The organism is Marisediminitalea oceani, assembly GCF_003731635.1.
Classification (GTDB): domain Bacteria; phylum Pseudomonadota; class Gammaproteobacteria; order Enterobacterales; family Alteromonadaceae; genus Alteromonas; species Alteromonas oceani.
Genome location: NZ_RCUA01000020.1, coordinates 172,102 through 225,987 on the forward strand (window position 1 = coordinate 172,102; position 53,886 = coordinate 225,987).

Below are 53,886 nucleotides of genomic sequence, written 5' to 3' on the forward strand. Positions count from 1 at the left end.
GCTCTACTGTAGGCGAGCGGAATTTCGCCTTCCACGCTAACCAGTAAACTTCGTCCTCGCTAAGCGGTTTGCTCAGGTTATTAGCGAACTCAAACTGTTGTACTTGCTTATCGGGTATAGCACTGGCGATAAACTGATACCACCCTGCGGCAGCCATTAATAAGACAGCAACTGAAATCAAGCCACCTCTTGCTGCAGTTATAGGAGCTCCGGACTGAATAGTAAGCACTGTATCATTGCGTTGCGGTGCTACTTTTTCACGCAGTAACTCGCCAAGCCCAATTAAACATACAATAACAAAAGCAAAGAAAAACCAGCCATAGATAAGGTGATCTGCACCTACTGCATACTGCATGTCGGATAGGTGTGCGATCAGTATGATGCCGTAAACTCGGATAATGTTTGCAGCAATAGGAAATATAACCGACAGTAACACAAATAGCGCTCGTCGCTGAGGGCTGTACATATTGAGATAAGCGTAAAGACAACCGATCACCAAAGATGCAATAAAAAAGCTGATCCCGGAGCAGGCTTCTGCTACCAAAAAGCGCCCTTTGGGTATTTCAATGTAAAGTCCACTGCGAAATACAGGGATCCCGGATAGCTCAAGCAGGTCTACTGAAAATCTGGCAGCGATTTGTTGCAAGTAAGGAACCAGCTCTTCCCCTACAGGAATACAAAAGAGGATAAACACCAATGGAAATAGAATTTGCCACGCAGCTTTATTACCAAGCACCATCCATATGAGTACCGGTAGCAAACCAAACATAGCTGCATGCATGAATAGTTGCACGTCGCCGGCGAGGCCGATGCCATAAAGCACAATAGCCGGTAGAATAAGCACCGCTACCCAGTAGTTAGGCTTTATTGGCTGTGCAAGCAACGCTTTACGTTTAAGGTAAATAAGAAAAAAAGTGCCGGGGATGACAAATAAACAATGATTAAATATATCAGAGTTGTACCAGATGGTAATGGCAGTAACCAACCCCTGATGAAATACCGCAGCCCATCCCAATAAGACCAGAATCACGGGTACCATTACGGCAGTAAAGGCCTTATTTATATCCTTATCGCTGTTACCTGCGACTGCTTGCTCCTGCATGATTTACCACCGCGATATTATTTAAGTTCGTAAGCATCTTGCATTGTACCCCAGCGATAATCAGCCAGAAGTTGTTTCAGTTTGCCTTCCATTTTGCTCAGATTAATGTAATGGCGAACCTTCGACTTCAGCGGTGCCTCATTTATGCGAGGCTGATCGGGGTCGATTTCCCATGGATGGAAATAAAAACTATAAGGCGCAGATTCCGTCTGCATAAATCTTTCGATTCGTTTTCTCGATAACCAATAGGGGTACAAACGGAAATAACCACCACCGCCAATACCTACATTTTTACCTTTCTTGATAATTGTCGGCACCGGAATCTCAGTGATGCCTTCAGGTCGCTCATGTTTAAATCGTGGCCAGTCCGGAACGCCATACAGGTCGTGTACAACCGGATAGGTGCTTGAGGAATAGCTAAAGCCTAGCTCCACCAAAACTTCGTAAACCCATGGGTTGCTATCATTTACAGAAAAGCTGGGGGCCCGATACCCTTTTATAGCTACACCGCCAGCGTCTTCTAAAATCGCCTTACTGGTTCGCACGTCTTCTATAAAAGCCTTGCGATCCATGGTCGTCGCACGCCTGTGGTTTAAACCATGGCTGGCCAGTTCATGCCCCTCATCTACAATCCGTTTAATCAGATTCGGACAGCGTTTTCCCACCCAACCAAGGGTAAAAAAAGTCGATTTGACATTATTTTCAGCAAAAATATCCAGTAGTCTGTTAGTGTTATCCTCTACTCTCAGTGGGATCTCAGGCCAGTCCTCAGGCTTAAAAACCGACTCAAAGGCAGACACCTGGAAGTAGTCTTCCACATCTACTGTCATTGCATTTAAGCGAGGGTCTGCAATACTCACAACTAACGCCCTTTGCCAAATAAAACAATCTCAACAGTCCTTATTAGAATGAGAATGTCCAACAGCAGACTTTGGTGTTTTACGTAATATAAATCAAATTTTAGCTTTTCCATGGAATCTTCAACGCTTGCCCCATAGGGATAATTGAGTTGTGCCCAGCCTGCTAGACCTGGCTTAACATTGTGGCGTTGGTTGTAATAGGGCACTTCTTTAACAAGTTGTTCAACGAACTCCGGACGCTCTGGGCGTGGCCCGATGAAAGACATTTCGCCTTTGAATACGTTGATCAATTGAGGTAATTCATCGATTCGGTACTTACGGATAAAAGCCCCAATGCGGGTAACCCGATTGTCGTTCTTGGTTGCCCACTTTGCACCGTCTTTTTCGGCATCGGGCCGCATACTGCGGAATTTTATAATCTTAAATAACCGCCCGTTTTGCCCGACACGTTCTTGTTTATAGAACACCGAAGTTTTCGTTCTGCGTCCGTCATCCAGGTAAATGATCATTGCCGTAATGAGCATAAACGGCCATGCAAAAAACAACACAAATAAAGCCAGTATGGCATTCATCGAATAGTCAAGGGCATCACGCAGGTAGTTTTGCGAATGGAAGCCGTTGGAATAGATTACCCAACTGGGGTACATCAGGTTCACTGCAATCTGGCCAGTCTCTCGTTCCATAAAGTCGAGTAGATCCGTGACTTCGATACCGCGCAAACGACAGTCAAAGAGGATTTCTATAGGCAAAGTGCCGCGCCGTTGGTCGCAGGCAATTACAATTTCTTCAATGTCATTTTCAACCACAAAATTACGCAGACTTTCATCGACTTTAACGTGGATAATTTTTTCATTTTTTATCCCGTCTTCCCGGTTATCTCCCGGCACGGGTACAAAACCAAGTAGTTCGAAGCCCAGACGGTCAACATCGCGTCGCATTCGCTTTTCAATAATCGATGCTCGTTCCCCGGCTCCCAGAACAACCAAGCGGACGCGACCAAGCCCCAGCAGGCCCAAACGGTTAGTAAAATAGCGGAAAAAGACCAGCGCGATGATATTCAGACATATTGCGGTAGGTAGATAATAGGAATGCATATCCAGCGAGGCAAATAAAGTGCCGGTAAGAATTTCTACGATGAAATAACTCAGACCCAAACTTACGAATATACGCCGGATAATCCCCCTGAAAGTCTCTCGGAGCTTTGCTTCATAAAGCCCCACAGACAATGAGCAGAGCAGCACTGAAAGCGTAATCAGAAAGATATTAATTGTCAGATTTTCAATATCGGGTTCAGCAATCAGATTTAGCTGAACCAAGATAAAGCTGGTAATGTAACCCACGTACGAAACAAGCAAAGCTTCTGTGATAACCAACGCGTTAGAACGCTTATTTTGTCTGTTTTTTGCAACTGCCATATTGTCTTTTACCAGCCTGTTATTGACGTAATTTCCGCTGTCAGGATTTATGATATGACATTTTTTTTGAATGAGATAGACTAATTACACACTATCGCATTATATTAGTGGCTAAATTTTAACAACTGACTCAAAAAGTCTGATAAGTTGAGACGTCACCCGTCAATTAATTTGTTAAGTACAGGATAGAAAAGCATGGAAAAGGTAAATACCAGGTTATTACTCGTTGCAGCTGCACTGGGAACTTTACTGACCGGATGTAGTGGAACCAGCAGTCTGCCCCAGGCTACCACCCGTCCCTCACTCACCACGGATGTTAATGACTACAAATATCTGATTGGCCCTGGTGATAATGTGTCAATTTTTGTTTGGCGGAACCCTGAAATCTCGGGAAGCTTTGTGGTTCGTCCCGATGGTAAGGTCACTACTGCGCTGGTTGAAGATCTGGATGTTTCAGGTCGTACCCCTACAATGCTGGCAAGAGAAATCGAAGAAAAATTATCAACTTACATCAATAATCCTCGAGTTACTGTGAGCGTAAATGGCTTTTCAGGTCCTTTAAGTGAACAGGTCCGGGTAATTGGGGAAGCAACCAACCCAACGGCAATTAACTACACTGAGCATATGACTCTGCTTGATTTAATGATTGCAGTAGGTGGTTTAACTGAGTTTGCGAACGGCAATAATGCGAAGCTTATCCGTGTTGTTGATGGTCGCCAGAGAACCTACGAAATCGCAATAGACGATTTAATTCGAGATGGTGATATTTCTAAGAATGTCGATATGCTGCCTGGTGATATCGTTATTATTCCAGAAGCATGGTTCTAGAAAGCAGAACTAAAATCACTGTGTCTAATTTGCGGTAAACGGACGAAATCATGCAGGAATTGCAACAAACTATTGAGATGGTCCTCGATTATATTCGTGGGATCTGGTTAAAAAAGCGCTACATAATGCTTTGCTCGTGGCTGATCTGTCCTATTGGATTTGGTTATGTAGCAATGATGCCTGACGTTTATAAGTCCGAGGCTGTTGTATTTGTAGATACTCGCTCCATGCTACAACCTTTGCTAAGCGGTTTAGCAATTCAAACCAATCCGCAGCAAGAAATTGCGATGATGGCACAGACCTTACTAAGTCGGTCCAACATTGAAATTATCGCCAGGGAGTCAGATCTGGATATAACAGTTAATACAGCTGATGGTTATGCCAAGCTAATCAATGCTTTAAGTGATAACATCAAGCTGGACAGGACTGGTAGAAACAACATTTATAATATTTCATACTCTAATAAAAGCCCGGAACTTGCCAAGCGAGTGGTTCAGGAAACCCTCGATTTGTTTGTTGAAGGGAGCTTAGGCAACAATCGAAGGGATACCGATACTGCCAGCCGCTTTCTGGACGAGCAGATTTCAGAATATGAAACGCGCCTAATCGAAGCTGAACAACGCCTCGCAGATTTCCAGCGACGCTATAACGATATTTTACCGGTATCCGGTTCATTTTATTCTACTCTTCAGGGGGCAACCGGTAATCTGGAAAGTACCCAACTGCAAATTAGAGAATTACAGCAGCAGGTAACATCACTGAAAAGTCAGATGAGCTCAGGTCGCGCCACTGACGGATTTGATGTGCGCCAGGGCGACAACACGCCAGTAATTACCACTCGCTATGATGACAGAATCAAGTCTCTGGAAGAGAAAATCGACCAGTTAAAGTTGCGATTCACCGATAAACACCCCGACGTAATTGAAGCTAAAAACTTGTTAGCGTCACTTGAAAAGTCTCGCCAGGATGAACTGAAAGCCTATTTTAGTGAAACCAGCGAAGATGGTGATGACACTAACCTGAGCCCTCTTGCTACGGAATTAAAACTCGAAGTCAGCAGACTGGAAGGGCAAATCGCTTCGCTGAGAGTTAGAGAAAGTGATTATGAAGCCAAGATCCAGGAATTAAGAAACAAGATTGACCTGGTTCCACAGATTGAGGCTGAGTCTACTGCGCTTAACCGTGATTACGGTATTACCAAGCAGAAGTACGAAGAACTATTGCGTAGAAAAGAAGCTGCAGAGCTTTCTCGTAGAGCCGATGTATCGTCCGAAGAGTTGCAATTCAGAATCATCGAGCCACCGTTGGTGCCAGATACCCCTACCGGACCCAAACGGCTTGTATATTACACGGGTATTCTTGTGCTTGGCTTCGGTATGGGCATTGCACTAGCCTTCGCTATCAGTCAAATCAGACCAGTGTTGGTTCGTGGCAGACAATTAACATCCCTTACATCGTTCCCGGTGTTAGGTGCGGTAACGCATTTAAACCTGAAGCAGATCCAACGTAGAAACCGTATGCGAGTGTTCCTGTTTATCTTATCCTCCGGGGCAATTGTAACCATGTATGCTATTCTGCTGGCAGCAGAAGTAGCGCATGTTAACCTGGTAGAGAGGTTCCTATAATGGCTAATAACACAATAGAAAAAGCCTTGCAGCGACAAAAAGAAGCTGCAGCCAAACAGGCCGCTCAACAAGCAGAGGACATCCAGGAAGAGAAGAAATCGTCTACCATTGAGCGAACTCTGGAAAAGCAACAAGCTGCAAAAGCTGAACAGCCTGTCCAAACACCTGTAACAGAGAAACAGGTAACACCAACCTCAACAACCGCAAAATCAAAACCAGGTGCTGCGGTTAATGCAGATAATGAAGCGCTACGGTTGACCATAAACCTGGAAGAGCTTGATGAAAGAGGGTTTGTTTCTGTCAGCAACGCGCGTAAATTGATTAACGAAGAATACCGAGAAATCAAGCGTAAACTCTTGCGAAATGCTTTCGGCGCGCTCTCTAAGACGCTAAAAAACAGCAACATCATTATGGTGAGCAGTGCGCGTCCATCAGAAGGTAAAACCTTTACCGCTATTAACTTAGCGTTAAGTTTTGCCGCAGAGCAGGATAAAACCGTTCTGTTAGTTGATGCAGACGTTCTTAAGCCTAATGTTACCAGAACCTTAAGGGTAAACCCTGGCGAAGGACTAATGGAATACCTGCTGGATGAAAACAAGGATATTTCTGATGTCCTTTATCGCACTAACGTGGATAAATTGAGAATAATTCCGGCCGGTCAAACGCACCATTTGTCTACTGAATTACTAGCCAGTGAGCGAATGAATTACACGATTGATGAATTCTCCAATCGCTATCCTGATCGTATTGTTATTATCGATACGCCACCGTTAATCGGTATTAATGAATCAGCAGTACTGGCAAGTTTTGCCGGCCAGGCGGTTATTGTTACAGAGGAAGGCCGAACCAAGTTAAATGATATCAATAATATCGTCGACCGGCTCAACCCTGATATGGCGGTAGGTTTCGTGGTTAACAAAGCAGTTAACGAAAGCGCCGATAACGGCAATTACTATGGCTACTACTACGGTAGTGAGCCATCTAAATAAGCAGCGATAAAGGATAGCTTGTGGAAAGGATCAATATATTTCGCCCGGCAATTATCGCAACGCTGATAGGAGCGACCTTCAGCGCTAACTTGCATGCTGATGTGCAGTTCAGAGGTGCTGTAAATTCATCTTTGATCAATCAGTCATTTGATACTGATAGCGAGGACAGCAGGTATCAGGATCGAAACGTGATTCAGATCTCCCCAACGCTAACGGGTGTGTATGCCAGTAAAAAAGCAAACGCTACGGCCTCTGCGACGCAGCGTTATCAGCGCTTTGATGTTGATGAAGGCAGTCGCTCATCGAACTTTACCGAGTTTAACTACGCAGGTAATCTGAATATTATCGACAATGTATTTCAGATATTTGGGCAAGGTGCTCAAAGGTACCAGTCCTATCGTCCGGAGACCTATGTCTCATCCGATTACCTGTTGAACTCTGATGACCTTAGTAAAATTACCTCTCACAGTGCTGGTGCGAGATTAAATATTCCTCGCGGTGATGTGTGGGGATTAAGTTTGACCGGTCTTTATTTTGAGAGCGAGTCTGATGACTCATTAGAGGAAGCGGAAGACAATACCAACACATTCAATCGATTTATAGATTCAACAGGTGTGTCAGTAAATGCTGATTTAACCAACGGTGATTGGTTTCGCAATATTTATTGGAATGTCACGGGCTCATATCGTAGAACTGATCGTCAGGATCGTGGATTGTTTGAGTCTGTTTTGGTTAACGGCGTAATTGGCTTCCGAGTTTACGGTGACCTAGGGCTAATAACCACTGCTACACACGAAGAGAATGACATAGAGGGAGAACTGGCTAATTTTTCTGCCCGATTTGGAGCTCAGTTCTCTAAGTTTGATACCTATGGAATAGGATTTAATTACCGCCCAGCCGCAGAACGCTTTTTCAGACTGACTCTGAATAAGGTTTCTACCGATGGTGAAGATGACGGTAAAACATTCGTTGGCGTGGCAACCAGTTGGCAGTTTTCCCCCAGAACCAACCTGCAGGCGCAATATAGCCGGCGTTATTACGGGGAAGCTGGCCAGTTTAGTCTGAGTCATGGAACCAGACGTCTGCGCACAACCATTTCATATCAGGAGCGAACCACAACGTTTTCCAATATGATTTTTGATACTGTGGATGCCGGTACGTTCGTTTGCCCTGCCGGGTCTGTTGATATCATCGACTGCTTTCAGCCTGATACGCTTGATTATGAATTACAACCTGGAGAACAAGTTGTTCAGTTTAGTCAGGTTATACCTGAGTTAACTGACCAGGTCATCCTTCGCCGCCAACTTGGTGGTAGTATTGGGTATCAACAACGTAGGTTAAAATTAGTATTCGATACGCGCTATGTGGATTCTGATTACAGTGTTGACAACAGACAGCAAATTCAAAGAATAGTTGGATTAAACGCCAGTCTGCAAGTTGGCGCCAGAAGCTCGGTCTACAGCCGTATTCAATTTGCAAAAATGGATTTCACAGTGAATGGTGAAAGCCGGGATAATAACTCTCGAATTTACAGCATCGGGTTACGCAGCAACCTTTCCAGAAATTTATCAGTGAATGCAGATGTTCGTTATCTTGATGGTGGCGGAAATCAAGTTCTTCGAAGAGACGCCGTTGATTTAAACGAAACCCGAATATCACTGGGGTTAACCTACAACTTCCAAAGTAACAGACAATAAAAAAGCCCTTACGGGCTTTTTTATTAATTAATCATCCGACTTGAGTCGCACATACGTCCGGTACTTTTTCTTCAGCAGCTTGTCGATGTATTGAGTCAGCTTAATCTTGTGGCTGATGGCATCGTCCAGAGCATCTACCAACTCCCCTAACATCGCTTTGTAATACTCAGCGTCCTTCACTTCGTTTCCGTTAGGCGTAATGAGTCGCTGACGAGGAACACTTTCCGAAGCCTCCTGACTATTATCCGGAGCGTCTTGCGACACTTCCTCGCTGACCTCTTCATCCTCTTTTACTTCCGGAGCGTCTGGCACAAACATTTCTTCTCGTACCTCGTCGATAACCGAATCGACGGCTTGCTCATCGAGAACTTCCAGTTCTTCAAGGAAGCCGAATAACAGGATACGGTCCATCAGCGTATTGATCTTACGCGGTACGCCGCGGGTAAACTTGTAGATGTGTTCATAAGCATCACTGGAGAACAGCTGAGATCCATTCCAACCAGCATGCTGCAGACGATATTCAATGTATGACTGCACCTCTTCCAGCGTCAGTGGTGCCAGATGGCAGGAGGCCACAATCCGCTGGCGAAATTGTTCCATATTGGGCGCCCGCAGTATCGGCTGAAGCTCTTCCTGCCCTAATAGAAAGCTCTGTAGTAATGGCTTTCCGGCTTGCTGGAAATTCGACAACATCCGTAATTCTTCGATGGTCTCCAGCGGCAGGTTCTGAGCCTCATCCACCAGCAACAGAGCGCGACGGCCTTGGGCACTGAGAGCAAACAGGTAACCTTCCAAATCTTTAAGAATGTCGGCTTTGGTTTTGCCGGCCACATCAATTTCAAACTTGGCCGCCACCATTTTCACCAGTTCATCCGGGGACAGCTTGGGCGTAACAATTTGCGCCGCGACAATATCGTCTTCGATATCAGCCAGCAAACTGTTGGCAATCGTAGTTTTGCCGGTACCAATGTCGCCGGTGATCACAATAAAGCCTTCAGCCTGAGATAATCCATACTGTAAATAGGACATCGCACGCTTATGCCATTTACTGGCAAAGAAAAATGCGGGATCCGGGGTCAACTGAAAAGGCTTGGAGTTAAGTCCGTAATAACTTTCGTACATGTAATGCTTCTACCGCTGTTATTGCGCCCGCGCCTTATGCGCCCAACGCGTTTTCCCTAGCTTATCCTAAAGCGCCAAAGTGTGCATTAAATCAACACTGAAAATCGTCAGGATTTACCATAACTTTGTTGCTTTACAATTGTCTCAATAATGCCAGTGGTGGAGACCCCTTCTTCGAAGTGCAATACCTTCACCACACCGCCATTATCCAGCACTTCCCTGCCGCCAGCGATCTCATCAACCTTATAATCGCCGCCTTTAACCAGCACATCCGGTAAAATTCCGGCAATAAGACGTTGTGGAGTTTCCTCACTGAAAGGCACAACCCAGTCAACTGCGCTCAATCCGGCAAGCACCGCCATGCGACGTTGTACCGGATTAACGGGTCGCCCCGGACCTTTTAATGCCTGTACCGATGCATCGGTATTCACCGCAACAATCAACCGATCGCCCAACTTGGCTGCGGCATCCAGATAAGACACATGACCGGCATGTAAAATATCAAAGCAACCATTGGTCATGACTACTTTTTCGCCGCGCTGTTTGGCCGCCGATACGGCAAGGGCCAGCTGTTCCTCTGTCATCACACCGCCATCCGGATGATTGTGCTGACCGGCAGCCACTGCAAGCTCGGTGGTTGTAACCGTTGATGTGCCTAATTTACCCACCACTATACTGGCGGCAAGATTTGCCATTACGCAAGACTGTTGCAGGCTCTCTCCCGCCGCGATGCAAGCTGCCAGTGTCGAGATGACCGTATCACCGGCACCGGTGACATCAAACACTTCCTTGGCTTTGGCTGGTAGGTGAAACTCGGTTTCACCTGGAGTAAACAACGTCATCCCCTGTTCGGAACGAGTAACCAGTAACGCATCCAGTGCCAGTTCTGAACAAAGCTTACTAGCCAGTTCCACCAGTTGCTGCTCGCTTTTTACTTCGCCCATAACGGCGGTAAATTCAGCCATGTTAGGCGTGATAAGCGTAGCGCCATGATATTTTTTGAAATCGGTCCCTTTGGGATCTACCACTACCGGTTTATTTTCGGCGTTGGCGAGCTCAATGAGGCGCGCAGGGTTACTTAGCGCACCTTTGGCGTAATCAGACAGGATCACCAAATCATGTTCAGCCAGGGCTGCGGTGAACTGGCTTTCCAGCGATGTTTTATCCACATCGGCAAAAGAGCGTTCAAAGTCCATTCTCAGCAATTGCTGATTACGGCTCATGACTCTGAGTTTGGTGATAGTATCGAAACCGTCACAGCGGCTGAAATGACAATCAATACCATAGCCGAGCAGCCGTTTTTCCAGTGCATCCGCATTTGCATCGTTACCGGTCATCCCCAAAAGAGTGACTTTAGCCCCCAGTGAAGATAAGTTAATCGCCACGTTGGCTGCGCCACCGGGGCGGTCTTCCGCGTCGTTAATGTTAACCACCGGTACCGGTGCCTCAGGTGATACCCTTGCCGTTGCACCGCTCCAGTAGCGATCCAACATTACATCACCAACAACTAATACTTTGATTTGACTAAAATTCGGGAGTGCCATTTCTGTCTTTTTCGATACACTAATGGCGGGATTATAACAGTGATCAGACACGAAGAGCCAACTCATGACCCCGTGGTACGTATATTTACTTAAAACCGCCAGTAATACTTTGTATACCGGCATTACCACCGACCCTAAAAGGCGTATGCGGCAACACAGTGGCGCAATTAAAGGTGGGGCTAAGGCGCTGCGAGGCAAAACACCACTTTCCTTTTATTGCATTTTTGAGGTGAACGATAAATCTCAGGCGCTCAGACTGGAGGCCTGGATAAAGCAGCGCAACCGGCAAGCTAAAGAAGCGTTGGTCAGAACAGAAAGCGAATTACCTGTGCCGGCAACCCGCCTGACCAACGAGGCTATCCGGCAGATGAACTCAGCACACTGCTAATAATCATAGCCAGGCCGATACTGAGCGTGAGCTCCACGGCGGCAACGCCCACATTATGTTGTTCATCCACTTCTTTCTGGTAATTAATACCATTTAAGATGGCACGCTTGCTGAACGCAACCAGGATCCACAATAACAGAGACAACACTACGCTAGTCAATAACCAGCCGGTTACATTACTCACATAGCCTTCCGGGCTGTAGCTCAACAGGGCCCCGGCAGAAGACACCACAATCGCTGTGCCCAACAGGTTGCCGGCATGCTGCACAGCTAGTGCTAACTGACCGGTATCCAGCGCACTCTGGAAGGAGTGATTCTGGTTTTGCATGGCATAGCGCATTTCATAAATTCGGGTCATGATCAGCAGGATGGTCAGTACCACCAGAAACCCTGTAACAATCGCAATCATTGCATTTACATCGCTGCCGTCGACCCACACCATTATGCTACGTAAGATAATGGCACTGGATACCAGGCTGGAGGCATCCACCAGCGCAACACTTACATTTCGATCGCTAATTTTATGCTGGGTATCCACGGCATCGAGTACGATTTTATCATGGGCAAATCGGCCCATCTTAACCAATAAAATACCAATAATGCCAAAAATCACCATGCCTATAGCGGCTTGCTCATACCCCTGCCCTACATGACGGCCAACTACCGAGCTGAGAACCAGACAAAGCGACAACATACCGCCGGCAACGCTTATTCCAAAAGCAAAGTTATCCTTAACGCCTAACTCGTCACTCACCGAGACTTTGGCCCGGGAGCGGGACAGCCATTTCATAACGAGCAATAACAACAGCGCCAGCCCCACATCAATTGCTACATACACCCATAAATCCCGGGCCAGTGGCACCAGCTTGACCAATGTCTCCATTTACACCTCTAATTTGTGTTCATAATTGGTGTGATACCTCCGGGTTAATCAGCGCTGAGTTTCCACTCATAACACTGGAGGCAAGGCCACCTTTGTGCCAGACTCACACTCACAACACACTATCCTAAGTTAATATGTCTACGGAAAAAACAATAAACGGGATTATTCAACAACATGCTGACGAAAACTGGCAAAAACTGCAGGATAGCGATTATCCGGCAGAATGGTTAAACCAGCATCAGGAAGCCATCACGGAGATTTTGGGGCTAAGCCCTTTTGTTGCCGAGATCGCACTGACCAAACCCGACGTGTTTACCCGAATTGTTAGGCATCAGTGGCATAAACAGGTTGATATTGACCAGGTTTGCAGCGAGTTTGAAACCCGCCTCACGGAGGTCGACAGTGAAGAAAAGCTGTTGGTCGCCCTGCGTCTGTTCCGGGCCGAGCAAATGGCAGCCCTCGCCTGGCGGGATCTCACTAACCAGCAATCTATTCAGACCTCCCTGACCCAAACCAGCAAACTGGCTGACACACTAATTATGGCCGCGTACAACTGGCTTTATCAGGCACACTCGGCGCGCTACGGGGTGCCGCAGGGCCCTGATGGTCCTCAACCTATGTTGATCCTGGGGATGGGTAAGCTGGGCGGCAAGGAACTCAACTTTTCCAGCGATATCGACCTTATCTTTTCGTATCCGTATAAGGGCGAAACCGATCATCCCCGTAAACCCATCGAGAATCAGCAGTTTTTTACCAAGCTTGCGCAACGACTCATTGCCGCTTTGAATAAAACCACACCTTTAGGCCAGGTCTTCAGAGTAGACATGCGTTTACGTCCCTTTGGCGACAGCGGTCCGCTGGTGGCGCATTTCGGAGCACTGGAGGATTATTACCAGGATCAGGGCCGCCAATGGGAACGCTACGCCATGATTAAGGCACGTATCCTCAACCCTGAATCCCGCTATGCCAGCCAGCTGGAAGCCATACTGGCGCCCTTTATTTACCGACGTTACCTGGATTTCACTACCATCGACGCCATTCGCGACATGAAACGGTTGATCAGCAAGGAGCTGCGCCGGCGCCGCTTAACCGGCAATATCAAGCTGGGTGCCGGAGGTATTCGTGAGGTGGAATTTTTCGCCCAGAGCTTTCAGCTTATCCACGGTGGGCGCGAAACAACACTACAATCACGGGAATTACACCCGGTACTAACCCGCCTGGCGGAATTACAGATTATCGAATCCCAGGCAATCAACCAGCTGTTGGAAGATTATTATTTTCTGCGCAAGGCAGAGCATACCCTGCAGCAATTTAATGACGAGCAGACCCAGCTGTTACCCGAAAATAGCTGGACGCAGGCAGTCATAGCAAAGGTCATGGCGTTCCCTGATTACCAAACCTTCTTATCCGCCCTGATGGTGGTGATGGAGCGGGTTCATGAGCAGTTTAATCAGTTAGTATCCGAACCCGGTGACGAGCAACAGGAGCAGGACTCACTGTTCAGCCGATGCAAAGATGCCTGGTTGCTGGAAGTATCCGAAAACGAGTTTTGTGACTTGCTAAGCGATACCCTCGATGAGAGCTCCGCTATGGTGCTGTTTGAACAACTGAGAGATTTCAAAGGACAGCTGAGCCGGCATCGCATCGGTCAGCGCGGCGAAGACACGCTGGGCAAACTCATGCCGGAGATGATTTACTACATGCTCCGCCAATGCCCCACTAACATCACTCAGCTACTACCGCGTCTGATCAGCGTTATTGGCGCCATTACCGGACGTACCACTTATCTCGATTTGTTACATGAGAACCCGGATGTCCTCAAACAGCTTATTAAGCTGTGCGCCCGAAGCGCCTGGATCACCGAACAGATCCGCAGTTTTCCGCTCCTACTTGATGAATTGCTTACGCCACTTTATCTGCAGCAGCAACAAACAAGTTTGCCGGTAGTATACGAAGAGTACAACGATGAACTGCGCCAGAGTCTGTTGCGGGTAGAGCCCGATGACACTGAACTGCTAATGGAGCAGTGGCGCCAGTTTAAGCTTTGCCAGCAGTTGCGCATAGCGGCCAGCGACATCTCGGGCTCGTTGCCCATTGCTAAAGTCAGCGATAAGTTAACCGTCCTAGCCGAAGTGTTGCTGCAGGCGGTCTTTAAGTCAGCCTGGCAACAATTAACCGAGAAATTCGGCGCGCCATCGCACCTGCAGCAGGATGAAACCGGCTTTTTAATCGTGGGTTATGGCAAGTTAGGGGGCTATGAGCTGGGTTACGGCTCAGATTTGGATTTGGTATTTATTCATAACGCCCCGCAGGACAGCGAAACCAACGGCGCTAAAAAGGTTTCTGCCCAACAGTTTTATATCAAACTGGCCCAGCGCATCATGCACCTGCTAAATACCCGCACCCTGTCTGGTCAGCTTTACGAAGCCGACTTGCGCTTGCGGCCATCCGGCAACTCCGGTCTGTTGTGTTGTCATTTGAGCGGTTTTGAACACTATCAGGAGCAGGAAGCCTGGACATGGGAGCATCAGGCGCTGGTCAGGGCCCGCAGCATCCTGGGCGATGAGCTACTGCTCGAAGCATTTAAGCAGGTCAGAAACCGGGTATTGCAGCGCCAGCGCGAGTTACCCTCATTGGCAGAGGAAGTGGTTAAGATGCGCCTGAAAATGCGTGACCACCTGCTCGATAATCAGGCCAGCGGCTTGGATCTCAAGCAGTGTGAAGGTGGGATCACCGATATTGAGTTTATGGTGCAATTCTGGGTGCTCGGTTATTCCCATCAGTTCCCTGCACTCACACAATGGCCGGATAACCTGCGCATTATTGAGCATGTCCAGCAAGCCGGACTCATCTCAAAAACCGCGGCTAAGAACCTGCAAAACGCTTACTTAACGTTACGGGACCATTACCATCAGTTAACCCTGGCGGGTGAAAAATTTGCCCACAGTAATGAGGAATTGGAAGCGGTAAGAAAATTTGTTACCACACAGTGGCAACAAACATTTGCTCAGGCCTGAGGACAGCTTTAGCTGCCCACCCGGCTGCATTGCGTGCTCAGATATTCGGTGACTTTTTCAGTCACCACCAGTGAGCGTTGTTTGGGGCAAACGAAGGTTGCCACCTTGCCTTCAAAATTACTGTCGATGGCACTGGCAATTTTTGCCAGTGAACCGGCAACCGTGTTGTCCATCTGGAACTGGTGCTTGATCACAAAATCCTGATTCAAATCCCAGATGACCTGCATGCCTTCCTGCTCAGCATAGGATGAAATCGCTTCGCGCAGCGTGTTCCCAGCCCGGAAAGTCCGGTATTTGTATTCGCCTTCCCAGCGGCTATCCACCGGCTTCAGCGCACTCGACATAGATTGCAGACGATCATCAAGGCTTTGTTCTGAAGGTGTGAGATCAAGCACCATATCAGCCCCTTCAGAACGCTCCGGTTCATTGGCCGTCATTCTGAATTCCCGGTAAAAGTCTGACAAGCCTTTGGCTACAGAGCGCTCTTCCGGCGCGTCTACTGGTGTTGGGGCGGATGTCATATTCATTTGCAGGTGAATAACAATACCCGCCACAATAATCACCGCCAGCGCCAGGCCAAGGTGTTTAGCCCAAAAAAGGGTAGAGGTAGGCTTTTTGTTCATTCAGGCTCTCTGCTTCTCGTCGATAAAACCAGCTACCGCTGATTTACAGCTATCTCGTTAAGTGTACCACTTCTTTTCATGACCACTTTGCTTGGTTATGAACCAACCCTACTTGTATAAAGACGGTGCGTTCGGATCCGGACGGGTTTTAAACCGCTTGTGCATCCACAGGTAACTTTCAGGTTGCTCATTTATAATATCGGCAATGTTTTGATTAAGTAAAGTCAGGGCCGGCACATCCTCAAGTTCTTTTAACTGTGGCATGGGTGGATAAAACTTTACTTTGTAGCCTTTCTCGGCGTACTGGGATGTCACAATCAGCGGCTCACTGTTTGTGCGCCTTATAAACATCATCGTAGCGGTGGTAGTTGCCGTTTCTTTTACGCCTGCAAAGGGCACGAAAATACTTTGATTGCGACCATAATCCTGATCCGGTAAGTAAAGGCAAAGCTCGCCTTGGTCCAGGGCTGCTATCAACGCCCGGGCATTGCGCTTGTGGATCATATATTTATTCGAGCGGGCCCGGCCGTGATACTGTAAATAGTCCATCAGCGGGTTATTGTGTTTGCGGTAAAAAGCGATGCTCGGATATTTCAATCCTAAAATTCGGCAGGCAAATTCAAGGTTCATGTTGTGCAGCGCCATGCCAAACACGCCTTTGTTGGCCGCCAGAATAGCTTCAACATGTTCAAAGCCTTCAACCGTACCGTGTTTTCTGACCCGCCAATCCGGCCACCACCAGCCCATAGCGGTTTCGTAAACAGCCATCCCGGCTCGCCGGAGGTTGTGTTTTACCAGCTTTTCCTGCGCTTCGGCAGACATCTGCGGATAGCAAAGCTGGATATTACGCCGGGCAACCTTCACCCGGGACTTTGCTAATTTACCCAACAACCAGCCTGTACCGCGACCCAGCCCGCGAATTGCCGGCAAAGGCAACCAGGTAACAACATAAAGCAGGATAACGCCAAGCCAGACCAACCAGTAGCGGGGTCCAAGAAATGCCAATGAAAATTTGGGCGGCTTAATTGCTACAGCCAAGATGATGGTCCTCTGTCACTTTAACGAGCGAACAGAGCAATTGTCTCTGCCGCCAAAATTTGACGGCATTGTAGCTTAAGTCAGTCTTTTTGAATACTTACCGCGCATGCATTACCCACAATGCATGATGCAGAAACTGACTTAATAAGATTTATCGATATTACGCAGCTTCTTTTCAAAAGCGTCAAAGTCGTCGGATTTTTGATAATCAAAGTGGTACTGGTTGTGGAAACCAAATTGCATGGCCACTTTAGCGTCATTAATGAAAAGAGTATAACCATCAAAGTCGGTATACGCCACCACCCCTTCGAGCCGGTACTTTCCCTCGTGTTCTTCGCCTTCCTGGCGGATTTTATCAAACACCCGCAGGACAAATTTTGAATCGATTTCGTTTTTCATAAAAAAGGCACCTCCTGGTTTTTATACCATCGAAAGTGCCTTTTAGATTACAAAGGATTAGTCTTGTATAAGTCCTGTGTCAGACGCTAATTAAAGTTATAGCGCACACCCAATGATACAAAACTGGCATCGAATCCATCTTTACCGCGTAAATATTCGGCTTCCAGGCGGATAAACGTTTTGGTGGCCACATAGTAATCAAAGCCTAAACCAATGATTCCTGCAGCAACGCTTTCATCATAAGCACAAATGGTTTGCGAGCCGGCAGCAGCCACTGCGGCGCCCACCTCACAATTACCACTGCCACTGAGTTCTGCGCTTTGCACGCTAACATTGGCAACGCCCAACCGATAAAACAACTCACCAACCGGATGGGATGCTTTTCCTAACACGCCAAGATAAAGAGCGTCAGACTGCAAGCCGAAATCAGAACCATCGGTTTGGGCATCCACATCGGCCAGTTGATAATAGCCGCCCTCTACATACCACTGCCGGTGGAACTGATGACCTAACACAAGCTTGTAGCTGAAAGCTTCATCCTGAGCTTGTCGGTATTCCAGATCAGAGTATCCGGCTCCAATGACCCCATACATTCGTTCGATAGCGTGGGCCGACTGTGCACTAACCAGTGCCAGCAATCCCCCTAACAGCGATTTCAACTTCATAAACCTTCTCCCGGCTATCATTTAAAAGAAAAACTCAACGTTAATTTCCAGGTGATCGTCGCGGCGTACGACATAGTACGGGTCGGTTGGCGAATCAGCAGAGAAAAAATAGCCATTGATAGTAAATTTCCAGTTATCCGTCATACGGCTGGATGCTTCAACGAAACCGCTGTAGGTGTTGGTATCATCAAGATCCTGAACATAACCGAACAGAACCTGGGTACCGTCCGGATCATTCCACACCCAGCGCAAGCCCACCATTAAATCGTTTTGGGCCGGTGCAAAAAAGCTGTTATCGCGTTCATCGTACTGGTACTCCATTAACCAGCCAATGTCGTACACTGAATCGAAAACTCCCACTGTGGTGTATTCAAAGCCGCCCACTGCAGCATAAAAGGACTGCAGGTCAGTTTTCCGGTGAATGGCTTCAAGCTTGTACAACATAGCACCGTTGACCCACAGTAAATCTGCACCCACCTGCTGCATCTGCTGATAATAAGGTCGTAACAATAAATCGTTAGTTTCGATGGCGCCATCAACCAGTAACAGCGGTTCGCGGTTGGTACCGTCAAAGTAAGAAAGACCTACTTCCCAGTCACCCAGGGTTTGCTGCCAGCGAATGGCGAAATCAATATTTTGCTGCTCGTCTTCCGACTCATAAACAGCATTGTCATTGTTGATTGGCACCAACGGACGCAAACGCCCTTCTTCACCGGCAAAGGTACGCTCACGAAAATAAGGCATCACAAATACGCTAATCGCACCGCTTTCCATCAGATAGGAAGCGCTGACCATGGGCTGGCCGAGTTTTTCTTCGCCATCCACCCGTTCAACAGCATCGGTTTGGTTAATTACGTCAACCAAATGCAGCGACTCGGTCTGGCCCCAGAAAACCTTGCCAATACCAGCTTTAAATTCGTAGGAATCAGCCGCGTGCAGCCACATTAGTTCGCGGATGTCGGCATGAGTTCGTTCATCGTCGTACTGATCAACCCGCATAAAAGGCTTGAAGGTTATCCTGTCATAACCATCATTCCAGTCGTAAAACACCTCTGGTGTCACAGTTAATGAGGTTTGTGCCCGGGCTTGTTCAGGAAAAGCAGCGTCCTGCAGAAAAAAGCGCTGTTCAACGGTGAACACCCCGGAATATTCTACTTCAGCGTTTACAGGATAGCTCTGCGACAGGAGTCCGGTGGCCAGCAGCAGACCCGCAACATTGGTTAGTTTCATATTATCTGGCTCGTTTCAGGCTGTCTTTGTCGAGATCGCTGTCTTTCAGACCGGTTTTAAATTCAATATCGTTAATGTACATGGCGGTACTTTTGCCGGTTTGTTCATTAAACATCTCAGACGTATGCGGACGCCAGTAAGCATCGAGATACAATTCGTAATCGTCCAGGATCAGAGTTTTGAGCAAGTCGCCTTTTTTATCAAAGAAATCCATCTTCAATAAGCGGTAATGCTCTTGATCAATATAGGCAATTTGTTTTGAATAACCGGAATATTTATCCACCGGCGTTTGTTCCACTACAAATACTTCCTGATCGTCAAATTCATCATCGCCGGTGTAGTCGAATTTAAACTTCTCCAGTTCAAAAGACGTCATGTCTTCGTAAGCAAATTCACTGCTCATAAACGGACCGGACTTATTCTGGGTGGCAATTCGCTTGACCCGCTTAACCTTGGGTAAATACATCCACTGATCATCCGGCGTCAGAGTATTCGAAAAACTCAAAAACGCGGCCCCTTTTACATCGGCTGGCGATTCAAACACGGTCAGTGACTTATCGCCCTCATCAGCTCTTTCGAGGGTGTAAACCCGTAATTCACGCTCACTTTCTTTACCCCGGGCATCACGCAATACCATAGTTGTTGATGCCACGGTGTCTTCCCACCCTGAATTACGCGACTTTCTCTCAGTTGCAATGCGCAATCCCTCTGCTTCATCGGCATTTACCGCCGCAGGCCACAGTAGTGACACAGATAACCCGACAAGTAATGAACCAAATACAAGCTTACGTTCCAACATATTGAAATCCTTTATGCTTCTAAAGAGTTATTGGCAGATACTATACTGGTATCGAAAACAAATTACAGTAAGCCTGCACGTTTAAAGCGTTGGCAACCCACTACTCCCCGCGCTACACAGCATGATTACAGGTTTTGTTACCTAACTATAGCCGCCTTAACGGTAAGAACCAGCCCCTAAATTGAACATAAAACCATCAATAGTAACTCCCACCAAGACACCTTTTTATCACCATATTTTTTCACCACACATCAGAAATACAAAAATAAACCATAAAATACATGAGGTTAACAATATATTTGCAATTGAATTTTTTTTCTGTATCATTTGCAAAACCAACTGGTCAGATGAGCGGATGAGTTATGAGTATCAGAACAAGTTTGAAGAAAGTTTTACCTCCAATTTCAATTACAGAACAAGAAGCCCTGGATGCGGGTGATATTTGGTTAGAGTCTTCCATTTACCGTGGAGCCCCTGACATGGAGGCATTGCGAGCAGTTCCTCAAGCCAAGCTGAGTGCCGATGAGCAAGCGTTCATGGACGGACCAGTGAAAGAACTGTTAGGCATGGTGGATGATTTTGAATTAGGTAATTCAAAACATATCCCACAACATATTCTTGATTTTTTGGGTGAGAATCGTTTTTTCTCGATGATCATTCCCAAAAAATTTGGTGGTCTGGAGTTTAGCCCTTATGCCAACTCGACCATCGTATCAACCATTGCAGCCAAAAGTGGCGCACTGGCAGTAACCGTAATGGTGCCTAATTCATTAGGCCCGGGCGAGTTGCTGATGCACTACGGTACTAAAGAGCAGCAGGATTACTGGCTGCCACGCCTGGCCGTAGGTAAAGACATTCCGTGCTTTGCCCTAACCAGCCCTGAAGCAGGTTCAGATGCCGGCGGCATCCCCGATGCAGCAATTGTTACCAAAGGCCAGTTTAACGGCGAAGAAGTGATTGGTCTGCGCGTAAGCTGGGATAAGCGTTATATCACGCTGGCACCTATTGCCACGGTATTGGGTCTGGCCTTTAAAGTATTCGATCCGGATCAGTTACTGGGCGACAAACTGGAACTGGGTATTACCTGTGCGCTACTACCTAAGTCACACCCAGGCGTTGAGTTAGGCAATCGTCACGACCCAATGGGCGTCAGATTCTATAACGGTACTACCCGTGGTCAGGATGTATTCATTCCAATGGACTTTATCATTGGTGGTCAGAAAAACATCGGCCGTGGCTGGCAAATGCTGGTGAGCTGCTTAGGTGCGGGTCGTGGTATTTCACTGCCGGCAATGGGCACCGCTACAGCACAGAGCGCGTTAAAGTCTACTGCCGAGTATGCGTTTGTTCGTGAACAATTCGGCCTGCCTATCGGCCGTTTTGAAGGTATTCAGGAAAAGCTGGCAGAAATCGCCGGTAAAACCTTCCTGTGTGAGTCAATGCGTGTGCTGACTACTGAAGGTCTCGGCGAAGGTCTTAAGCCATCAGTGGTAACCGCTATCGCCAAATATCACATGACCGAAATTGGTCGTCAGGTGATGAACGCAGCGATGGATGTTCAGGCAGGTAAAGCAATCCAGCGCGGCCCGCAAAACACGCTGGCAGCCGGATACTCTGCATTACCTATCGCCATTACGGTGGAAGGCGCGAATATCCTGACCCGTAACCTGATGATCTTTGGTCAGGGGGCAATGCGTTGTCACCCGCACTTAAAAGAGATGGTTGACCTGATCTACAGCGAAGAAAAGTCGGCTGACGCACAGTTTAATAAAGTGCTGCGTAAAACCGTTGGCTTTAGCGTGAAAAATGCTTTCCGCAGTCTGTTCAGCAGCTACCTGCCATTTGTACGTGGCGCGCAGTCAAGTCTGCCGGAAGTGCGCGGTTACGAAAAACGCCTGAATGCGTTATCTGCCAAACTGGCACCTATGGCTGATTTGTCGCTGGCAGTATTGGGCGGCGATCTGAAGAAAGCCGAGTTACTGTCTGCCCGCTTAGGTGACATCATGAGCTACCTGTATGGTGCCATGGCAGCCATTCGTTTTTACGAGCAGCGCATTGAAGATCGTCAGCAGGCTAAGCCTTATTTCGATTATGCAATGCAATGGTCGCTACAGCAGGCCGAACAGGCCCTGGTGAACTTTGTTCGTAACTTCCCGAACACACCAACCCGCGGTCTTATGCGCTTGCTTACCGCAACTTACAGCGGCAGTGTTAGCACCATCAGCGATGATCTGATCCGTGAGCTGTCTATGGCAGCCCTGCAGGACAACAGCGTGAAAGCGCAGTTAACCCACCTGGTGCAGCCAGTTGCAGGCGACGGTAACGACATCAATGAGCAAGCCTTTAAAGCTAAGCACAAAGTGCTGCCGTTACTGGGCAAAGTGCAAAAAGCGCTGCGCAAAGAGCCTGTGGTACCATTCCTGTCGTTTGAGAATGCGCTTAATAAACTACAGGAACGTGGCGTGGTCACAGCTGAAGAAGCCCGCGACCTGCACGACTACAACGAGAAACGTAAACTGGCAGTGCGTGTTGATGAGTTTACCTTTGACCTGGAGCTGATTTCAGCCGAAGCGCCCAGTCAGGAAACCAAAGACGCTGCCTGAGTAACGTCGATCAGCTAATTCAAAGCCGGGCCCTGTGCCCGGCTTTGTTGTTTTTATCAACACAATTTGCCGTATATCTGTCAAATAAGCTTGCATTACTTTTGCTTAAACTCAACACTATAAAACAAACAGCATTTGTAATTTGCGCGGGGAGCGTCTGAATATTTCGGGAAACGGCCCGGAGTAGCCCGCACACTGAGTATTAAACGCAGCATGATCAAGTCACCGCCTTCATCAGCGAGTATCACGACTACCAGAGAAGTTGTCGAATTATTGTACGCCAACCTTTTTACCGGGCTGGTGATGACTATCCTGAGTATCAGCGCCATTACTTTTGGTTTTACCAACCCCGAAATAGCCTCATACAAGTTTTCCCTATGGGCAGGCATGATGTTCCTGTCATTACTGCGCACCTTCGACGGGGCCTACTGGTACCTGCGCCTGCGCAACAGCAACTACCCGCCGCACTGGCCATTGATGCGATTTGTACTGGGCTCTACTCTTTCCGGACTGGTATGGGCATTTTTCTGCGTCAGCCTGTACGAAAGTATGTCATTAATTGAACTGTCTACCACAATGGTCATTGTTGCCGCCATGGCTGGCGGCGCAGCAACCACTCTGGCCTCTCATTTACCGCTGGTGTTGCTGTATACAACGTTACTGCTACTGCCGTTATCGGTTCGCGCCCTGTTCGACAGTGACGAGCAATTTACCCTGCTTGGTGGTTTAGGCACTATGTTTTGGGTAGCCATGTGCAGTGCCGCAGTGAAAGCAAATGACTTCACTAAGCAGGCCATAGCCATCAAGCATGAAAACGAAGAGTTAGTTACCCTGATGCGTCAGGAGCGCAATGAGGTCAGGAGAGTCAACCAGGCACTCCTCGACTCCAACCAGAAACTCGACCATGCCAACAGCAACCTCGAATCTGAAGTGAGCCGTCGAACCAAAGAATTACAGGACATATCCAATCGCGATCCGCTGACTAACTTAATGAACCGCATTGGTTTTATGCATAATTTCAACGCTATTCTGGAGCGCGCGACTCAGGGTAAGTCTTCCATGGCCGTGTTATTCATCGATCTCGACGGCTTTAAACAAATCAACGATAGTCTGGGACACCAGGCCGGCGATGTAGTGTTATCCAAAGTCGCCGCCAAGCTGAGCGAATACTGTGAAGCCAACTGTATTGGCCGCTGGGGCGGCGATGAATTCATTATTATTTTGCCCCATGCCGATGGTGATACCGCCGTTGCCATAGCCCTGGCTATCAAAAGCAGTCTGACCACACTGAATCCTATTCCCAACAGTCCGTTGTCCCTCGACGCCACCATAGGCATTGCCCTGTACCCATTACATGCCGACTCGGCTTCGACTCTGGTGCAATTGGCTGACCTGACCATGTACCACTACAAGCGCACTTCGCCGGGCCTGGTAGGTATTTACACAGAAGCCCTGTACGACAAAATGCACCACGAACAGCAACTTCGCGAGGGCTTGCGCCAGGCTATAGAGAAAAAACAACTGCAGGTGGTCTATCAACCTATTATCGACGCGTCATCAAATCGCTTATGGGCAATTGAGGCACTATTACGCTGGCAGTTTAATGACACCTGGATAAGCCCTGATGAATTCATCCCACTGGCAGAAAAAAGCGGCACCATTCATGATATTGGCGCCTGGGTGTTACACCGGGCATGTATTGATGCCGCCCAATGGGACGATGAATCCTTTGGCGTCTCGGTCAACGTCTCTGTGTTGCAACTGGTCAGTGAAGATTTTGTCGCCTGTGTAGACCGGGCACTGGCCAGTTCAGGTCTTGCCCCGCAGCGTCTGCACCTGGAAGTCACCGAGTCAATTTTTGCCGATGATATGGCAGTACTCACCGCCAATATCAGTGCACTTAAAGCACGGCGGGTAAAGGTTGCTATCGATGATTTTGGTACCGGCTTTTCCTCGCTCAATTTACTCCAGTCACTCGACTTTGATTTGCTGAAAATAGACCGGGCCTTTGTGCAGCAGATGGCTATCAGCAGTGACGCCATCGTGAAAGCAACAGTATTAATGGCCAAAGCGCTTGGCTGTAAAACCGTTGCTGAAGGCGTAGAAACAGAAGAACAGGCCAGCCTGCTCAGACTGCTGGGCGTCGACTGCCTGCAGGGTTATTTATTTGCCCGCCCACTAGAGAAAAAAGCCCTGCAGGAGTGGTACACTAGCTGGCAGGATAATAAGTAGAACAAATTATGGCGCAACTATATTTTTATTACTCGGCAATGAATGCCGGGAAATCAACTTCATTGCTGCAATCGGCATACAACTATCGCGAACGGGGCATGAACCCGCTTATTTTTACCTTTGCGCTGGATAATCGTTTCGGCAGCGGTAAAGTGGCTTCCCGCATTGGTCTGGAAGCCGACGCCAGGCTATACAGCGAAGACGATGATCTGCTCAGCATCATTGGTAAACTGCACAGCGAACATTACGTTGACTGTGTTTTTATTGATGAGGCTCAGTTCTTAACCAAAGCACAGGTATCGCAACTTATTGAGGTGGTGGATGAACTGGATATTCCGGTTCTAGCCTATGGCCTGCGCACCGACTTTTTAGGTGAAACCTTCACCGGTAGTCACTATCTGCTGGCCTGGGCCGATAAGCTTTTTGAACTCAAAACCGTGTGTCATTGTGGCCGCAAAGCCAACTTTGTGGTGCGTATCGACGAAAACGGTGTGGCAGTCACCAGTGGTGCACAGGTAGAAATCGGCGGCAATGACCGCTACGAATCCATGTGCCGTAAACATTTCAAAGCGCTTGTGTGGGACCCTGCCAAAAGCAGCGAAGGATAAGATAGCATTGACAATCGCCGCGCGAGCCTGCAAATTGAATAAATTATTCCAAATTATTCAATTTGCAGGGAATCAATATGTCTGCCATTCGCGCTACCCAACTCCTCGCCGGCCTGGTGCTATTAACCACCACCGCCTGCTCTGCTACGCCTGACAAACCAACCGCCCCGCCTCAGAACACCACTGCGGTAATAGAACAGGCATTAACGGAGTTTTACACCCCGGGTATGGGGGTTGGTATCATTCATCAGGGTGAAGCCATTTATCTTAACGGTGTAGGGCAGCGCAACCTGGCTAACAATTTACCGGTTACTGAAAGCACTTATTTCCGTTTAGCCTCAACGTCCAAAGCCTTTACGGCAGCAGCGCTGGCTATGGCAATCGATGAATTTTCCCTGAGCTGGCAAACCAAAGTCACCGACATCATGCCAGAGTTTCAAATGCAGGATCCCTGGGTAACCCGTGAGTTCACCTTACTGGACCTGTTAACCCACCGTTCCGGGCTCGCCAGCGGAGCAGGCGACAGCATGCTGTGGCCGGAGCCGAGCGGCTTCAGTCGTGAGGAGATTATTCATAACCTGCGCTACCTGACGCCGGTCAGCAGCTTTCGCAGCGAATATGCTTACAGCAACCTGATGTTTATTACAGCCGGTGAAATTGTTGCGCAGCTTTATGGTAAACCCTACGCCTCGGTGATAGAGGAAAAAATCTTTGCACCGTTAGAAATGCAATGCTTCGCCGGCGATTTGAATGACGCAGCCCTGCAAAATGCCGCCATGAGTTACGGTCATAATGATGAGCGCGGTTTATACGCTATCCCTCGTAACGCTATTAACGGCACCGAGTTGGTTTCAGCCGCAGCAGGAGGCATTGTGTGTAACGCAGAGGAGATGCTCAAATGGGTAGCAATGTGGTTGAATGATGGCCAGACAGCTGACGGCGAGACTCTGCTGACCTCTGAGCAGATTGCCTATATGCAAAAAGCCCATATGGTGCTACCGGTATCTACCACTGATGAAGAGTGGGACAACACCAGCCTCAAATCCTACGGACTTGGCTGGCGGTTATCCAATGTGTATGGCCATAAAGTGGTATCGCATACCGGTACTTTGTCAGGCTATCAGGCCTATGTAGCTCTGGTACCCGACCTGGAACTGGGCGTTGTGCTGCTAAACAACGGTTCAAACTATGGTGCCCGCAGTGCCGTAATGCAGCATATTCTTAAAGCTTACATTGCACCGCAGGAAAAAACCAACTGGGTTCAAACCTTAAAAGACTATCAGGCCGAGCGCGAAGCCATTTACCTGGCCAACCATTCTGTGCCTGAAGGAACAGGAGAAGTTATTCTGGATCCACTTGCCTATGCCGGGCAATTCTCGGATCAGTGGTTCGGGCAACTGACCATTGCCATGGTAAACGGCCAGTTGCGGATCCAGTCCGAAAAAATGACCACCTTAACCGGCAGCCTGGAAGCATTTGCTGATCACACGTTTGTGATCCGTTGGGATAACCAGAATGCCGCCAGCGATGCATTTATTCATTTCGATGTGAACACAAAAAGGGAAGTGACCGGTTTCAGCTTGTACCCCTTCACAGACAAGAAAAAGCAGTCTCACGAATACACTGATATGTACTTCAACAAAAATGATTCAGAAAAACTATCAGATTAATCACTATTAATAGATATATTAGACTCAGTTTTACTCATATAGTGTCTGTAACCAATAAGGAGATAGACACATGAGTAAACTAATCAATCAAATCAAACAACGTATCGCGGCTGAAAAACGCGAGGCAGAATCAAACTGTAATTATGCCAATAATTATTATGGCGATCAGCTTTGTAAAAGCTCAGTCAACAAGCGCTAGTAATAACAGCGCAACATGACATTTGATGCAGCGCCCGTCTTAGGGCGCTCTTTTATTCCGGAAATGTTAATTTAACTACTTTCGGTTTGCGGGTCTTGGTATCCCGCCCGACCAGATAAAAATTACCCGCAGCATCCTTGGCCTCGGTGCCAAAAAACAGAAAATCATTCAGCTCTGGCATCGCATAATTAACCGTTGCACCAGATATTTTCTCGTAAATTAACCACTCAGGATCCGCCCCCGAACGACGACTGACCCCCATGACAAACTGTTCACCATCAACCGTGAACAAACTGGGAATATTGGCTTCACCGGCCGGGTTAAACAAACCATGATTTATCAGTTTTTCAGCACCCGATTCATCAGCCTGCACCTGCAGCAGATAACCCTGCCCCAACGTAAAATACACATCACCGTTGCGCATATTGGTATAACCTATAATGCCCCGGTACCGGGTCATATCCTGGCTTTGATAATCGGGTAGCGGATATTCGGTCACCGGATTGAGGTTCTGATCAAATTCAACCAGCATCGCCGAAGGTTCTTCGTTAATGCCACTTTGCGATACTTTGGGCACATAAACATGGCCTTTACCATCAACCAGAAACTGGCGTGACACATGACCAGGCACCGAGCCCACTTCGGTCTTATTAACTTTTGCTGATTGCGTGTCGTACTGATACAACACATGTCCCCAGTAACCCAGCGCATAAACATAGCGGCCATCAGTGTTAACCGCGATTAACGCTTCCGGGGTGGCCAGCAAATGCTCCCATTGTCCGGATTGGGTATTTACCCGCCACAGATGACCACCATAATCAGGCAATCGCACATCTGTCTCACCGGCTTCATCAAAACTGGAAAAGTAAAGATAGCCATCATTGGCAGCAACAATCTGACTGTGAATTTTGCCCTGACTCTGGCTCGCCGGACCTACTCCCTCGCGCTTGAGTTCACTGACCACATCCCCCATCACCGCTGGCTGAGCAGCAGCATTGACCTTCACCAGGTATGCACTTCTGGGATCGCCGTAAGACTCAGCCAGACCCACATAAATATTTCCCGCCGGATCGTTCCCCACCGAACCCCAGGACACATCGGTACGGCCTATGCCCGGTAGCATTACAGGCTCTACTTGCGGTTTTTTAAAGTGACGCTCTGACACCGGTTCGTAATGTCGCTTAACGGGCTTAACAAGTTCAGAACTCAGGGAGGGCTGTGGCATTTCACCCACCGCGGCATCTGAGCCCGGTCCACTACTGAGCCAACCAAATACAACAATCGCGATAACGATAAAGAAAAATAACCCACCGAATAATTTCACTGTTCAAACTCCCTGGCCGTTGATGCCTGACTGGTTGTCGCCTGCAACAAATTATTAAGCTACCAAACCACGTTCGGATTGCCCAGTTAATTCAACGCTTTCAATGCTGGTTCGGGGCTTTTTTGCAGCGCCTTTCAACACGGCTACTTCCCTTTACAGGAGCAGAAAAAAATTCAGCGTGTAAATTTATACTTTTGTGACTTTTGTTCTACCTTTACTAGGTGCCATTAGTTAGGCATCAGCTTTATTTATGCATAATTATAAATGTAAAAAATATTCGCTATTCACTTATTTTTAATAATCATACTTAATCGAAAAAAGCCAACCGGATAAGCGACCTACAAGAACTGCCACTAAGCCACAGTAAATAAAGTTAAATTAATTTACTTAATTGATTAAGAAAATCGCTTGACGTCTGACAACACTTTAACTATTGTTAACATCGATGTAACAAGATTGCACCGTTCAAACTTTAGTTAGGGCACTAAACATGAAGACTAAACACATTTTTAAACCAGCGTTGTTGTCACTGGCTGTGACCTCAGCAATGTATTCAGGCCACGCGTTATCACAAGAAAATAACGGCGCCAGTGAGCCTGATGTAGAAGTAATTGCAGTAAAAGGTATTCGCGGCTCACTGATGCGTGCTCAGGCCATCAAGATGGACAACACGTCGATTGTTGAAGCCATTTCTGCTGAAGACATCGGTAAACTGCCGGATTCATCAATCGCAGAATCACTGGCACGTCTGCCAGGTCTTGCCGGTGAGCGCGTTGGCGGCCGGACTTCGGGTATCTCTGTTCGTGGTTTTAAAGAAGATTTCACCGGTACATCCTTAAATGGCCGTGAGCTAATCGGTATTGGTGACAACCGCGGCGTTGAATACGACCTGTACCCTTCTGAAATCATGACCGGTGCAACCATCTATAAAACCACTGAAGCCGACCTGATGGTTCAGGGTATTGGTGGTACGGTTGACCTGCAAACCGTGCGTCCGCTTGCTGCTCAGGAAACCCTGACATTAACCGGCGTATACGAAATGGGCGGTAACGATTCCGATAACCCGGAATTCGACAACACCGGTAAGCGTCTGGCGTTATCATTTGTTGAGAAATTTGCTGACGATACCGTGGGTATCGCTGTAGCACTTGCCACTACCGAATCACCACGTAACGAACGTAAATACGGTGTTTGGGGATACAGTGCCAATGACGATGGCCAAATTACACCGTCAGGTCTGGATACACAGGCCATCAGCCGTGAGCTGGACCGTGACACTATTTCAGCGGTACTGCAATGGCGCCCTACCGATAACCTCGACATCGTCGTGGATGCGCTGAGTATCGATTACTCAGATTCAGGCGTTATTCGTGGTTTCATCGAACCTTTCAATGCTGCAGAAGGATCACTGTCAGGCTCAGGTATTAATGTTTCTGGTACTCAGGCTAGCGTAAACCCGGTTCTGCGTACTGACCCGGCACAAAAAGACGGCGAACTGCAAACCCTTGGCCTGAATGTTAAATACAACATTGACGATAACTGGTCGATAATGGTTGACGCGGCAAACAGCCAGTCAGAAAAGCGCGACCTGCGCGGTGAATCATACGCCGGTTTAGCCCGTAACGGTGCCATCGATACCTTCGGCACCCGCCAGTTCCAAATGAGCGCTGACGGGGTATTCTTCACTGGCAGCACGGGCCTTGAAGCCTTCTCTGATCCTGCTCTGCTACAACTTACCGGCCCCCAACAATGGGGTGGCGGTATGGCGAACATTGCCGATCAGTTTGCCACTGACGTAAACACAGTATTTACCGACAAGGATGGCAACCCCATTCCATTCAGTTATTTAAATGCTCAGGATGGTTTCTTAAACTACGCAGACTTTGAAGAAGAACTGACTACCGTACGTGTTGAAGCAGAAGGCTATGTAGAGTGGGGCATTGTTAACAAAATCAAGTATGGAGTTAACTACAGCGATCGCTACAAGATGAAAGACAATAAAGGTTTCTTTGCGACCGCTTCATCCTATCCTTATTCAGAAGCCATTCCTTCAGAGTATCTGTATAACGGACTGGCCGATCTGAGCTGGGCTGGTCTTGGTCAGGTAGTCGCTTATGACGGTTTCGCTCCCTACAACGACGGCGAATATACGCTGAATGATGCAGGTTTACTTGAACCGGATCGTTTAGGTGATACCTACACTGTCGATGAAGAAGTCGTTACGATTTACGCCAAGTTTGATTTTGAAACCGAAATCAATGGCTTCCCGGTTATCGGTAACTTTGGTGCGCAGTATGTGGATACGACGCAGTCTTCTACAGGTTACTTAGGCATTGTCGGCTCAAACTTCGCCGTCTGTGATGACAATGATGACGGCCAGGTGGATGCAGACTGCATCTTAAGTGAAGGCGATGAGTACAGCCATTTCCTGCCAAGCCTGAACGTAAGCATTGAAGTTGACGACAACCAGTTCATTCGTGTCGCGGCCAACAAAACCATCAGCCGTGCCCGTATCGATCAGATGAAGGCATCAGGTTTTGTTAAGTTCGACCAGAACGTTGACTTAATTACCATTCCAAACAGCCAGGCAGATGTAGATGAATACGGTTCACCATGGAGCAAATTCCGAGGCAACCCAACGTTACGTCCACTTGAAGCTAATAACTTCGACTTGTCTTTCGAGAAGTACTTCGACGACGAAGGTTACGTAGCATTAACATTCTTCTACAAAGACCTGGTTAACTGGACAGACGACGCCCGTGAGATAATCGACTTTACCAACGATTCAACCAACAATGGCGCCAACTACTTTATCCCTGGCTTCCATGATCGTATTATCCAGACCACTGGTCTGTATGGTCCGGATAACGTGGCTTACGATGCGGGTGATTTAGCGACGCCGCCGGACTTTGGTTACTTTGAGTACTTCCAGGATGGTCTGGAAGGTGAAGTAAAAGGTACCGAGCTAACCGCCAATATTCCACTGGGTAACTTTATTGGTGCACTGGAAGGCTTTGGTTTTGCCGGCTCTGCAACCATTATCGATGCAGAACTGGAAAATGGAAACCCAATTCCAGGTCAGTCTGACCAGGTTCTGTCACTGACTGCTTACTACGAAATGGATGGTTTAGAAATTCGGGTAGCCGCGACTGACCGCTCTGAATTTGCTACTTACCAGCGTGGTGGTTCTAACAAGATTGAAACAGCAACCCGTGACAAGATCACTCAGGTTGATGCGCAAATCAGTTACGACTTCGAAGGCAGTGGTATTGAGTACCTGGAAGGCCTGCGTATTTCACTGCAGGGCACTAACCTGACAGATGAAAAAGAAGAAACCATCGACGACAACGGCATCGTGACCCTGCGTCGTGAGTTTGGTCCTTCTTACATGCTGAACTTCAACTACTCGTTCTACTAAGCTTTAGCTTTTCAAAAGCCCCGCATTTTGTGGGGCTTTTTTGTTACAGCCGGTTTGCTTTTCCCTTTAAATTCACTAGAGTCAAAAGCAAACCGATGAAAACATGCCCTGAGGATGATTCATGCCTGATGCAATAAAAAAAGTAGTCATTGCCGGTGGTGGCACCGCCGGCTGGATGACCGCAGCGCTGCTCAACAAAGTACTGGGTAAAAGTGTCGCAATCGAACTTGTCGAGTCAGAGCAAATTGGAATTGTGGGCGTTGGCGAAGCAACCATCCCACCGATTCAAACCTTTAACCGCTTTTTAGGGATCGACGAAAAGGCTTTCCTGAGGGAAACCCAGGGTACCATTAAGCTGGCCATTAAGTTTGAAAACTGGCGCGTACCTGGCGAAAGCTACTACCACACCTTTGGTGCGCCCGGCACCACCATGGGTTTTTGTAGTTTCCACCATTACTGGTTGAAAGCTAAAGAAGCCGGTCTAGACAAATCTTTCTGGGACTTTGATCTGAACTACCTTGCCTGCCAACAGGGCAAGTTTAATAAAATTAATACTCAGAATCCGCTCTATGACATGCCCTACGCCTATCACTTCGACTCAGCGCTGTACGGGCAGTTCCTGCGCCGTTTTGCAGAGCAAGGCGGGGTAAAACGCTCAGAGGGCATTATTGAGCATGTTCAGCAAAATACCCAGAGCGGTTTTATCACCGGCTTGCAGCTAACTGATGGAAGGCAAGTCGAAGGTGATTTGTTTATCGACTGCACCGGTTTAAGCGGCTTGTTGATCCGAAAAACCCTGGGCGTCAATTATGAAGACTGGAGTCACTGGTTGCCCGCCGACTCGGCGCAGGCCGTGCCCAGTGAGCGCTTTGACAAAACCCTGCCCTATACACGCAGTATTGCGCACAGCTATGGCTGGCAATGGCGAATTCCACTGACGCACCGCAACGGCAATGGTATTGTTTACAGCTCGCAATTCACCACAGATGAACAGGCCAACGAGACCCTGATCGGTAACCTCGACACTAAAGCGCTGGGCGAACCTCGCACTATCCGCTTTAATACCGGGCGCACCGACCAGCAATGGTGCAAAAATGTAGTGGCTATAGGCTTATCCAGTGGTTTCCTCGAGCCCTTGGAATCCACCAGCATTCACCTTATCCAGTCAGGCATTATCCGGCTGATGAAAATGTTTCCTAATCAGGGCATTTCACCCGCCATGGTTGATATGTATAACGCCGAGTCAAAGGATGAGTTTGAAACCATCCGCGACTTCATTATTTTGCATTATCATGTCAATGAGCGTGATGACAGCAAGTTCTGGCGAGCCATGCGCGAAATGACTATCCCGGAGCGGCTGGCGCAAAAGATTGAGGCATTCAAGGAAACCGCCGCAATATTCAATGAACAGAATGACATTTTCCGTGATGCCTCCTGGGTTCAGGTGATGATGGGACAAGGTCTGTCGCCCCGGGATTATCACGGGGCCGTGAACGCCATGGATAATCAAACCCTGCTCAGCGCCATGCAGCAAATTCAACAAGCCAAAATGCAGCCGGTCGCCAAGCTGCTAGGCCATGACGAATTTATTGAGCGGTATACCAGCGCATGAGTACCAAACCGTTACAAGTTGTTATTGCCGGCGGTGGCACGGCTGGCTGGATGACCGCCAACCTGCTGGCTAAGCGCTGGCTAAATCAGCCAGTCACCATCACTCTGGTAGAATCACCGGATATTGGCATTATTGGCGTTGGTGAAGGTTCTACACCCACCTTAAAGCGCTTCTTCAGCGACATGGGGATTGCTGAGCAGGATTGGATGCCCGCGTGTAATGCCACCTATAAAGTCAGTATTCGTTTTGAAGGCTGGAGTCCGGGCGCGAACATCCCCGCTTACTCACACCCGTTTATCAGCCAGCTCGACACCTTTAGCGAACGTTCCTTTTACGTGAACTGCTTTCACCGGCGTATGGGGCAAGATGTTCTCACCCGCCCTGATGAGTTTTTGTTTAACGGCTGGCTGGCCAAACATCAGCGTAGCCCGGTGACCCCGCCGAATTTTCCTTTTCGTATTGAGTACGGCTACCATTTCGACTCAGGCCTGGTTGGCGAGTTTCTAAAACGCCATGCCCAGGGGCTGGGCGTGGTGCATAAAGCGCTCAACATTACCGACGTAGAATGTCATCCCAACGGCGAGATTGCCGCGCTACACAGTAAAGAAGGCGAGCGTATTGAAGGCGACTTTTTTATCGATTGCACCGGTTTCCAATCATTACTACTGCAAAAAACCTTAGGGGTTAACTTTAAGTCGTTTAAAGACAACCTGTTTAACGACTCAGCAGTGGTCTGCCCTACCCCGGCACAAACTACACTCCCCGTTGAAACCCGTGCTACGGCGTTATCTGCCGGCTGGGCGTGGCAGATCCCGCTGACTAACCGCACGGGTAATGGCTATGTCTACAGCAGCGACTTTATCAGTGACGAACAGGCCGCCAGTGAATTGTGTCGCCACTTAGGCGTGGATGAGGACTCTGCTGCGTTACGTAAACTCACCATGAACGTTGGGCAGGTAGAGCGCCACTGGGCTAATAATTGCCTCGCCGTTGGCTTATCACAGGGGTTTATTGAGCCACTTGAAGCCACAGCGTTGCATCTGGTACAAACCAGTGTAGAGATTTTTCTCGATCACGTTGATGAGGACGGCTTTTCTGAGACACAGCGCAGTGCGTATAACCAGCTCATCAGCGAACGATTCGAGCGGGTACGGGATTATATCGTGGCGCACTACCGCCTGAATACCCGTTCTGACAGCGAATACTGGCTGGCCAATCAACATAACGAGAACCTGTCTGACTCGTTACTGCATTTGTTCAATGTCTGGTATCGCCGGGGCGACCTGGGCCAGGAAATTCAGCGCCAGCAGCTCGACTCCCACTTTGGCAATACTTCCTGGCACTGCTTACTGGCGGGTTACGGCGCATTCCCGCCGCTCGAAAAAGGCGCTACCACCACAGATTTATATAAACAAAATCAGCTGGCAGCGTTTTTCGAAGGCTGTTTACTGAATTTTAAACCGCAGTAAACCTCTATTACGGTTCTGCCTGCCTCACTCGAGGTCTGGTTAATTTGGAAACTAATCGAATTCGCCTCTCTAAACGTACTAGATTGATAATTCAAATCTTTTTGTACGTTTAGTAAGGACAACTGATGTCAGGAGACACACATCAAGCTAGTGAACATGACGATTCGCCCTTAACCGAAGAAGAAGAACAGGATATTCGTGAGCACCAGAGTTTAAATTCGGTCTCGCTTTACGCGGTAACCCACCGCGAAGGACTGGAAGAACTCAAGCGGCCTTTTATGTCACTTTGGTGGTCGGGTGTGGCGGCTGGCATCGGCATATCGACCTCGGTACTTGCCGAAGGCATTCTGCATACTGTATTTGCTGGCTCAGACAGCCAGTTTGCACTGGAAAACCTCGGTTATACGGTGGGGTTTGTGTTGGTCATTATGGGCCGGTTACAACTTTTTACTGAAAATACGCTTACTGTTATTTTACCCTTACTCACCCATCGTTCCTGGCATATGCTCGGTTGCCTGGGCCGGTTATGGGGTATCGTATTTGTGGCCAATATGGCAGGTACGCTGCTGGCTGCCTTCATGATGTACGGCCTGCATGCGGTGCCAACCGAGTATATCGAAGGTATGAATGCGATATCCCGGCATTACGCCGAATTAGCATTTTCTGAGGCGTTTTCATATGGCATCATTTCTGGCTTTCTGATTGCCGCCATTGTGTGGATGAAGCCGTCAGTGCAGGACGCTGCATTTTTCGTGATTGTGATGTTTACTTACCTGATTGCCATAGGCAATTTTACCCACGTGATTGCCGGGTCTACGGAGCTTTTTCTGCTGGCTATGCAGGGAGAAATTACTGTTGGTCATGCCGCTAACATCATATTTGCCACGTTATTAGGCAATATTGCTGGCGGTACCTGCCTGTTCTCTTTGCTGGCCCATGGGCAGGTTGCTCACGAGATTGAACCGGATTGATAAGCCCGGTCCAATCCAGGGGCTAAATCAGATGGTTTCGCCTAATTTAATTTCGTATGGCAGCGACATCGAGGTATTGTCGCCAGACAACAGTAGTTTAGCGGCTTCCATTCCTTTCTCCACACTCGACTGACATACGGTTGCCATGTAAGGGCGAGTCCGGGCGGCTTCTTCAATACCGTCGAAACCGGTGATCCGCAGTTCACCGGGAATATCAATTCCCATGGTGAGCGCGCACTGCAATAACTCAAGAGCAATAATATCACTCATACACAGAATAACATCGGGTCGCGGCGAACTTTGTAGCACTTCCCTGGCGGCCTGAACAGCATACATACCGGCGTTTTCCGGCAAGTTCCAGATCCAGTCGGTTGCCACTTCAATACCCGTTTCTTTTAATGCGCGGCAGTACCCGTCCAGACGACGATGGGTAATGGATGACTCAGCGTCAAGCAGCGGGCTGTCATAAATGCGGCAGGTGCTGGGCGAATCAATCAGGCGCAGTCCGAGAATCGCCGCGCGATCGCCCGGTCTGAGGGCCGCTTTAGCTATTTCGTAGCTGGCCTTTTCGTTATCGATGTTAATTGCCGGACGGTTTTCGAGGTTAAAATCGACCGTGACGACTGGTTTACTTTGCTGATTTAACTGAGTTGATAAGGCGCCATTTCGCGGCGCACCATAACAAATAAACCCGTCAACAAAATCCACCACATCAGTAATAGTGTCGGAGTCACCGGCATATAAAAGCAGGTGTTTCTGATTCTCACGCAGTACCCGCGATACGCCCTGAATAAAGGTGTTAGCAACCGGATCGGTTACCATGTAGTCGAGGCTGTCGGCCAGTACCAGAGCAACGATGTTTGACTGTCCCTTACGCAGGATCTGGGCTGCGCGATTCGGGCCGGTATAACCAATCTCTTTACAGGCCTCGAGGATCTCGGTGCGCTTATTCGCTGATAACTGATCCGGGCGATTAAACGCATTAGAAATAGTCGCTGTAGAAACACCGAGCTGCTTAGCAACATCTTTTAAAGTAAGCTTTTTCATAACGTTATCAACTATTCCCAACCGAGCACATTGCTGCAATCTTCTTAATGTATCTTAAGACGCACTTAATTTCATTAAGTTTAAAAAAATGTTAAAAATAATTCTAGCATAAAACAAAAGGTTAAGCGTTCTAAATCGTTTAACCTTTTGTTTAAGGGCAAGCCAGTGTGGCTCGGGTGGGATACAAATTTAGCGGGTACCGAATATTTTGTCGCCGGCATCGCCCAGACCAGGCAGGATATAGCCTTTTTCATTGAGTCGATCGTCTATGGATGCGGTGTAAATATCAACGTCGGGATGCGCAGCTTCTACCGCCGCGATACCTTCTGGCGCTGCGACCAGAAACAGCCCCATTATTTTTTCACAGCCTTTTTGTTTCAGCAGGTCGATAGTGGCAATCAGCGTACCGCCGGTGGCCAGCATGGGGTCAACGATTAGCGCGGTGCGCTTATCGATGTTTTTTACCACTTTGTCAAAATAAGCAACCGGTTGCAGGGTCTCTTCATCACGGTATAACCCCACCACGCTGATCTTGGCGTTGGGAATAAGGTTCAGCACGCCGTCGAGCATACCCAGGCCGGCCCTGAGTATAGGCACTACGGTAATTTTTTTGCCTTTGATGCTTTTAACTTTAAGGCTTTCACCGGTCCAGCCTTTAATGTCTACCAGCTCAACCGGCAAATGGCGTGTGGCTTCGTAGGTTAACAGGTTGCCTACTTCGCCTGCCAGCTCCCGAAAATCCTTACTGCTGATGGAAGCCTCTCTCATCAGGCCAATTTTATGTTGAATAAGTGGGTGGGTGATTTCATGAATAGCCATAATGAACATGCCTGTGTGAAAACAATAGTTATGGCTATGGTACGACAAAACACTCACAAATTGTGAGTGTTTTGGTTGCTATATAAAGGGTATCGGTGATTTACTGAATCGATTCGACCACCTGATTGCTGTGGCGGCTAAACATATCACGCACTTTTGACACCGACTGGCCATTTTTCAGGTTTACCACTACGGCATAGTGCTTTGCCTTAACCGCTTTGCGGACCACTTCGATTATCTGCGTGCGATCAGGTCTCAGGCTCAGCAGACCTGCCACAAACAGGCCGATAAAAATACCCGGCGAAATCACCGCTATATAGGTTGCCAGCGGATTCTGCTGCGTGAGCGCAGGTCCGATATTAACCAGCAAATAGGCGGTAATCAGCCCTACCACCAGTCCTGCTGCGCCGAGCAGCAAGTGCGAATACCACATCATTTTACCCAGCGCCTTGCTGTCACCTTCCAGCTTACGATTAAAGTCGCTGTCATCAGGTTCAATCAGCGTAACCTGCTGAGATTCTACGTCGGTGCCACGCACCACTTGTTCAATAGCTTTATTAGCATTGAGCTTTGAATCGAAGACTGATGCAACCTGCACCTGCTCCGCATTCACCAATTTTGTACGATAGTTTTGGTCAGACTCAGACATACTGTACCCCGTCTTTTTTCTTACATTCACTAAACACGATACAATCTTTGCGCCAGGTTATAAGCTGCTGTTTTTACTTAAATAAAATAACGGCATTGTAAAAAACCGTATAGTGAGCGTGCAATTATGGCAGGCACCCTGAAATATTTTCAGCAAAAAAACAGGGCGCAAGCGCCCTGTCAAAAAAAGTGTTGATAATGTCCAAATTATCCGCACCTCGTGCTCTTTACTAAAAAATAACTATTCTCCGCTCTCACTGGTCGCCAGCAGGAAGGTTTCCGCTTTAACACATTTGCGCTCAAACTGACGCTGGCATTTACCGATTACCCGCAGGGTTATGTCAGACTGCGGAAACACCTTACAGGCCAGCACCACGCCGGCAGCCTGTTCTTCCTCACTCACATGACAGCGGCTCATTTTTTTTGCCGTATACTCACCAGTCTCAATCTGAATTTTGCAAATCCCGCAACCGCCGCCCCGGCAGCCCACCGGGATCCCTTTACGTCCGAGGCGCGCCATGCCATCCAGTAACGATTCACTTGCACGACAGGAGTAACTTTCCTGGGTGTTCAGAATGTCGATTGTATAGGTCATTGTGCTCTCCCCTGCCCCGACGCGCTTTAATGCTGGTTATGCGCCAGCTTGTGCTCTGGCCTCGATTTCGGCTTTGCGGATTTCAGATGCCAGACTACCGGCGATGCTCCAATTCTCTGGCTCAACGGTATAGCAGTTGCCACGGATATCGGCCTTATCAACCTTTAGCGTGGCTGCCAGCATGTCAGTAAACTGTTCAGCAATGGCCTGGCGCTGCTCAAGGGAACGCCCTTTCATCACAATGAACTCAAAAAACGGGGCATTCTTCCCGCCTTTGCTTACCAGTTTGCCGCCCACACCAATTAGGTTTGGTGCGTGCAGATCGACAAACACGCGAATGCGTTCAACCGGACTGTCCAGTACCTCGGCATAAATCTGCGTGGCCTGTTCAACCACCGACTCAATCTGGCCATCGCTGATATCTTTGTCAGCAAGGTGAAATTTAACAATTGGCATAGTTGTACTCCCGGATAATTCTTTAAACGATGAAGGGCTGCCTACGGCAACCCTTTACGACGACCAGAGTCGAGCATAATCGTTGAACCGGTCATGCCGATTGCGCGATCATCCAACAAGTTACACACTGCCCAGCCCACCTGTTCGGCGGTGGTAAACTGATGCACCGAGGACTCTTCCAGTAACTCTTCCAGTACATCATCCACGCTGATACCACGTTGCTCGGCCCGGGCCGCCGCTACATTGCGCAAACGCTCACTGTCGGCGGGACCCGGCGCAATAGTGTGGGCACTGATGCCGCGGCGTCCATAGGCCAGCGAAAGCTGGCGCATAACATTGACCAGTGCGGCATTAGCCACACCCGCAGACGCGGCATATTCAGTCGGCTCAAGGCCATAATGCCCGCCGATGGCGACTATGCGCGCGTTGTCACTAAAGTGTTCATCGGCAGCACGACTCAGACGTAAGATGCCGCCTACTTTAATATTGACCGCATCCACCATGGCTGCTGTGGGCGCTTTCAGAATGCCCCCGGCAACGGCCACACCAGGGCCATGCACCACCATTTTTACCGGACCGGTAATGGCAGATTTAATCGCCTCAATGGCGCTATCCTGGCTGATATCAGCCTGCACCACACTAACGTCACTAAATTGTTCAGTTAAACTAGCCAGCGAGTCGGCGCTGCGGCCAACGGCCAGAACATGCAGGCCGTTGTCGATAAGTTGTCGGACGATTTCCACGCCGAAGGTACCGGTTGCACCCACAACGATGGCAAGATTTTTATCAGGCATAATGTACCTTTTTAAACAGCTTCTTTTAACAGGCCTTTCTCTTTGGCCAGCGTCATAGCGGTATCCTGGATCATGTCTTCCTGACCACCGATCATCTTCTTACGCCCCAGCTCAACCAGAATATCCCGGGCTGATAAACCGTACTTCTCGGCCGCCTTTTTGGCATGCAACAGGAAGGTTGAGTAAACCCCGGCATAACCTAACGTCAGCGAGTCACGGTCGATGCGAACCATATGGTCCATCATGGGGGTAATGATGTCTTCGGCGATATCCATCAGCTTGAACAGATCCAGGCCGGTAGGAATACCCATTCGCTCAAGCACAGCAGCGAGTACTTCTAATGGCGTATTACCTGCGCCAGCACCAAGTCCGGCAACAGACGCGTCAATGCGAGTAGCACCGGCTTTAATTGCCGCTACCGAATTCGATACGCCCAGCGCCATGTTGTGATGGCCATGGAAACCAATTTCGGTCTCTGGCTTAAGTTCACCGCGCAGACGGCTAATCACTTCAGTGACATCTTCCGGCAGCATAAATCCGGCTGAGTCAGTGATGTATACGGTATTGGCACCATAAGACTCCATTAGCAATGCCTGCTCAGTAAGCCCCTTTGGCGTATTCAGGTGCGACATCATTAAAAAGCCGGAGGTATCCATGCCTAGTTCACGCGCAAAAGCGATGTGCTGAGGTGAGGTGTCAGCTTCGGTACAGTGGGTAGCAACGTGAACGCTGCGCGCGCCATTGTCGTGGGCCGACTTCAGTTCTTTCATAGTGCCAAGGCCAGGAATAAGCAGTACCGAGATAATGGTTTGTTTTACTGCCTCTGCTACCGCACTGATGTACTCTTCGTTGCTGGCAAGGGCAAAGCCATGCTGCAGCGAATTTCCGCCTAACCCGGCGCCATGAGTAACCTGAATGTAGGGTACACCAGCGTCGTCCATCGCTTTTGCGACTTTAACCATTTGTTCTACACTGATTTGCTCCTTTTTAGCGTGCATACCATCGCGCAGACACATGTCATGTAAGATAATGTTTTTGCTCATTACGCTGCCTCCACCGGGGTTAACGTGATAGTGCCGTTGGCAATTTCTTCGGCAAACATTTCTGCGGTGCGGGTAGCCGCCGCCGTCATAATGTCGAGGTTACCGGCATATTTCGGCAGGTAATCACCCAGACCAGCGACTTCCATAAACACCGCCACTTTGTTGCCTTCGAAAGTCGGGCCATTCACCAGCTTGTAACCGGGCACGTATTTCTGAACCTGTTCAATCATCTTCAGTACTGAGTCGCGGATCGCCACTTCGTCGGGTTCGCCTTCGGTCAGGCAGTAAATGGTGTTACGCATAATGATCGGAGGATCAGCGGGATTGATTATGGCCAGCGCCTTGCCTTTTTTCGCACCACCCACTTTTTCAATGGCATTGGAGGTGGTATAGGTAAATTCGTCCAGGTTGGCGCGGGTACCCGCACCAATGGATTTACTCGACAGGCTGGCAATAATTTCGGCGTATTCCACGCCCTGTACCTGTGCTACCGCGTTAACAATAGGAATGGTTGCCTGACCGGCACAGGAAATCATATTCACATTCATTTCCTGCTTGTCGGCATGCTCTTTCAGGTTGACCGGCGGTACACACAGCGGACCGATCGCCGCCGGGGTGAGGTCAATCATCATCACCCCTTTGGCATTTAACTTACGGCTGTTTTCCGCGTGTACATAAGCACTGGTGGCATCAAAAGCAATTTGAATACCGTCTTCTTCCACATGAGGAAGCAGTCCGTCCACGCCTTCGGCAGTGGTTTTCAGCCCCATTTTTTTAGCCCGGGCCAGGCCTTCGGATTCAGGGTCAATACCCACCATCCAGACCGGCTCCAGCCACTCGCTGCGCATCACTTTATACATCAGGTCGGTACCGATATTGCCCGAACCAATTAACGCACATTTAATCTTTTTCATTGCTATTTCCCCTCTGCATTCAGTGGTTGTTGGGCTGCCTGCTGAGCCTGACTGCGCTCTTTCATGGTCATTCCGGACACGAAAAAGTCGTGTTCACCGTGTTCAGTTATAAGGATCCGCACTGACTCACGTTTAACGCCCAGCGACGATACCAGCGCGTCGGTAACGGCTTTGGCGGCATTGCATTTTTGTTCTTCCGTTCGCCCTGTCATGAGGTGCATTTCGATTATTGGCATGGTTGTTCTCCGTTCAATTAGCGGGTTTATTCGAAACGCAGACTAACGCTGCCCAAATCCTGATAGCGTGCAATCACGTTGTCACCAGGTTTCACCGCCACGGCAGCGGTAATTCCGCCACTCATCACAAAGCTTCCGGCTGGCAGGGTTTCACCCATGTCATGCAGAATATTGACGACCATGGCCACCGCATCGGCCGGATGACCCATTACCGCAGCAGAAGAGCCCATTTCAACAATTTCGCCGTTAAGCTCCATGGCGACACCAATACCATCGACTTCGATATCATCAACGTAACGTGGACGACCGCCCGCCACAAAACGGGCTGATGAACTGTTATCTGCAATCACACTGGGTAAATCGAACTTAAAGTTTTCATAGCGCGAATCGATGACCTCAACGGCTGGCATCACAAAATCGGTTGCCGCCAGTACATCGGCGCGCGTGCAGGCCGGGCCGCTCAGGTCGGCCTTGGTGACAAACGCCACTTCGCATTCCACCCGGGGATGCACCATATCGTGGGTACTGATGGCGGTATTTTCCGGCCGTGACATGGCATCGGTTAAAAAACCAATTGACGGTTTATCCACGCCCATCTGAACCATTTTGGCTTTTGAGGTTAAGCCTGCTTTCCAGCCAATCAGCTTCTCGCCTTGCTCTATGAACCGGGCACGCAGGGCATTCTGCACAGCATAGCCGTCTTCAATGGTCATTTCTGGGTATTCGTTGGTGAGTTTTGCGATATCATTCGCACGGCGCTGAGCACCTTCCACTCGCTCACAGAAACGGATAATTTGTTCTTGGGTTAAGCTGGTTTTCATACTTTTGTGCTCCCGGCAAAATTCACTTTACAACCACCCACGCCGGCGATGTAACACTCCAGTTCGTCACCATCGGTAACGGGTACCAGGGCAGACTGTGAGCCGGACAGGATCACCTCGCCTGCTTTAAACGGAATACCAAGTTCCCCCAGAGTATTGGCCAGCCAGGCCACCGCGTTAAAAGGCGAGCCTTGTACTGCTGCGCCCACACCGGTAGAGAATAGCTCACCATTTTTGTACAGGGTCATACCTGCCATGGTGATATCCACCTTGCGGGGATCGGCTTTGATGTTACTGACCACATACACACCGCAAGAGGCATTGTCGGCCACGGTGTCCTGAATTTTGATTTTCCAGTCGGTGATCCGTGAGTCGACAATTTCAAAACACGGGCTCACATAATCGGTGGCACGGATCACGTCTACCGCAGTAATGCCCGGGCCAATCAGGTCTTCTTTGAGCACAATGGCCAGCTCCGCTTCTGCTTTAGGCTGAATAAGCTCGTTAAGGTCGATAGTTTCGCCTTCCTGGTACACCATTTTGTCGGTGAGCTGACCAAAGTCTGGCTGAAAGACGCCGAGAAAATCCTGTACCGCTTTGCTGGTGACGCCAATTTTTTTGCCTACAATTTTCTCACCGGCGTCCAGGCGACGCTGGATATATTGCAACTGAATCTCGTAAGCCTGCTCTAAAGTAATATCCGGGTGTTGCTCGGTAAACGGCACCAGCGTGTTGCGTGACACCATGGCCTCATACAACGCATTACCTAGTTTTTTAATTTGTGAATTATCCATGTCTGACCGCTCCTATAGCTTCACGCAAACGTTACGCAGCTCGGTGTAGAACTCCAGGGAATGCACGCCGCCTTCACGGCCTATACCGGACTGCTTGGTGCCACCAAATGCGGTGCGTAGATCGCGCAGGAACCAGCTGTTTACCCAGCAAATGCCCACATCGATTTTGGCCGCCATACGGTGTGCCCGCGGCAGGTCTTTGGTCCAGATGGTGGTTGCCAGGCCGTAATCAGTACTGTTTGCCAGGCCTATCACTTCTTCTTCGCTGTCGAAGGGGCGAATGTGACAACAAGGGCCAAAAATCTCTTCTTTTACTACAGCGGCGTCATCGGCTAAATCAGTCCAGATAGTCGGTTGGATCCAGTGACCGTTTTTGAGCGCTTCTGGTACCTCGGGTACACCACCACCGGTGATCACCGTGGCGCCTTCCTCTACCGCTTTTTTATAGTAAGACAGGACTTTATCCTGATGCTCTTTACTGATTAAAGGGCCGTAGTTAACGCCTTCGTCGGTGGGCTTACCGTAATTAACCGCTTCGGCCTTTTCTTTCAGTGCGGCCACGAACTTGTCGAAAATCGGGCGCTCCACATACACCCGCTCGGTACCTAAACACACCTGCCCGGAGTTTAAGAAAGACGAGCGGGAGATGCCTTCAATGGCTTTATCAAAGTCGCAGTCGGCAAATACGATACCGGCATTTTTACCCCCCATTTCAAAAGACACATCGCGGGTGCCTTCGGCAGCGGCTTTCATGATGGCGGTACCGGTGCGGGTTTCACCGGTAAAGGTAATGGCATCAACGTCTTTGTGTTCGGTAAGGAATGCACCAGCTGAATCCGGGCCGAAACCGTTTACCACGTTATAAACGCCTTTGGGTACGCCCACTTTATTCATTACTTCACCCAGTAGTACGGAGGTCAGTGGGGTTTCTTCTGATGGCTTGACTACCACGGTATTTCCGCAGGCCAGTGCCGGGCCGACTTTCCAGGTCATCAGCATGAACGGCGCGTTCCACGGGCTGATAACGCCAATTACGCCTTTAGGTGTGCGAACACCGTAGTTCAGTGCGCCTGCGCCATCCGGCGTGTCGAGCATAAAACTCTCGGTGGGGACATTTTTGATAGTATCAGCGAAGATTTTGAAGTTGGCCGCGCCGCGAGGAATAAAGACATGGCGCATAACATTAGAAGGCTGACCGGTATCGGCCATTTCGGCTTCCACAAAATCTTCAAAGCGGCGGGTGATTTCATCAGCCACTTCATACAGCATTTCCACCCGCTGATTAGTGGTAAAGGTAGACCATTCGCCTTGCAGCGCTGCTTTGGCCGCCAGTACGGCTTCATTAACGTCACTACGTCCTGCTTCGGCAATGCTGGCGATAACTTCGCCGGTCACCGGAGATACTTTGTCAAAGCGCTTGCCATCTCTGGCTGCGACAAACTCTCCGCGGATAAAATTTTCTACTTGGCGCATATCGGACTCTCACTTTAGGCTACGCAAGCCCTTAAATTAATATTTACAACTCAATAACACTTAAAGTCAGTGTAAATTCCCAACACCATACCGTCTAATACCATTTGAAAGACAACCTAATACTTTAAAGGTATAACTATATTTCTCTTCCAAATAGCCCTGCTAACCGCCTTCTGGCCACTGAAAACAAAATGCCGCAAGGCGCCTGCCCGGGCGGGCGCAGCACACATTGCGGCACTATTTATAACAACCGTCTAAAACAACCACTCATAACAACTAAACAACCATTGATGGTGATAAAGTCTACGCAAATGCGTATCACTTCCCTGAGACACAAATCAGATATTTTTAAACAGCGGACTGCGCACCTGCTGTGCATCCGCGGCGGAAATAAACTTCTCCGTATAAATATCCCGTTCAAACAGGCGCCCCTGCATTAAGGTATTGATACAGGCATCAATCATCAGCGGTGGCCCACAGAGATAAGCCTTATTGCCACTGAAGTCGCCATTAAACGCACGCTGAGCGGCTTCGTGAACAAAACCCACCTCTCCCTGCCAGACGCCATCGTCACCGGCATCAGACAGCGCCGGAATATAAGTAAAGTTGGCGTACTTTTTAGCCAGGGCTAGAAACTCGTCGTGATAATAAAGTTCTTCCCGGGTGCGCTGACCGTAGACCAGTGTGATCGGATGCTCGCAACCTTCTTCAAGCAGTTCCATTATCATCGAACGGGGACTGGATAGCCCCGAACCACCCGCCATAAATATCATGGGCATGTCGGCTGATTTTTTCACAAAGAAGCGTCCGTAGGGTCCGCTAAAGGTTATGTCATCGCCCTCTTTGAGCTCATCGTGAATATAGGCCGTTCCCACGCCGCCGGGAACCTTACGGATATTCAGCTCAATTTCGCCAGGCTCCGCTGGTGTGCTGGCAATCGAGAAAGCCCGGCTGCCAATATCGTCCGGCAGATTAAGGTTGATGTACTGACCCGCCTGAAACTCAATACCATCGGCATCTGCTATCTTCAGCCAGATACCTTTAATGGTGGGGGTTAACTCTTCGATGCGGCTTACCGTGCACTGATAGTCCTGCACCGGCAGGTTACGGGAGTCAGGATCTTCCTCAATCTCCGCTTCGATCACCAAATCACTTTCCGGGATCGCACAGCACGCCAGACATTTATTTTCATCGCGCTCAAAATCCATTAAGGCAAAACTGGAGGCTTCACCGTGATCGACTTCGCCGTCCAGCACATCAATCTTGCAGGTTGCACACAACCCGTGGCAGCAGGCATGGGGCAGGTAAATCCCCGCCCGCAGCGCGGCATCCAGAATGGTCTGCTCTTCCTCTACCTCAATGGTTTGTCCCAATGGCTCAATGGTTACTTCAAAGCTCATGGTTATTCTCCCTGAGGCGGAACCAGTGTCGACAAGCCAGGGGTTTTAAAGCAGAATTGCTCTTTATGCACCAGGCCATTTTGCTTAATTGTTTTATTAAAGTCGGGCGTCCATGGTTCACCACTTTTGGTCCACTCAATAGCGTCCCAGTCAATCTTGTCGAAATCGGGATCCGGCTGCATAAGTGGCTTTAACTGCTGTTCAATAATGTCACCCAGTTTCTGATCCGGCGCACCAAATAACATAAAAGGCGCCGCCATCAGCATGTGATGATCCCAGCATGCAAATAACAACTGATGACCATAGTAGTTTTCTACTCTGTCTCGCGACGGGAACTTGTACTCGCCATTTGCTACAACTGCCATAATAATTCTCCTGTTACACCTGCGCTGGCAGGCTTAGGCTGCCCGAATTGGCCGGGCAGCGGTTAAAGACGGTGATTAGTCGGTCGACACCTGCTTGCGCCATTTCTCAAAGTTGGCTTTGTCTTCTGAGCTGGCATATTCGCCCGCTGCCGTAGGCTCCAGGCTTGCCCACTCCATCCACGCGGCCAGGTCGCCTTTTAACGGTTCCTGCATCATAGACGGCATAGGTAACCAGGCCTGAACATATTTCTCAGGTTCCTGCTCAAACACATGCTGACAGCCATCCGAACAGAAGTGATATTTCTCGCCTTCGTATTCTGTTTCGCGGTGCGCCAGTTGCGTTGGATCATCCGGCTCAGTAAACAGACAAGGTAACTGACAGGTCTGACACAGCTTGGGTAAACCAAAGTTATTGTACTCACCACCGTTTTCTTTCTGCGCAATGGCGTATTCCCAGCGCGGCAGGTAGTATTTTTCAAACGTAGTCGGGTATTTTTCTTTCAGCCACTCAATGTCGCTGGCAGTCGGTGTCCAGGAATGGAACGCCGTACCAAATTTCCACTGATACAGGCCCAGCATAATCTGGTGCGAAGTGTGATCGATTGACTTTTCAACGTCGTCCCAGTGCATCGGTGGTTTAATGCCGTAGCGAGCCAGATCGCGGAACAGTGCGTTACCATTTTCCACGCCATAGATATTCCACGCTTCGCGCCATGACATCACGCGTTTAGGCAGCATGTAATCCATCATGGCCGCAACCAGGGTTAACAGGCGGCAACCACGCCAGAACCATTTGTCGATCCATTTCTGCACAATTGGAATATTGTCCGGATCCTGCTCGAGCATAAACTTGATACATTCCAGACCCAGTGTCATATGACGGGCTTCGTCTGACTGTGCCGAGAAACCAAAAGTACAGGTGGCCATATCACCGTTGTAGGCAGCGCCTGACATAAACGGCACGAACAGCAGGTTGGTCAGTACGTACTCGAATGAGAAACCAATGGCGATCAGGAACTCAAATGGCCCTGCCGACATGGCATCGTCAAAGAATGAACGGGCTACTGAGGTGTACCAGATCCGGTCACGCTGATTGGCAAAATCTTTAAAGCCGTTGTAGAACTTGTTGTAGTTCGACATAGCGTGAACCTGGGTTTGTGCATGGCGGATTTCGTCAATCGACTGCATCTGACAAGCCACCTGTGGACCGACGCCGGCAAACTCACGTCCAACCCGGGCAAAACCACGGTGAGACGCATATTCACCCGGACTAATGCTCTGCAGGAACAACTTGATTGCGGTTAAGTACCGCGCATCCGTCACATTCAGATGGCCGTTGTTTTGCGCGTGGGCATCGATGATTGCATAATATTTACGCTCTTTTTCGGCCTGATACTTCCAGTACGCATCCATGGTCAGGCGGAACGGATCTTCCCACTTGGACCAGTCGTGAACCTTAATGCCTTCGTAATCCACATAAGGGTAGATTTCTTTTTCGTCGCGATAGCTTGGCTCCCAGGCCAGATCGCGGGTCATTAAGCGATACTTCTCTTTTACGTTAAGTTTCTTCGGGGTCTTTTTAATATCCACGATAGTCTCCTAGCTGTTCCAGGTGAGTGTCAGAGCGTCTTCGTCTTCATCGACGTTGCCGCTGAGCGTGATTAAGTTAATGTTGAGTTCCTGCATATCGAACTCACGGCCAATTTCTTCTTCAATGGTTTCGCGACGCACCACCAGGTGGCCTTCGGCCTGTACCTTCACCATAGCTGGCTCGTGTACCACTTCGGCATCCGGGTTATCCTGCTCAATGGCTTCCACAATCGAGCGGGTCTCTTCATTGGCCTGTAAAATGATAAATACTCTAGACATGATGCTTCCTACTTAAACAAACCGGCTTTTTTAGCGCGCTGTAATAATTCGTCGTGAGCTTCACTAACCAGTTCGTCGGCCTGATTACCTGCAACCGCTAACCCTGCCACTGGCAGCAATACCGAGGTAAAGTGATTAGCGGCGCTGTCGATCCACTCTTCCAGAACCGCTTTGTTCTCTGCAGATTCAGACGCCATAGTTTTGATCACCGAGTCCACCCACCGTTTGGACTCCAGATACCAGTTAGTCATGAACTGGGTAAGGATTGAAATGCCTGAACCACCCTGCTCAACCAGGTTCTGGTCGACAATGCGCTGATACACCAGCGGATAAAGCAGGCCATCCAGCACAAAGTTTTGTTTAATGAATACTTCCACCGGATCGCGCACACACATCAGATCTTCCAGTGAGCGGCGCAGCGGTTGCCAGGCATCGCTGTCCATCCAGTCCTGCTTTGCTGCTTCGAGGGATTCCACATCTCCAATCATCAGGCCAAGACGAGACAGGTACTGGGCAATGCCTAAATTATCCATCGCGTGATAAACACAGGGCTGGGTAAACACCGTGCCATAACCGTAGCCGCAAACCAGGGTGTTATTCATGTTGGCCGCGTAATTGGCATGGCGCAACGGAATGAGTAGGTCCTGCGCCACAGCCAGAACCGGGTCCGGCATGCCTTCAATCAGGTTCAGCGACTCAACCGTCTTGAAATTAGACTCCATGGTCTCCTGTTGCTTGGCACGATTCAGCGTGTAGGTGCTGTAATAGAACTGACGGGGATCTTTTAAGTCATACCAGTCGTTCATGCGAATTTTGCTTAAATTCGGATCGTAAAGCTCCTGCTCTGGCGCCCAGGTCGGGCGATAATGCAGATTCTCTTCGGCCTGCAGGTCATAGCTGGCTTCCTGATACCGCGATGGGATTTTCTTATCGCCAAAGCGCTTCTTTAAATGGCTAAAGGTCTGATTTTTCTGTTCAATATTGACCGTTTGTACATCGATTTGCATAATTCTTTCCTCTAAACTTGCCTATCTACTCGTCACGAAAGTGGTGGGTAGCGTCGTGGAGACTCCACTGGAATGCATTCTTTTCTTCATCGTCGGAGGGAGCCGCTTCCTCATCGAGGAATGTCACCTTTTGTTCTTCACAAAACTTTTCAAAGTCCTGCTGTTTAAGCACCATTTCCAGTGCCACCTCCGGCTGGCCTACACTAAACTCAAACTCCACAAATCCGTCGTCTCGTTTGCCTGTCACACGCACGTAATGTAACGAGGTGTCGAACTGCTCTTTCGGGGCCGCAATACTGTCGTTCATGATTTGTCCTTCCAGGTTTGCCGTTAGCTCACTATCGTCAGGAAGCTCTCGTGCAGCTTACGCTGCGGGTAATCGAGCCCCTGCGCGAAGTTATCCCAGGTCCAGGTAATGGTTTCGTAATCAGGGTAAGGGTGATAACCGCCCATAAACGTTTCAAAACGGTTGCCGGAAGGATCCCAGGCATAAATAGTACAGCCGCGGGTAATACCGTGGCGCGTTGGGCCAATATCCACGGCCACTTCGTTCATCGACATAATGTCACCGGCCCGCAGCACACGCTCCCAGCTATCCATTAAAAACGAGGTGTGATGCAGTTTGCCCGGCTCGGGATACTCCACAAAGGCAATGTCGTGCACTTTGTGCGAGCAGGACAGCCAGATACCCGCTTCGGTTTCGTTGTCTTCGGCAAGCACGCGCTCAACCAGGAAAAAGCCGAGGACGTCTTCAAAAATCGCTTTCACTTTGGCGATGTCTGGTCCGTACAGCAGCATGTGGTCCAGACGCACCGGCGCGATACCATGCTCACTCTGGGTATACCAGGGCGCCGGGTTGGTCAGGCCCATCCCGTTGCCTACTTTGGTTTTCTCAGCATAGAGTTCAAACTCGTGGCCGGAAGGCAGGGTGAAGCGCACGCGCTCGCCGGTTTCCAGCAAGTCACCGGCTTCAAGACGGCGGGTTTCAACGCCATAGGCGTTTAAGCCTTTCTCAAGTTTATCGAGGGTGGCTGTATCAAGCACTTTAAAGCCGACAAAATCGACACCCGCCTGCTCGGCTTCACGAATGATGTAGCTGCTGTGATCCTGTTCATCCCAACACTTAAAATAAACCCGCCCCATGTCGTCACGACCGGTCTCGACCAGCCCCATGACATCACCGTAAAACTTAACGGCTTCATCTAAGTCCAATACCCGTACAGCTACATGTCCTGGACGTAATACACCTGTCATCGCCATAATCTGTTCTCCACTATGAGCTTCTAAGCGCCCTTGAGCGCAACAATCCATTAACTTAATACAGGTATCATGCCAACATTTTATCTTATTGTTTTAATTGATATTTATATATTTCATGTAAATTTTTAGCGATTTTAATTAACGTTTGCATAACGCATTTGTTAGTTTGATGTTGTGCCCTTACAATTTTGTAAGGTTGGTAATGCGGGGTGACGAATAACCAGAATGCCATTGGCATGTCTCAGTATGAGGAATGCTACGGATAGCGAGACTGAAATGAATCACGGAGAGGTTTGTTGCTATATTCCCAACTATGTCGTCGGCGACTCCAACAAAACGGTATAAACAATTTCCTTTGTTAACCGCTAGCAATACAGGCAAAAACCTATCTTAAATGATCACTACCTACTGAAGCAGGTTGATACTTATTGAGCCTTCTCCCCAGCTTAGCCAATTTCTTGGCTAAGCTGGAAGGCGACCAAACCCAAACGGAGAAGACTCAATGCAATTTTATACTAACTTACATCCTTTTTACTGCGGAATCGATCTTCATGCGCGAATGCTCTACGTTTGCATCCTCGATGAGCGTGGCGACATTCTGGTTCACAAGAAGATTAAAGACTCGCCTGAACAGCTTTTAACACTGCTTTCTCCCTATCTGGGGAATATCATAGTCGGTGCCGAATGTATGCATTGCTGGTATTGGCTCAGTGATTTTTGCGAACAGCACAACATCGACTTTATTCTTGGCCACGCCTTGTACATGAAAGCTATTCATGGCGGCAAAACCAAAAATGATAAAATTGACGCGTATAAAATTGCCAAGCTTATGCGGGGCGGCAATTTCCCTCTGGCTTATGTTTATCCGAAGGAAAAACGGGCTATCCGGGACTTATTACGAAGACGAACCCATGCCATGCGCCACAGTGCTGAATTAAAAGCCTTTGTTAAGAATGCGCTTGCCCAGTACAACCTGCCTCTTCCCGAAAAATCAGATTTAAGTTACACCACGGGCCGGGATGCTATGCGCGGCTATTTTCCTGACCCACTGGTACAACGCAGTGTGGATATGAATCTGCGTCTGATTGAAATTTATGACCATGAAGTTAGCAGTATCGAATGTTATGTAGAGAAGATAACTAAAAATGACAACGGCCGTGACTATCATCTGCTACGTTCATTGCCGGGTGTCGGACGGGTTTTGGCTCTGACAATTCTTTACGAGATTGGCAATATCCAACGCTTTGAGAGTGTTCAGAAGTTCGCCTCCTATTCACGGCTGGTCAAATGCAAAGCGGAATCAGCAGGCAAAACATACGGTACTCAGGGCAATAAAATCGGTAATGCACATCTTAAGTGGGCATTCTCGGAAGCAGCGGTGTTGTTCTTGAAAGGCAACCCACGTGCACAAGCATATCTCGCTAAGTTACAAAAGCGCATGAGTAAAGCAAAAGCACTCTCGGCCCTGGCCCATAAACTCGGGCGATGCATGTATTATATGTTGAAGAATAAAACGGTGTTCGACAGTGAACGCTTTTTAGCAGGGTAAGTCGCGCAGGCAGATGAGCTGAAAATCTAACTGGTCGAATGGCGAGTATCATGTTTATCACTTATTTAGGCATGTGAACCTGCAATGTGATGAACTATACCGGTGTCCACAGCCACCACGCTTTGATTAGACATCTGCCTGTTGCGCAACAATACCCTGTGCTAAATCGCTTGCACCTGCACTGAGCCTTCCACTAACTGGCGAGAATAATCAGCCATTACGTTTTGAATAGTGCCAGCATCAGGTTAACCGATGAATGTCTAGTGCCCCTGCGCCCGCCACGGATTGCCCGGCAGCAGGCAGCGATGAGATCGCACTAAGAGAGCCTCTATATGTGTTTGCCGCAGGCGAAGCCTGACGATGACCATGACAGATGAAGTTAAGAGGTTTAGCACAGGGACTTGAACTGGCTGCTGACGCAGCCAGAGAATTGTTATTACCTATTGACGGGAGTTGGGCTCATATG

General features: G+C 48.8%; 48 protein-coding genes (1 of these 48 only partly in view). 16 read left to right on the plus strand and 32 right to left on the minus strand.

The window, feature by feature from the left end; genetic code table 11:
- The 3 genes in view from xrtA to D9T21_RS07545 are tightly spaced (at most 32 nt apart) and all read right to left on the minus strand, a layout consistent with a single transcriptional unit that may run on beyond the window.
- Positions 1–1,102: the 5' portion of an exosortase A gene (gene xrtA / locus D9T21_RS07535; RefSeq protein ID WP_123324420.1), read on the minus strand. The gene continues 437 nt to the left of window position 1, outside the view; 1,102 of the gene's 1,539 nt are visible here — the first part of the coding sequence; its start codon is at positions 1,100–1,102; its stop codon lies beyond the left edge, outside the window.
- Between the two features lie 17 nt (positions 1,103–1,119).
- Positions 1,120–1,932 (minus strand): XrtA system polysaccharide deacetylase, encoded by an 813-nt coding sequence (locus D9T21_RS07540; RefSeq protein WP_123324461.1) that lies wholly within the window; start codon positions 1,930–1,932, stop codon positions 1,120–1,122.
- A gap of 32 nt (positions 1,933–1,964) precedes the next feature.
- A complete protein-coding gene (locus tag D9T21_RS07545; protein ID WP_123324421.1) occupies positions 1,965–3,377 on the minus strand; it encodes a TIGR03013 family XrtA/PEP-CTERM system glycosyltransferase in 1,413 nt (470 codons plus the stop codon).
- Positions 3,378–3,572: 195 nt separating this feature from the next.
- On the opposite strand from D9T21_RS07545, the gene D9T21_RS07550 reads away from it, so the two are divergent.
- Genes D9T21_RS07550 through D9T21_RS07565 form a run of 4 tightly spaced genes read left to right on the plus strand, consistent with a single transcriptional unit; the run spans position 3,573 to position 8,516 of the window.
- On the plus strand, positions 3,573–4,205 hold the full coding sequence (locus D9T21_RS07550) for an XrtA/PEP-CTERM system exopolysaccharide export protein (protein ID WP_123324422.1): 633 nt from the start codon (positions 3,573–3,575) through the stop codon (positions 4,203–4,205).
- 50 nt (positions 4,206–4,255) lie between these two features.
- Positions 4,256–5,830: an XrtA system polysaccharide chain length determinant gene (locus D9T21_RS07555; protein WP_123324423.1), complete on the plus strand. Its 1,575-nt coding sequence runs from the start codon at positions 4,256–4,258 to the stop codon at positions 5,828–5,830.
- Entirely contained in the window at positions 5,830–6,819 is a 990-nt protein-coding gene (locus D9T21_RS07560) for an XrtA-associated tyrosine autokinase (RefSeq protein ID WP_123324424.1), read from the plus strand. The genes D9T21_RS07555 and D9T21_RS07560 overlap by 1 nt, the downstream gene beginning before the upstream one ends.
- A gap of 20 nt (positions 6,820–6,839) precedes the next feature.
- Entirely contained in the window at positions 6,840–8,516 is a 1,677-nt protein-coding gene (locus D9T21_RS07565) for a porin family protein (RefSeq protein WP_123324425.1), read from the plus strand.
- A 27-nt stretch (positions 8,517–8,543) separates the two neighbouring features.
- Here D9T21_RS07565 and D9T21_RS07570 read toward each other — a convergent pair whose 3' ends face one another.
- Together D9T21_RS07570 and hldE are read right to left on the minus strand one after the other, a co-directional pair.
- Positions 8,544–9,638: an XrtA/PEP-CTERM system-associated ATPase gene (locus D9T21_RS07570; RefSeq protein WP_123324426.1), complete on the minus strand. Its 1,095-nt coding sequence runs from the start codon at positions 9,636–9,638 to the stop codon at positions 8,544–8,546.
- A 107-nt stretch (positions 9,639–9,745) separates the two neighbouring features.
- Positions 9,746–11,182, minus strand: coding sequence for a bifunctional D-glycero-beta-D-manno-heptose-7-phosphate kinase/D-glycero-beta-D-manno-heptose 1-phosphate adenylyltransferase HldE (gene hldE / locus D9T21_RS07575; RefSeq protein ID WP_123324462.1), 1,437 nt, complete (start codon positions 11,180–11,182; stop codon positions 9,746–9,748).
- 64 nt (positions 11,183–11,246) lie between these two features.
- Here hldE and D9T21_RS07580 point away from each other — a divergent pair, with 64 nt between their 5' ends.
- A complete protein-coding gene (locus D9T21_RS07580; protein WP_123324427.1) occupies positions 11,247–11,570 on the plus strand; it encodes a GIY-YIG nuclease family protein in 324 nt (107 codons plus the stop codon).
- On the opposite strand, the gene D9T21_RS07585 is transcribed toward D9T21_RS07580, so the two are convergent.
- Complete coding sequence (locus D9T21_RS07585; protein ID WP_123324428.1) at positions 11,539–12,453, minus strand: DUF350 domain-containing protein; 915 nt, start codon at positions 12,451–12,453, stop codon at positions 11,539–11,541. The two genes, D9T21_RS07580 and D9T21_RS07585, sit on opposite strands and share 32 nt — an antisense overlap.
- A 134-nt stretch (positions 12,454–12,587) precedes the next feature.
- On the opposite strand from D9T21_RS07585, the gene glnE reads away from it, so the two are divergent.
- The gene (gene glnE, locus D9T21_RS07590) at positions 12,588–15,470 is read left to right on the plus strand and encodes a bifunctional [glutamate--ammonia ligase]-adenylyl-L-tyrosine phosphorylase/[glutamate--ammonia-ligase] adenylyltransferase (RefSeq protein ID WP_123324429.1); all 2,883 of its coding nucleotides are present in this window, start codon (positions 12,588–12,590) and stop codon (positions 15,468–15,470) included.
- A gap of 8 nt (positions 15,471–15,478) precedes the next feature.
- On the opposite strand, the gene D9T21_RS07595 is transcribed toward glnE, so the two are convergent.
- The 6 genes from D9T21_RS07595 to D9T21_RS07620 form a co-directional block, all read right to left on the minus strand.
- A complete protein-coding gene (locus D9T21_RS07595) occupies positions 15,479–16,093 on the minus strand; it encodes a TcpQ domain-containing protein (protein ID WP_123324430.1) in 615 nt (204 codons plus the stop codon).
- Positions 16,094–16,201: 108 nt separating this feature from the next.
- A complete protein-coding gene (gene lpxL / locus D9T21_RS07600) occupies positions 16,202–17,131 on the minus strand; it encodes an LpxL/LpxP family Kdo(2)-lipid IV(A) lauroyl/palmitoleoyl acyltransferase (protein ID WP_123324431.1) in 930 nt (309 codons plus the stop codon).
- A 141-nt stretch (positions 17,132–17,272) separates the two neighbouring features.
- Positions 17,273–17,530: a DUF3081 family protein gene (locus D9T21_RS07605; RefSeq protein ID WP_123324432.1), complete on the minus strand. Its 258-nt coding sequence runs from the start codon at positions 17,528–17,530 to the stop codon at positions 17,273–17,275.
- 86 nt (positions 17,531–17,616) lie between these two features.
- On the minus strand, positions 17,617–18,195 hold the full coding sequence (locus D9T21_RS07610) for an outer membrane beta-barrel protein (RefSeq protein WP_164464608.1): 579 nt from the start codon (positions 18,193–18,195) through the stop codon (positions 17,617–17,619).
- Between the two features lie 21 nt (positions 18,196–18,216).
- Complete coding sequence (locus D9T21_RS07615; RefSeq protein ID WP_241155658.1) at positions 18,217–19,425, minus strand: TonB-dependent receptor; 1,209 nt, start codon at positions 19,423–19,425, stop codon at positions 18,217–18,219.
- A gap of 1 nt (position 19,426) precedes the next feature.
- Complete coding sequence (locus tag D9T21_RS07620) at positions 19,427–20,224, minus strand: outer membrane lipoprotein-sorting protein (protein ID WP_123324434.1); 798 nt, start codon at positions 20,222–20,224, stop codon at positions 19,427–19,429.
- A gap of 362 nt (positions 20,225–20,586) precedes the next feature.
- On the opposite strand from D9T21_RS07620, the gene D9T21_RS07625 reads away from it, so the two are divergent.
- From D9T21_RS07625 to D9T21_RS23105, 5 genes are all read left to right on the plus strand, one after another.
- On the plus strand, positions 20,587–22,827 hold the full coding sequence (locus D9T21_RS07625; protein ID WP_123324435.1) for an acyl-CoA dehydrogenase: 2,241 nt from the start codon (positions 20,587–20,589) through the stop codon (positions 22,825–22,827).
- A gap of 213 nt (positions 22,828–23,040) precedes the next feature.
- The gene (locus D9T21_RS07630) at positions 23,041–25,059 is read left to right on the plus strand and encodes a putative bifunctional diguanylate cyclase/phosphodiesterase (protein ID WP_123324436.1); all 2,019 of its coding nucleotides are present in this window, start codon (positions 23,041–23,043) and stop codon (positions 25,057–25,059) included.
- 8 nt (positions 25,060–25,067) lie between these two features.
- Positions 25,068–25,667 (plus strand): thymidine kinase, encoded by a 600-nt coding sequence (locus D9T21_RS07635; protein WP_123324437.1) that lies wholly within the window; start codon positions 25,068–25,070, stop codon positions 25,665–25,667.
- A 77-nt stretch (positions 25,668–25,744) separates the two neighbouring features.
- Positions 25,745–27,337, plus strand: a complete 1,593-nt coding sequence (locus tag D9T21_RS07640) for a serine hydrolase (RefSeq protein WP_123324438.1) — start codon at positions 25,745–25,747, stop codon at positions 27,335–27,337.
- Between the two features lie 70 nt (positions 27,338–27,407).
- Positions 27,408–27,536, plus strand: coding sequence for a hypothetical protein (locus D9T21_RS23105; RefSeq protein WP_277423853.1), 129 nt, complete (start codon positions 27,408–27,410; stop codon positions 27,534–27,536).
- Between the two features lie 52 nt (positions 27,537–27,588).
- Here D9T21_RS23105 and D9T21_RS07645 read toward each other — a convergent pair whose 3' ends face one another.
- Positions 27,589–28,860 (minus strand): NHL repeat-containing protein, encoded by a 1,272-nt coding sequence (locus D9T21_RS07645; protein ID WP_123324439.1) that lies wholly within the window; start codon positions 28,858–28,860, stop codon positions 27,589–27,591.
- A gap of 490 nt (positions 28,861–29,350) precedes the next feature.
- Here D9T21_RS07645 and D9T21_RS07650 point away from each other — a divergent pair, with 490 nt between their 5' ends.
- The 4 genes from D9T21_RS07650 to D9T21_RS07665 all read left to right on the plus strand — a co-directional run bounded on the left by D9T21_RS07650 (position 29,351) and on the right by D9T21_RS07665 (position 36,330).
- Positions 29,351–32,278 carry a TonB-dependent receptor gene (locus D9T21_RS07650; protein WP_123324440.1) on the plus strand — a complete coding sequence of 976 codons (2,928 nt, stop codon included), beginning with the start codon at positions 29,351–29,353 and terminating at the stop codon, positions 32,276–32,278.
- 121 nt (positions 32,279–32,399) lie between these two features.
- Complete coding sequence (locus D9T21_RS07655; protein WP_123324441.1) at positions 32,400–33,890, plus strand: tryptophan halogenase family protein; 1,491 nt, start codon at positions 32,400–32,402, stop codon at positions 33,888–33,890.
- Entirely contained in the window at positions 33,887–35,359 is a 1,473-nt protein-coding gene (locus D9T21_RS07660; RefSeq protein ID WP_123324442.1) for a tryptophan halogenase family protein, read from the plus strand. Before D9T21_RS07655 ends, D9T21_RS07660 begins: the two co-directional genes overlap by 4 nt.
- A gap of 125 nt (positions 35,360–35,484) precedes the next feature.
- Complete coding sequence (locus tag D9T21_RS07665) at positions 35,485–36,330, plus strand: formate/nitrite transporter family protein (protein WP_123324443.1); 846 nt, start codon at positions 35,485–35,487, stop codon at positions 36,328–36,330.
- A gap of 27 nt (positions 36,331–36,357) precedes the next feature.
- Here the strand turns inward: D9T21_RS07665 and D9T21_RS07670 are convergent, their stop codons facing one another.
- From D9T21_RS07670 to D9T21_RS07760, 19 genes are all read right to left on the minus strand, one after another.
- Positions 36,358–37,377, minus strand: a complete 1,020-nt coding sequence (locus tag D9T21_RS07670) for a LacI family DNA-binding transcriptional regulator (protein ID WP_123324444.1) — start codon at positions 37,375–37,377, stop codon at positions 36,358–36,360.
- A gap of 189 nt (positions 37,378–37,566) precedes the next feature.
- Positions 37,567–38,196 carry a uracil phosphoribosyltransferase gene (upp, locus tag D9T21_RS07675; protein WP_123324445.1) on the minus strand — a complete coding sequence of 210 codons (630 nt, stop codon included), beginning with the start codon at positions 38,194–38,196 and terminating at the stop codon, positions 37,567–37,569.
- A gap of 100 nt (positions 38,197–38,296) precedes the next feature.
- A complete protein-coding gene (locus D9T21_RS07680; protein WP_123324446.1) occupies positions 38,297–38,845 on the minus strand; it encodes a hypothetical protein in 549 nt (182 codons plus the stop codon).
- A 240-nt stretch (positions 38,846–39,085) separates the two neighbouring features.
- The gene (locus tag D9T21_RS07685; RefSeq protein WP_123324447.1) at positions 39,086–39,439 is read right to left on the minus strand and encodes a 2Fe-2S iron-sulfur cluster-binding protein; all 354 of its coding nucleotides are present in this window, start codon (positions 39,437–39,439) and stop codon (positions 39,086–39,088) included.
- A 36-nt stretch (positions 39,440–39,475) separates the two neighbouring features.
- Positions 39,476–39,895, minus strand: a complete 420-nt coding sequence (locus D9T21_RS07690) for a tautomerase family protein (RefSeq protein WP_123324448.1) — start codon at positions 39,893–39,895, stop codon at positions 39,476–39,478.
- Positions 39,896–39,936: 41 nt separating this feature from the next.
- Entirely contained in the window at positions 39,937–40,689 is a 753-nt protein-coding gene (locus tag D9T21_RS07695; protein ID WP_123324449.1) for an SDR family NAD(P)-dependent oxidoreductase, read from the minus strand.
- Positions 40,690–40,700: 11 nt separating this feature from the next.
- Complete coding sequence (gene dmpG, locus D9T21_RS07700; RefSeq protein ID WP_105935998.1) at positions 40,701–41,732, minus strand: 4-hydroxy-2-oxovalerate aldolase; 1,032 nt, start codon at positions 41,730–41,732, stop codon at positions 40,701–40,703.
- On the minus strand, positions 41,732–42,646 hold the full coding sequence (locus D9T21_RS07705; protein WP_105935997.1) for an acetaldehyde dehydrogenase (acetylating): 915 nt from the start codon (positions 42,644–42,646) through the stop codon (positions 41,732–41,734). The genes dmpG and D9T21_RS07705 overlap by 1 nt, the downstream gene beginning before the upstream one ends.
- A gap of 2 nt (positions 42,647–42,648) precedes the next feature.
- Positions 42,649–42,882 (minus strand): tautomerase family protein, encoded by a 234-nt coding sequence (locus D9T21_RS07710; protein ID WP_105935996.1) that lies wholly within the window; start codon positions 42,880–42,882, stop codon positions 42,649–42,651.
- A gap of 26 nt (positions 42,883–42,908) precedes the next feature.
- Complete coding sequence (gene dmpH / locus D9T21_RS07715) at positions 42,909–43,703, minus strand: 2-oxo-3-hexenedioate decarboxylase (RefSeq protein ID WP_105935995.1); 795 nt, start codon at positions 43,701–43,703, stop codon at positions 42,909–42,911.
- Positions 43,700–44,497 (minus strand): 2-oxopent-4-enoate hydratase, encoded by a 798-nt coding sequence (gene dmpE, locus D9T21_RS07720; RefSeq protein WP_105935994.1) that lies wholly within the window; start codon positions 44,495–44,497, stop codon positions 43,700–43,702. The genes dmpH and dmpE overlap by 4 nt, the downstream gene beginning before the upstream one ends.
- 12 nt (positions 44,498–44,509) lie before the next feature.
- Positions 44,510–45,970, minus strand: coding sequence for a 2-hydroxymuconic semialdehyde dehydrogenase (locus tag D9T21_RS07725; RefSeq protein WP_123324450.1), 1,461 nt, complete (start codon positions 45,968–45,970; stop codon positions 44,510–44,512).
- A gap of 338 nt (positions 45,971–46,308) precedes the next feature.
- Complete coding sequence (locus D9T21_RS07730; protein WP_105935992.1) at positions 46,309–47,370, minus strand: NADH:ubiquinone reductase (Na(+)-transporting) subunit F; 1,062 nt, start codon at positions 47,368–47,370, stop codon at positions 46,309–46,311.
- A gap of 2 nt (positions 47,371–47,372) precedes the next feature.
- Complete coding sequence (locus D9T21_RS07735; protein ID WP_105935991.1) at positions 47,373–47,735, minus strand: phenol hydroxylase subunit P4; 363 nt, start codon at positions 47,733–47,735, stop codon at positions 47,373–47,375.
- Between the two features lie 75 nt (positions 47,736–47,810).
- Positions 47,811–49,325, minus strand: coding sequence for a YHS domain-containing protein (locus D9T21_RS07740; protein WP_123324451.1), 1,515 nt, complete (start codon positions 49,323–49,325; stop codon positions 47,811–47,813).
- A gap of 9 nt (positions 49,326–49,334) precedes the next feature.
- Entirely contained in the window at positions 49,335–49,604 is a 270-nt protein-coding gene (locus D9T21_RS07745; protein WP_123324452.1) for an MmoB/DmpM family protein, read from the minus strand.
- A gap of 8 nt (positions 49,605–49,612) precedes the next feature.
- Positions 49,613–50,611 (minus strand): ferritin family protein, encoded by a 999-nt coding sequence (locus D9T21_RS07750; protein ID WP_105935988.1) that lies wholly within the window; start codon positions 50,609–50,611, stop codon positions 49,613–49,615.
- A gap of 25 nt (positions 50,612–50,636) precedes the next feature.
- On the minus strand, positions 50,637–50,918 hold the full coding sequence (locus D9T21_RS07755) for a phenol hydroxylase subunit (protein ID WP_105935987.1): 282 nt from the start codon (positions 50,916–50,918) through the stop codon (positions 50,637–50,639).
- 23 nt (positions 50,919–50,941) lie between these two features.
- On the minus strand, positions 50,942–51,871 hold the full coding sequence (locus tag D9T21_RS07760) for a catechol 2,3-dioxygenase (protein WP_123324453.1): 930 nt from the start codon (positions 51,869–51,871) through the stop codon (positions 50,942–50,944).
- Positions 51,872–52,373: 502 nt separating this feature from the next.
- On the opposite strand from D9T21_RS07760, the gene D9T21_RS07765 reads away from it, so the two are divergent.
- Complete coding sequence (locus tag D9T21_RS07765) at positions 52,374–53,420, plus strand: IS110 family RNA-guided transposase (RefSeq protein WP_123324454.1); 1,047 nt, start codon at positions 52,374–52,376, stop codon at positions 53,418–53,420.
- Positions 53,421–53,886: the final 466 nt, after the last annotated feature.

Coding starts and splice junctions, on each gene's coding strand:
- D9T21_RS07540 (WP_123324461.1), bottom strand. CDS start 1,932: ATGACAGTAGATGTGGAAGACTACTTCCAGGTGTCTGCCTTTGAGTCG.
- D9T21_RS07545 (WP_123324421.1), bottom strand. CDS start 3,377: ATGGCAGTTGCAAAAAACAGACAAAATAAGCGTTCTAACGCGTTGGTT.
- D9T21_RS07550 (WP_123324422.1), top strand. CDS start 3,573: ATGGAAAAGGTAAATACCAGGTTATTACTCGTTGCAGCTGCACTGGGA.
- D9T21_RS07555 (WP_123324423.1), top strand. CDS start 4,256: ATGCAGGAATTGCAACAAACTATTGAGATGGTCCTCGATTATATTCGT.
- D9T21_RS07560 (WP_123324424.1), top strand. CDS start 5,830: ATGGCTAATAACACAATAGAAAAAGCCTTGCAGCGACAAAAAGAAGCT.
- D9T21_RS07570 (WP_123324426.1), bottom strand. CDS start 9,638: ATGTACGAAAGTTATTACGGACTTAACTCCAAGCCTTTTCAGTTGACC.
- hldE (WP_123324462.1), bottom strand. CDS start 11,182: ATGGCACTCCCGAATTTTAGTCAAATCAAAGTATTAGTTGTTGGTGAT.
- D9T21_RS07580 (WP_123324427.1), top strand. CDS start 11,247: ATGACCCCGTGGTACGTATATTTACTTAAAACCGCCAGTAATACTTTG.
- D9T21_RS07585 (WP_123324428.1), bottom strand. CDS start 12,453: ATGGAGACATTGGTCAAGCTGGTGCCACTGGCCCGGGATTTATGGGTG.
- glnE (WP_123324429.1), top strand. CDS start 12,588: ATGTCTACGGAAAAAACAATAAACGGGATTATTCAACAACATGCTGAC.
- D9T21_RS07595 (WP_123324430.1), bottom strand. CDS start 16,093: ATGAACAAAAAGCCTACCTCTACCCTTTTTTGGGCTAAACACCTTGGC.
- D9T21_RS07605 (WP_123324432.1), bottom strand. CDS start 17,530: ATGAAAAACGAAATCGATTCAAAATTTGTCCTGCGGGTGTTTGATAAA.
- D9T21_RS07610 (WP_164464608.1), bottom strand. CDS start 18,195: ATGAAGTTGAAATCGCTGTTAGGGGGATTGCTGGCACTGGTTAGTGCA.
- D9T21_RS07615 (WP_241155658.1), bottom strand. CDS start 19,425: ATGAAACTAACCAATGTTGCGGGTCTGCTGCTGGCCACCGGACTCCTG.
- D9T21_RS07620 (WP_123324434.1), bottom strand. CDS start 20,224: ATGTTGGAACGTAAGCTTGTATTTGGTTCATTACTTGTCGGGTTATCT.
- D9T21_RS07625 (WP_123324435.1), top strand. CDS start 20,587: ATGAGTATCAGAACAAGTTTGAAGAAAGTTTTACCTCCAATTTCAATT.
- D9T21_RS07630 (WP_123324436.1), top strand. CDS start 23,041: ATGATCAAGTCACCGCCTTCATCAGCGAGTATCACGACTACCAGAGAA.
- D9T21_RS07635 (WP_123324437.1), top strand. CDS start 25,068: ATGGCGCAACTATATTTTTATTACTCGGCAATGAATGCCGGGAAATCA.
- D9T21_RS07640 (WP_123324438.1), top strand. CDS start 25,745: ATGTCTGCCATTCGCGCTACCCAACTCCTCGCCGGCCTGGTGCTATTA.
- D9T21_RS23105 (WP_277423853.1), top strand. CDS start 27,408: ATGAGTAAACTAATCAATCAAATCAAACAACGTATCGCGGCTGAAAAA.
- D9T21_RS07650 (WP_123324440.1), top strand. CDS start 29,351: ATGAAGACTAAACACATTTTTAAACCAGCGTTGTTGTCACTGGCTGTG.
- D9T21_RS07655 (WP_123324441.1), top strand. CDS start 32,400: ATGCCTGATGCAATAAAAAAAGTAGTCATTGCCGGTGGTGGCACCGCC.
- D9T21_RS07660 (WP_123324442.1), top strand. CDS start 33,887: ATGAGTACCAAACCGTTACAAGTTGTTATTGCCGGCGGTGGCACGGCT.
- D9T21_RS07665 (WP_123324443.1), top strand. CDS start 35,485: ATGTCAGGAGACACACATCAAGCTAGTGAACATGACGATTCGCCCTTA.
- D9T21_RS07670 (WP_123324444.1), bottom strand. CDS start 37,377: ATGAAAAAGCTTACTTTAAAAGATGTTGCTAAGCAGCTCGGTGTTTCT.
- upp (WP_123324445.1), bottom strand. CDS start 38,196: ATGGCTATTCATGAAATCACCCACCCACTTATTCAACATAAAATTGGC.
- D9T21_RS07680 (WP_123324446.1), bottom strand. CDS start 38,845: ATGTCTGAGTCTGACCAAAACTATCGTACAAAATTGGTGAATGCGGAG.
- D9T21_RS07685 (WP_123324447.1), bottom strand. CDS start 39,439: ATGACCTATACAATCGACATTCTGAACACCCAGGAAAGTTACTCCTGT.
- D9T21_RS07690 (WP_123324448.1), bottom strand. CDS start 39,895: ATGCCAATTGTTAAATTTCACCTTGCTGACAAAGATATCAGCGATGGC.
- D9T21_RS07695 (WP_123324449.1), bottom strand. CDS start 40,689: ATGCCTGATAAAAATCTTGCCATCGTTGTGGGTGCAACCGGTACCTTC.
- dmpG (WP_105935998.1), bottom strand. CDS start 41,732: ATGAGCAAAAACATTATCTTACATGACATGTGTCTGCGCGATGGTATG.
- D9T21_RS07705 (WP_105935997.1), bottom strand. CDS start 42,646: ATGAAAAAGATTAAATGTGCGTTAATTGGTTCGGGCAATATCGGTACC.
- D9T21_RS07710 (WP_105935996.1), bottom strand. CDS start 42,882: ATGCCAATAATCGAAATGCACCTCATGACAGGGCGAACGGAAGAACAA.
- dmpH (WP_105935995.1), bottom strand. CDS start 43,703: ATGAAAACCAGCTTAACCCAAGAACAAATTATCCGTTTCTGTGAGCGA.
- dmpE (WP_105935994.1), bottom strand. CDS start 44,497: ATGGATAATTCACAAATTAAAAAACTAGGTAATGCGTTGTATGAGGCC.
- D9T21_RS07725 (WP_123324450.1), bottom strand. CDS start 45,970: ATGCGCCAAGTAGAAAATTTTATCCGCGGAGAGTTTGTCGCAGCCAGA.
- D9T21_RS07730 (WP_105935992.1), bottom strand. CDS start 47,370: ATGAGCTTTGAAGTAACCATTGAGCCATTGGGACAAACCATTGAGGTA.
- D9T21_RS07735 (WP_105935991.1), bottom strand. CDS start 47,735: ATGGCAGTTGTAGCAAATGGCGAGTACAAGTTCCCGTCGCGAGACAGA.
- D9T21_RS07745 (WP_123324452.1), bottom strand. CDS start 49,604: ATGTCTAGAGTATTTATCATTTTACAGGCCAATGAAGAGACCCGCTCG.
- D9T21_RS07750 (WP_105935988.1), bottom strand. CDS start 50,611: ATGCAAATCGATGTACAAACGGTCAATATTGAACAGAAAAATCAGACC.
- D9T21_RS07755 (WP_105935987.1), bottom strand. CDS start 50,918: ATGAACGACAGTATTGCGGCCCCGAAAGAGCAGTTCGACACCTCGTTA.
- D9T21_RS07760 (WP_123324453.1), bottom strand. CDS start 51,871: ATGGCGATGACAGGTGTATTACGTCCAGGACATGTAGCTGTACGGGTA.
- D9T21_RS07765 (WP_123324454.1), top strand. CDS start 52,374: ATGCAATTTTATACTAACTTACATCCTTTTTACTGCGGAATCGATCTT.